Source organism: Paenibacillus sp. FSL K6-2441, from assembly GCF_037964765.1.
GTDB lineage: Bacteria > Bacillota > Bacilli > Paenibacillales > Paenibacillaceae > Fontibacillus > Fontibacillus phoenicis.
This window is the reverse complement of sequence record NZ_CP150174.1, coordinates 3,773,358-3,820,000: the sequence shown is the minus strand read 5'-3', so window position 1 is coordinate 3,820,000 and position 46,643 is coordinate 3,773,358. Positions and strand designations below refer to the sequence as shown.

37 protein-coding genes, 16 tRNA genes and 1 rRNA gene (2 of these 54 cut by a window edge) are annotated in these 46,643 nt (G+C 52.5%); 43 read left to right on the top strand and 11 right to left on the bottom strand.

All coding sequences use genetic code 11. The features are described from left to right. The 17 genes from NSQ80_RS17665 to NSQ80_RS17585 all read left to right on the top strand — a co-directional run. A 23S ribosomal RNA gene (locus tag NSQ80_RS17665) occupies positions 1 to 1,673 on the top strand (it extends 1,257 nt beyond the left edge of the window). 143 nt (positions 1,674 to 1,816) lie between these two features. Then, a tRNA-Asn gene (locus NSQ80_RS17660) sits at positions 1,817 to 1,889 on the top strand. A gap of 66 nt (positions 1,890 to 1,955) precedes the next feature. Continuing rightward, positions 1,956 to 2,047: transfer RNA gene (locus NSQ80_RS17655), tRNA-Ser, on the top strand. Positions 2,048 to 2,065: 18 nt separating this feature from the next. After that, positions 2,066 to 2,137: transfer RNA gene (locus tag NSQ80_RS17650), tRNA-Glu, on the top strand. A gap of 90 nt (positions 2,138 to 2,227) precedes the next feature. Beyond that, positions 2,228 to 2,303, top strand: a tRNA-Val gene (locus NSQ80_RS17645). A gap of 88 nt (positions 2,304 to 2,391) precedes the next feature. Beyond that, a tRNA-Met gene (locus NSQ80_RS17640) sits at positions 2,392 to 2,465 on the top strand. A 35-nt stretch (positions 2,466 to 2,500) separates the two neighbouring features. After that, positions 2,501 to 2,577, top strand: a tRNA-Asp gene (locus NSQ80_RS17635). A 16-nt stretch (positions 2,578 to 2,593) separates the two neighbouring features. Beyond that, a tRNA-Phe gene (locus NSQ80_RS17630) sits at positions 2,594 to 2,669 on the top strand. Positions 2,670 to 2,689: 20 nt separating this feature from the next. Next, positions 2,690 to 2,765, top strand: a tRNA-Thr gene (locus NSQ80_RS17625). A gap of 3 nt (positions 2,766 to 2,768) precedes the next feature. Next, positions 2,769 to 2,854 (top strand) — tRNA-Tyr (locus NSQ80_RS17620). A 7-nt stretch (positions 2,855 to 2,861) separates the two neighbouring features. Beyond that, positions 2,862 to 2,935 (top strand) — tRNA-Trp (locus tag NSQ80_RS17615). A 31-nt stretch (positions 2,936 to 2,966) separates the two neighbouring features. Beyond that, positions 2,967 to 3,042, top strand: a tRNA-His gene (locus tag NSQ80_RS17610). Between the two features lie 22 nt (positions 3,043 to 3,064). Further along, positions 3,065 to 3,136: transfer RNA gene (locus tag NSQ80_RS17605), tRNA-Gln, on the top strand. A 5-nt stretch (positions 3,137 to 3,141) separates the two neighbouring features. Further along, a tRNA-Gly gene (locus NSQ80_RS17600) sits at positions 3,142 to 3,216 on the top strand. An 11-nt stretch (positions 3,217 to 3,227) separates the two neighbouring features. Beyond that, a tRNA-Cys gene (locus NSQ80_RS17595) sits at positions 3,228 to 3,301 on the top strand. Positions 3,302 to 3,311: 10 nt separating this feature from the next. Beyond that, positions 3,312 to 3,397: transfer RNA gene (locus NSQ80_RS17590), tRNA-Leu, on the top strand. Positions 3,398 to 3,420: 23 nt separating this feature from the next. Further along, positions 3,421 to 3,504 (top strand) — tRNA-Leu (locus NSQ80_RS17585). Positions 3,505 to 3,734: 230 nt separating this feature from the next. On the opposite strand, the gene NSQ80_RS17580 is transcribed toward NSQ80_RS17585, so the two are convergent. Next, positions 3,735 to 4,106 carry a metalloregulator ArsR/SmtB family transcription factor gene (locus tag NSQ80_RS17580; protein ID WP_323077746.1) on the bottom strand — a complete coding sequence of 124 codons (372 nt, stop codon included), beginning with the start codon at positions 4,104 to 4,106 and terminating at the stop codon, positions 3,735 to 3,737. A 71-nt stretch (positions 4,107 to 4,177) separates the two neighbouring features. Continuing rightward, positions 4,178 to 4,549, bottom strand: a complete 372-nt coding sequence (locus tag NSQ80_RS17575) for a hypothetical protein (protein WP_323077745.1) — start codon at positions 4,547 to 4,549, stop codon at positions 4,178 to 4,180. Between the two features lie 529 nt (positions 4,550 to 5,078). Here NSQ80_RS17575 and NSQ80_RS17570 point away from each other — a divergent pair. The 12 genes from NSQ80_RS17570 to NSQ80_RS17515 all read left to right on the top strand — a co-directional run bounded on the left by NSQ80_RS17570 (position 5,079) and on the right by NSQ80_RS17515 (position 24,910). Beyond that, positions 5,079 to 6,752, top strand: a complete 1,674-nt coding sequence (locus tag NSQ80_RS17570; RefSeq protein ID WP_339300172.1) for a spore germination protein — start codon at positions 5,079 to 5,081, stop codon at positions 6,750 to 6,752. A gap of 24 nt (positions 6,753 to 6,776) precedes the next feature. After that, the gene (locus tag NSQ80_RS17565; protein ID WP_339300170.1) at positions 6,777 to 7,880 is read left to right on the top strand and encodes a GerAB/ArcD/ProY family transporter; all 1,104 of its coding nucleotides are present in this window, start codon (positions 6,777 to 6,779) and stop codon (positions 7,878 to 7,880) included. Then, on the top strand, positions 7,873 to 9,066 hold the full coding sequence (locus NSQ80_RS17560; protein WP_009224690.1) for a Ger(x)C family spore germination protein: 1,194 nt from the start codon (positions 7,873 to 7,875) through the stop codon (positions 9,064 to 9,066). Before NSQ80_RS17565 ends, NSQ80_RS17560 begins: the two co-directional genes overlap by 8 nt. 616 nt (positions 9,067 to 9,682) lie before the next feature. Then, positions 9,683 to 10,933 carry a GntR family transcriptional regulator gene (locus tag NSQ80_RS17555; RefSeq protein WP_323077741.1) on the top strand — a complete coding sequence of 417 codons (1,251 nt, stop codon included), beginning with the start codon at positions 9,683 to 9,685 and terminating at the stop codon, positions 10,931 to 10,933. 139 nt (positions 10,934 to 11,072) lie between these two features. Further along, on the top strand, positions 11,073 to 12,320 hold the full coding sequence (locus NSQ80_RS17550; protein WP_198524797.1) for a transposase: 1,248 nt from the start codon (positions 11,073 to 11,075) through the stop codon (positions 12,318 to 12,320). A gap of 438 nt (positions 12,321 to 12,758) precedes the next feature. Continuing rightward, positions 12,759 to 13,748, top strand: a complete 990-nt coding sequence (locus NSQ80_RS17545; protein ID WP_260071645.1) for a sugar ABC transporter permease — start codon at positions 12,759 to 12,761, stop codon at positions 13,746 to 13,748. Next, positions 13,726 to 14,649, top strand: a complete 924-nt coding sequence (locus NSQ80_RS17540) for a carbohydrate ABC transporter permease (protein ID WP_339300164.1) — start codon at positions 13,726 to 13,728, stop codon at positions 14,647 to 14,649. Before NSQ80_RS17545 ends, NSQ80_RS17540 begins: the two co-directional genes overlap by 23 nt. A gap of 146 nt (positions 14,650 to 14,795) precedes the next feature. Beyond that, positions 14,796 to 16,259, top strand: a complete 1,464-nt coding sequence (locus tag NSQ80_RS17535) for an extracellular solute-binding protein (RefSeq protein WP_339300162.1) — start codon at positions 14,796 to 14,798, stop codon at positions 16,257 to 16,259. Between the two features lie 24 nt (positions 16,260 to 16,283). Beyond that, complete coding sequence (locus NSQ80_RS17530) at positions 16,284 to 19,325, top strand: glycoside hydrolase family 38 C-terminal domain-containing protein (protein WP_339300160.1); 3,042 nt, start codon at positions 16,284 to 16,286, stop codon at positions 19,323 to 19,325. Positions 19,326 to 19,407: 82 nt separating this feature from the next. Next, positions 19,408 to 21,735 (top strand): hypothetical protein, encoded by a 2,328-nt coding sequence (locus tag NSQ80_RS17525; protein WP_339300158.1) that lies wholly within the window; start codon positions 19,408 to 19,410, stop codon positions 21,733 to 21,735. 68 nt (positions 21,736 to 21,803) lie between these two features. Further along, a complete protein-coding gene (locus tag NSQ80_RS17520; RefSeq protein WP_339300156.1) occupies positions 21,804 to 23,834 on the top strand; it encodes a DUF4965 domain-containing protein in 2,031 nt (676 codons plus the stop codon). Between the two features lie 233 nt (positions 23,835 to 24,067). Beyond that, entirely contained in the window at positions 24,068 to 24,910 is an 843-nt protein-coding gene (locus tag NSQ80_RS17515; RefSeq protein ID WP_339300154.1) for an aldo/keto reductase, read from the top strand. Between the two features lie 58 nt (positions 24,911 to 24,968). Here the strand turns inward: NSQ80_RS17515 and NSQ80_RS17510 are convergent, their stop codons facing one another. From NSQ80_RS17510 to NSQ80_RS17495, 4 genes are all read right to left on the bottom strand, one after another. Further along, positions 24,969 to 25,826: a YitT family protein gene (locus tag NSQ80_RS17510; RefSeq protein WP_051416912.1), complete on the bottom strand. Its 858-nt coding sequence runs from the start codon at positions 25,824 to 25,826 to the stop codon at positions 24,969 to 24,971. 146 nt (positions 25,827 to 25,972) lie between these two features. Next, on the bottom strand, positions 25,973 to 26,464 hold the full coding sequence (locus tag NSQ80_RS17505) for a cation:proton antiporter regulatory subunit (RefSeq protein WP_339300149.1): 492 nt from the start codon (positions 26,462 to 26,464) through the stop codon (positions 25,973 to 25,975). A gap of 130 nt (positions 26,465 to 26,594) precedes the next feature. Then, entirely contained in the window at positions 26,595 to 26,948 is a 354-nt protein-coding gene (locus NSQ80_RS17500) for a hypothetical protein (RefSeq protein ID WP_085170632.1), read from the bottom strand. Positions 26,949 to 27,045: 97 nt separating this feature from the next. Next, positions 27,046 to 28,329 (bottom strand): ArsB/NhaD family transporter, encoded by a 1,284-nt coding sequence (locus NSQ80_RS17495; protein WP_339300147.1) that lies wholly within the window; start codon positions 28,327 to 28,329, stop codon positions 27,046 to 27,048. A 353-nt stretch (positions 28,330 to 28,682) separates the two neighbouring features. On the opposite strand from NSQ80_RS17495, the gene NSQ80_RS17490 reads away from it, so the two are divergent. The 7 genes from NSQ80_RS17490 to NSQ80_RS17460 all read left to right on the top strand — a co-directional run bounded on the left by NSQ80_RS17490 (position 28,683) and on the right by NSQ80_RS17460 (position 33,422). Beyond that, positions 28,683 to 28,979, top strand: a complete 297-nt coding sequence (locus NSQ80_RS17490; RefSeq protein ID WP_323077732.1) for a hypothetical protein — start codon at positions 28,683 to 28,685, stop codon at positions 28,977 to 28,979. A 62-nt stretch (positions 28,980 to 29,041) separates the two neighbouring features. After that, positions 29,042 to 29,716, top strand: a complete 675-nt coding sequence (locus NSQ80_RS17485; protein ID WP_323077731.1) for a PspA/IM30 family protein — start codon at positions 29,042 to 29,044, stop codon at positions 29,714 to 29,716. 6 nt (positions 29,717 to 29,722) lie between these two features. After that, positions 29,723 to 30,223 carry a PspC domain-containing protein gene (locus NSQ80_RS17480; protein WP_323077730.1) on the top strand — a complete coding sequence of 167 codons (501 nt, stop codon included), beginning with the start codon at positions 29,723 to 29,725 and terminating at the stop codon, positions 30,221 to 30,223. Between the two features lie 3 nt (positions 30,224 to 30,226). After that, positions 30,227 to 30,928, top strand: a complete 702-nt coding sequence (locus NSQ80_RS17475; protein ID WP_009224716.1) for a PspA/IM30 family protein — start codon at positions 30,227 to 30,229, stop codon at positions 30,926 to 30,928. A 114-nt stretch (positions 30,929 to 31,042) separates the two neighbouring features. Further along, positions 31,043 to 31,693 carry a cell wall-active antibiotics response protein LiaF gene (gene liaF / locus NSQ80_RS17470; protein ID WP_260071782.1) on the top strand — a complete coding sequence of 217 codons (651 nt, stop codon included), beginning with the start codon at positions 31,043 to 31,045 and terminating at the stop codon, positions 31,691 to 31,693. A gap of 18 nt (positions 31,694 to 31,711) precedes the next feature. Continuing rightward, positions 31,712 to 32,794, top strand: coding sequence for a sensor histidine kinase (locus tag NSQ80_RS17465; RefSeq protein ID WP_260071781.1), 1,083 nt, complete (start codon positions 31,712 to 31,714; stop codon positions 32,792 to 32,794). Next, the gene (locus tag NSQ80_RS17460; protein WP_260071780.1) at positions 32,769 to 33,422 is read left to right on the top strand and encodes a response regulator transcription factor; all 654 of its coding nucleotides are present in this window, start codon (positions 32,769 to 32,771) and stop codon (positions 33,420 to 33,422) included. The genes NSQ80_RS17465 and NSQ80_RS17460 overlap by 26 nt, the downstream gene beginning before the upstream one ends. Positions 33,423 to 33,557: 135 nt before the next feature. Here NSQ80_RS17460 and NSQ80_RS17455 read toward each other — a convergent pair whose 3' ends face one another. The 3 genes from NSQ80_RS17455 to NSQ80_RS17445 are packed head-to-tail and all read right to left on the bottom strand — an operon-like array spanning position 33,558 to position 37,275. Beyond that, positions 33,558 to 34,700: a Ger(x)C family spore germination C-terminal domain-containing protein gene (locus NSQ80_RS17455; protein WP_009224720.1), complete on the bottom strand. Its 1,143-nt coding sequence runs from the start codon at positions 34,698 to 34,700 to the stop codon at positions 33,558 to 33,560. Then, positions 34,697 to 36,187 carry a spore germination protein gene (locus tag NSQ80_RS17450; RefSeq protein WP_323077725.1) on the bottom strand — a complete coding sequence of 497 codons (1,491 nt, stop codon included), beginning with the start codon at positions 36,185 to 36,187 and terminating at the stop codon, positions 34,697 to 34,699. The genes NSQ80_RS17455 and NSQ80_RS17450 overlap by 4 nt, the downstream gene beginning before the upstream one ends. After that, entirely contained in the window at positions 36,184 to 37,275 is a 1,092-nt protein-coding gene (locus NSQ80_RS17445) for an endospore germination permease (protein WP_339300141.1), read from the bottom strand. Before NSQ80_RS17445 ends, NSQ80_RS17450 begins: the two co-directional genes overlap by 4 nt. A 68-nt stretch (positions 37,276 to 37,343) precedes the next feature. On the opposite strand from NSQ80_RS17445, the gene NSQ80_RS17440 reads away from it, so the two are divergent. From NSQ80_RS17440 to NSQ80_RS17425, 4 genes are all read left to right on the top strand, one after another. After that, positions 37,344 to 38,156: a hypothetical protein gene (locus NSQ80_RS17440; protein WP_260071777.1), complete on the top strand. Its 813-nt coding sequence runs from the start codon at positions 37,344 to 37,346 to the stop codon at positions 38,154 to 38,156. Positions 38,157 to 38,183: 27 nt separating this feature from the next. After that, the gene (locus tag NSQ80_RS17435) at positions 38,184 to 38,939 is read left to right on the top strand and encodes a fused MFS/spermidine synthase (protein ID WP_339300138.1); all 756 of its coding nucleotides are present in this window, start codon (positions 38,184 to 38,186) and stop codon (positions 38,937 to 38,939) included. Positions 38,940 to 39,061: 122 nt separating this feature from the next. Beyond that, complete coding sequence (gene zwf / locus NSQ80_RS17430) at positions 39,062 to 40,612, top strand: glucose-6-phosphate dehydrogenase (protein WP_339300136.1); 1,551 nt, start codon at positions 39,062 to 39,064, stop codon at positions 40,610 to 40,612. 161 nt (positions 40,613 to 40,773) lie between these two features. Continuing rightward, complete coding sequence (locus NSQ80_RS17425) at positions 40,774 to 42,357, top strand: peptide chain release factor 3 (protein WP_339300134.1); 1,584 nt, start codon at positions 40,774 to 40,776, stop codon at positions 42,355 to 42,357. Positions 42,358 to 42,434: 77 nt separating this feature from the next. Here NSQ80_RS17425 and sspI read toward each other — a convergent pair whose 3' ends face one another. Further along, complete coding sequence (gene sspI, locus NSQ80_RS17420) at positions 42,435 to 42,671, bottom strand: small acid-soluble spore protein SspI (RefSeq protein ID WP_009224726.1); 237 nt, start codon at positions 42,669 to 42,671, stop codon at positions 42,435 to 42,437. Positions 42,672 to 42,826: 155 nt separating this feature from the next. Between sspI and NSQ80_RS17415 the strand changes: the two genes are divergently transcribed. Next, complete coding sequence (locus tag NSQ80_RS17415) at positions 42,827 to 43,516, top strand: TrkA family potassium uptake protein (RefSeq protein ID WP_157273396.1); 690 nt, start codon at positions 42,827 to 42,829, stop codon at positions 43,514 to 43,516. 61 nt (positions 43,517 to 43,577) lie between these two features. Beyond that, entirely contained in the window at positions 43,578 to 44,384 is an 807-nt protein-coding gene (locus NSQ80_RS17410) for an RNA methyltransferase (protein WP_339300130.1), read from the top strand. A gap of 2 nt (positions 44,385 to 44,386) precedes the next feature. Here NSQ80_RS17410 and NSQ80_RS17405 read toward each other — a convergent pair whose 3' ends face one another. Further along, entirely contained in the window at positions 44,387 to 46,198 is a 1,812-nt protein-coding gene (locus NSQ80_RS17405) for a histidine kinase (protein WP_323077714.1), read from the bottom strand. 70 nt (positions 46,199 to 46,268) lie between these two features. On the opposite strand from NSQ80_RS17405, the gene NSQ80_RS17400 reads away from it, so the two are divergent. Continuing rightward, positions 46,269 to 46,643, top strand: the start of a protein-coding gene (locus NSQ80_RS17400) for a helix-turn-helix domain-containing protein (RefSeq protein WP_323077712.1). 1,035 nt of this gene lie beyond the right edge of the window; 375 of the gene's 1,410 nt are visible here — the first part of the coding sequence; its start codon is at positions 46,269 to 46,271; its stop codon lies off the right edge, out of view.

Here is a 46,643-nt window from a genome sequence, read left to right as displayed (position 1 = left end):
AAGGTTGACCGGAAGGACAGCTGGACTTCATACAAGTGAGAATGCCGGTATGAGTAACGAAAAGATCAGTGAGAATCTGATCCGCCGAAAGCCTAAGGGTTCCTGAGGAAGGTTCGTCCGCTCAGGGTAAGTCGGGACCTAAGGCGAGGCCGAAAGGCGTAGTCGAAGGACAACAGGTAGAAATTCCTGTACCACCGTAATCCGTTATGAGCGATGGGGTGACGCAGTAGGGTAGTGACGCGAGCTGATGGATGCTCGTCCAAGCAGTGAGGCTGGTGTGTAGGCAAATCCGCACACCGATAAGGCTAGGCTGTGATGGGGAGGGAAAATTTACAGTACCGAAGGTCATGATCTCACACTGCCAAGAAAAGCCTCTAGCCAGGAGAAGGTGCCCGTACCGCAAACCGACACAGGTAGGCGAGAAGAGAATTCTAAGGCGCGCGGAAGAACTCTCGTTAAGGAACTCGGCAAAATGACCCCGTAACTTCGGGAGAAGGGGTGCCTCGGTAGGGTGAATAGCCCGAGGGGGCCGCAGTGAAAAGGCCCAAGCGACTGTTTAGCAAAAACACAGGTCTGTGCGAAGCCGCAAGGCGAAGTATACGGGCTGACGCCTGCCCGGTGCTGGAAGGTTAAGGGGAGCGGTTAGGGTTTAGCCCGAAGCTGTGAACCGAAGCCCCAGTAAACGGCGGCCGTAACTATAACGGTCCTAAGGTAGCGAAATTCCTTGTCAGGTAAATTCTGACCCGCACGAATGGCGTAACGACTTGGGCGCTGTCTCAACGAGAGATCCGGTGAAATTTTAATACCTGTGAAGATGCAGGTTACCCGCGACAAGACGGAAAGACCCCATGGAGCTTTACTGCAGCTTGATATTGGACTTGGATACGATTTGTACAGGATAGGTGGGAGCCTAGGAAGCCGGAGCGCCAGCTTCGGTGGAGGCGCCGTTGGGATACCACCCTGATCGTATCTAGGTTCTAACCTGGTACCGTAATCCGGTACGGGGACAGTGTCAGGCGGGCAGTTTGACTGGGGCGGTCGCCTCCTAAAGAGTAACGGAGGCGCCCCAAGGTTCCCTCAGAATGGTTGGAAATCATTCGAAGAGTGCAAAGGCAGAAGGGAGCTTGACTGCGAGACTGACAAGTCGAGCAGGGACGAAAGTCGGGCTTAGTGATCCGGTGGTACCGCATGGAAGGGCCATCGCTCAACGGATAAAAGCTACCCTGGGGATAACAGGCTTATCTCCCCCAAGAGTCCACATCGACGGGGAGGTTTGGCACCTCGATGTCGGCTCATCGCATCCTGGGGCTGAAGTAGGTCCCAAGGGTTGGGCTGTTCGCCCATTAAAGCGGTACGCGAGCTGGGTTCAGAACGTCGTGAGACAGTTCGGTCCCTATCTGTCGTGGGCGTAGGAAATTTGAGAGGAGCTGTCCTTAGTACGAGAGGACCGGGATGGACGCACCGCTGGTGCACCAGTTGTTCCGCCAGGAGCACAGCTGGGTAGCTAAGTGCGGACGGGATAAGCGCTGAAAGCATCTAAGCGTGAAGCCCCCCTCAAGATGAGATTTCCCCGTATGTAAGACCCCTTGAAGACGACAAGGTTGATAGGCCTGAGGTGGAAGTGCCGTAAGGCATGGAGCTGACAGGTACTAATCGGTCGAGGGCTTATCCAAAATTCACCCCAAAAAGTGAAGCGGAGGCTTCGGAGAGTACACCGAGTACTTTTCGGGGACCCCGGGAACTGAATAGGGGCTAAAATGCAAATCTAGTTTCGTATCCAGTTTTCAAGGATTCAACCTTGAAAACTTCATAATGTTCCCTGATAGCTCAGTCGGTAGAGCACTCGACTGTTAATCGAGTTGTCACAGGTTCGAGTCCTGTTCGGGGAGTCAAAGTCCCAGGAAGTAGGTTATACTTCTGAGATACACTTCATAACTTCCTGGGATCCTATATCTGGAGAGGTGTCCGAGTTGGCCGAAGGAGCACGATTGGAAATCGTGTAGGCGTCACAAGCGTCTCGAGGGTTCGAATCCCTCTCTCTCCGCCATTATTATTCTTTCTACATGGCCCGTTGGTCAAGGGGTTAAGACACCTCCCTTTCACGGAGGTAACAGGGGTTCGAATCCCCTACGGGTCATTTCTTCCCTTCATGATTTCAAGTTGATTTTGCTGACTGACTTGATTTCTGAATGGGGGATCTGTTACAATATAACTTGTCTTTTCCCATGGAGGCTTAGCTCAGCTGGGAGAGCATCTGCCTTACAAGCAGAGGGTCGGGGGTTCGATCCCCTCAGCCTCCACCATAAAACTTTACTTTTTGGGGTGAAGTTGAGTCTCTGAAGTATATTCCGATTACTTTTCGGGGACCCCATAATAAAATATTATTATTGACGCGGGGTGGAGCAGCCCGGTAGCTCGTCGGGCTCATAACCCGAAGGCCGCAGGTTCAAATCCTGCCCCCGCAATTATCCTCTTCCAGAGGATGGCATTATTCTCGTGTGGAGCCGTGGTGTAGAGGCCTAACATGCCTGCCTGTCACGCAGGAGACCGCGGGTTCGAATCCCGTCGGCTCCGCCATTTAATTTCATATTAAGGCTCGGTAGCTCAGTTGGTAGAGCAGAGGACTGAAAATCCTCGTGTCGGCGGTTCGATTCCGTCCCGAGCCACCATTCAACAATTATGTTGAAGAGCCGGTGTAGCTCAATTGGTAGAGCAACTGACTTGTAATCAGTAGGTTGGGGGTTCAAGTCCTCTCGCCGGCACCACGTGGAGGCTTAGCGAAGTGGCCAAACGCAGCAGACTGTAAATCTGTTCTCTTACGAGTTCGGTGGTTCGAATCCATCAGCCTCCACCAGTTTTCTAGGGGCATAGTTTAAAGGTAGAACAAAGGTCTCCAAAACCTTTGGTGTGGGTTCAATTCCTGCTGCCCCTGCCACTTTTTCTCTCTTGATGAACTTTATATTATGGCGGTCGTGGCGAAGGGGTTAACGCACCGGATTGTGGCTCCGGCATTCGTGGGTTCAAGTCCCATCGATCGCCCCATTTCTTTCTCAATCAAATATAGTGGGGATTAGCCAAGCGGTAAGGCAACGGACTTTGACTCCGTCATGCATAGGTTCGAATCCTATATCCCCAGTTTAAGCGGACGTGGCTCAGCGGTAGAGCATCGCCTTGCCAAGGCGAGGGTCGCGGGTTCGATTCCCGTCGTCCGCTCCATTCTATATTATGGCGCCATAGCCAAGTGGTAAGGCACAGCTCTGCAAAAGCTTTATCCCCAGTTCGAATCTGGGTGGCGCCTCCATTGATAATTCGCGGGAGTGGCGGAATCGGCAGACGCACAGGACTTAAAATCCTGCGGTAGGTGACTACCGTACCAGTTCAAGTCTGGTCTTCCGCACTTTTGATTAAAACTTTATATGTGCCGGTGTGGCGGAATGGCAGACGCGCTCGACTCAAAATCGAGTGGGGAGACCCGTGGAGGTTCGAGTCCTCTCACCGGTACCAACTGTGAAATTAAGCTCTTGGGATCAGGAATCCTAAGGGCTTTTTTATTGTTTAGGAAATTATGCTCGGTGGTGTAATCTGTGTCTACTATTCAGTCTAGCAGCAGAAAGTAGCGTTTTTTAGCCATGGTTGTACTTTATGAAGAGGCGACTGCAGCCCAAACAAGGATTGTCCCGCAAGCCATTGAAGATGGCGAGGGGGAGTCCTTGTCATTTGCGGCACCGGCCGCATCATCCATGGTTGGTATGCTGAAGGGTCTGCAAAAAAATTTGCTCGATATGCGTGTCGTCAAGTGAATAATAGACCGTTTTTCCAACCTTGCGCCGCTTAACAATTCTGAGGTTGCGCAAATATCGCAGTTGATGAGAAACGGCCGATTGACCCATTTCGAGGAGCACTGTCAGGTCGTGCACGCAAAGCTCCCTTTTTAGCAAGGCGCTGATGATTTTGACGCGCGTCGGATCGCTGAAAGCCTTAAACCAGTCGGCAAATTGAACCGCTGCCTGGTTATCGATAAGCTCCGCCTTGATAGCTTTTAAATCAACGAGTGTGCCCGAGCAGTTCGTATCACATTCTTTCGCTGTATTTATGGACTGTGTCATGGACTATCCCCTTCTGTAAGGCGTTTGCATCATTTTATCAAAAAAAGATTGGTTAAACGAAATTATTACAATTAAGCGACTGTTGTCATCACAATAACATATAAGGCTATAACGAGCAAAACGCTGAGCGAAACGGCGAGATACGCATTTTTGTTTTTTTGGAACAAGTAAAATATGGCGGCGATATATCCCAATGCAATAACAATATAAATAAAGATCATCGCATTTAGGCGGAGCTGAAGCTCCGCATTTTCATAACCCTGATGAATCATAGGGATTGCTTGTCCATAAGGAAGGGCCAAAGCATTTAGGTATTCGGGCGCAACCGCATTTGTCAAGTAAAGTCCGGACAGTACAATGACCAGCATCGCGAGCGTTGCTACGGGGTGGAACCATGACAGGAAGCGGCGCCAGGAGTGTACAGGTTTAAACCAACCTGCCACCAGCAATGTGCCGGACCAGATTGCAACCGCAAGAAAATGAAGCGTGTACGTAATGAGCCCTATATTGCCGTACCAGGCGGTAAGGTGGTGTTGAATTCCAGCCGAATTTGGCCGATTGCAGTGTTTACCACTTCATCCTGCATTGGGGAAGAAGAGGTCAGCTTGGTATGCGCCGAGGTAATCGTTGGAGAGACAAAGGTAAACATCGTAATAAAGAAAATACTTTTCTCATAAAAATATCGCTCCGATCATGTGTTATAAGTTCAGATTCTTTCGCGAATAATGAAGATGCGAATTAAATATCATTGACATACACCATAGGGCGTGATCTATATATCCCCATATGATCATATATGAATAAGCGTTCGTGTGTAAATTATCCTTTGGAGCCGAGGAAAGCTTAGGGAAGGAATAGTTGATGTAAGGCTCCCCGGCAAACCAGACTCACGTTGCACAGCGCGGAAAGGAAATGAATATATAAACCGTTTTTGGGGAAATTAATCCAAATAAATGATTAAGGTGATCTATCGTGTGGTCGACAATCACAGAATATATCCCCGACTGGCCGACTTTCATGCTGGCCGGGGTTACTCTGCTCATTCCTCTCCTCATTTTTGCGTTGCATCGCTGGTTTCGCTCGATTGTCACGGATAAGCACGGGCGCTCAAGGGAAGGATTAACGACAGACCGTGTTTTTCTGGAAACTCATAATAGTACGGATTCGCAGCTGTCCGGCGAATATGAAACCGATCTTATGCATCTTAAAGAGACGATCGGCCAAAATGACGACGTTCATTTTCGAGAATACGAACTCGCCGGGTTTGGTGCGCGAGCGGTACTGATCTTTGTTGACGGTATGCAAGATGAACAGTTGATTAATAGCCACATTATGCAAGTGCTTATGCTGAAGTCGGATAACAGTGCGCAGCAAGGGATGAAGTTTCCCCCGGAGGAGGGGTTAGTTTCCTACTTCAAACAAAACCTACTGCCGGTTACCGAACTAACGGAAGTCGTTGGCAAACGGGAACTCAGAGAATCGATTCTCGCAGGGTATACGGCTTTAATGGTTGAAGGAATGGCGTGCGCGCTGCTTGTGGGCACCCCCCGCGGGAAATCCAGGGCGATAACGGAGCCAACTTCGGAAGCGCTGCTGCGGGGGCCAAGATTGGGCTTTACCGAAATCCTGAGCGATAATACAGCGATGCTCCGGCTCCAAGGACGGACGGAACAAATGGAAATCAAGAAATACGTTGTCGGCAACGTAATCAAGCGAGATCTTGCGATCGTCTACATGAAAAACATTGTGAATCCGGAGTTGCTGCAGGAAGTGGAGCAACGCATCGCCAAGATCGATCTGGATTACATTGCCGAATCCGGCTATGTCGAGCAACTGATCGAAGACGACATCCTAAGTCCTTTTCAACAGGCGCAAAATACGGAACGTCCGGACCGGGTCATGAGCGCCTTGGTGGAGGGGAGAATCGCCTTACTCCTGGATGGAACCCCCTTTGCGCTCATTGTTCCGGTGACCTTCAGCATGCTGCTGCAGTCCCCGGAAGATTATTACGAACGATGGATGGCAGGGTCACTTTTACGGATGCTGCGTTTTGTTGCGGCATTTATGTCTCTCATAATTCCATCGATGTATATTTCATTTATTTCTTTTCATCCCGGACTGATTCCGACAGAATTAGCCATTACGATTATCGAGGCACGCCAACGGGTTCCATTTCCGTCGTTGATCGAAGTATTAATCATGGAAGTTTCGATCGAAATTTTGCGGGAAGCGGGGGTTCGGCTGCCCAGGCCCATCGGCTCCGCGATGGGCATCGTCGGCGGTCTGATTATCGGAGAGGCCGCCGTTCAGGCGGGGATCGTTAGTCCGTTTCTGGTCATCGTCGTTTCGGTAACCGCCATCGCTTCCTTTTCGATTCCGATGTACAGTGCAGGAATCACATTGCGTATGTTGCGATTCGTAGGCATGTTTTTTGCAGCAGTACTGGGGATATTCGGTACGATATTGTTTTTTTTGCTGATTTGCAGCCATCTGACCAAGCTGGAAAGCTTCGGTGTGCCATATGTCACGCCCTTTTCGCCGATCCGTATCGGCGACTGGAAGGACTTGTTCGTCCGTGCGCCCTTGACATTAATGAAACGCAGACCCGAATTGTTGAAGACGGTCCGCAAACAACGCAGATCTTAAACCGAAAAGCTAGGAGGGGATCACTTGTTTATTCGCACCAACGACAAAATCACCTCATCGCAAGCGGTCATCTTTATGACCAACAGTGTTCTGGGAGCTGGCATTCTAACGTTGCCCCGGGATGTGACCGAAAAAATGCGTACCCCGGATTCCTGGCTGTCTGTATTGCTGGGAGGCGTCGTTGTGATGCTCGCGGTGCTGCTCATGGTCAAATTAAGCCAGCAGTTTCCGGGAAGCACGATTTTCGAGTTTTCTCAAAAAATTGTCGGGAAAGTGATGGGCAGTATAATGTCCCTCCTGTTAACCGTTTATTTTCTGGTGTTGGCCGGATTTGAGATTCGCGCTCTGGCAGAGGTGGATATCTTTTTATTGCTGGAAGGTACCCCCATATGGGCTGTCATTATTCCGTTCATCTGGACGGCGGCCTATTTGATTTCTGGAGGAATCAACAGCATTGCCCGCTTGTGTCAAATTATTTTTCCTGTGAGTATCCTGATTTTGCTGCTTAGCTTATTTTTCAGCATGAGGATGTTTGATATCAATCACTTGCGGCCTTTTCTCGGTGAAGGATTGCCTCCGGTGTTCAATGGCTTGAAATCGACAATGCTTATTTTTGCGGGCGGTGAAGTCGTTTTGTATTTAGTTGGCCATATGGAGCACCCCGAGAAAGCGGTTAAGGCGATATTGGCTGGCTTGAGTATTCCGTTCGTTCTTTATTTTTGCGCCACCGTGATCGTCGTGGGAAGCATGTCGGTTGACGCCGTTCTAAGAAGCACCTGGCCGACGCTTGATCTTTTGCGAAGCTTTGAAGTCACCGGTTTGTTTTTTGAACGACTTGAATTTCCGTTTTTGGTCATCTGGTTAATGCAGATGTTTTGCAATTTCACTATCTTTTTCTTTACGACGGTCTTGGGCGTATCGAAAATAATGCGCATAAAATTCCCAACCGCGCTCTTTACACTGATGCCGGTGGTTTTTATCGTCGCTCTTGTCCCCAAAAACATGAACGACTTATTTACGCTTGGCAGCGCCGTCGGAAACACCGGCATGATAATTTTCGCTTTAGTTACGGTTCCGTTATCCACCATATACCTAATTCGGAAGAAGGGACTCAAACCGAATGCGTAAGCGCCGTATTTTGTCGCTGTTTCTTGCCGCTGGCCTGCTTGCGTTGCAAACAGGTTGTTGGAGCAGTAAAGAAATTGAAGATTTAAGCTTGTATATCGGATTGGCCTTGGATGCGGGAGAACCGACGACCGTTGAACGGGAGCTGGAGAAACAAGGAGGAAATTATCCTAAGCGAAATCTGATTACGGCTACGATCCAGATCGTTCCGATGGGAAACTTCAGCAGCGACAAACAATCAGGGGGTCAAGGGAGGAAAAGCGAATTTCTGAATATGTCGGAAACCGGGGATTCTCTGTTTGAAATCATGCGGCAGTATTCGCTTCGCCTGAAGCGGGCGGTCATCGGCCAGCATTTGAAGGTGATCGTCGTATCTACTGAGCTGGTTCGTCAGCAGAGCATCGACAAACTGATGGATTTCGTGCTTCGCGATAACGATACACGCCCTAGCTGCATCGTATTATTGAGCAAAGGGAAGGCGAGAAAAACGCTGGAAATGGCGTATTCCGGAGATCCCCCCGCTTTCAAGCTGAGGGACATGCTGCAAGAACGTTTTAGGACCGGCAAAATTATGAATGAGGTGAATCTGACCGAGTTGAATGAGAGGTTGGGCACCAAGCAGAGCTTTCTCCTGCAGGAGGTGTCTAAGTACGGTGGGGAAACGAAATTTACGGGAGCGGGGATAATCAAAGGGTCGACCGGCAAATGGATCGGCACATTGGATCAAACGGACGTGGAGAGCATTGCTTGGATTCAAGGCGATGTTGAAGGTGGGGTGATCAAAAGCTATGATTGGCGAAATGAAACGATCACTTACGAGGTTGAAGACGAGAAGACGCAAATCACCCCCCGGATCGAGGAAGGGCGGCTTTCGTTTCATGTCAAGATTGAATCGGAAGGGCGGTTAATCGAAAACTGGGATCTTGAGGAAGACCCCTCCAAAACCGAATTTTTGGAGAAAGCAAAGAAGATCTTCGAAAAAAGGCTAAACCAAATGCTCGAGACGACGATGCATAAAATGCAGTCAGAATATAAAACCGATGTGGCTGGGTTCGGCAACCGGTTGAGGATCACGCACCCTAAATACTGGAAGGAAGTCGAAAGCCATTGGGACGACGTTTTTAGCCGTACGCCGGTGACCTTTGACATCGACTTTACGATTACGGATTACGGTGCATCCAAGAAATGAACGGCATCCTCGACAGCCCAAAGCAGGGCCAAAGGATCGATTGAATCCCCAACCGATTCTTTGGCCCTGCGATGTTGATTGTATCGGAAATTGTCGCCTTCGCTGAAGGTGTAGGTCACTTCTACGGAGCTGAATTCACCCGCAACGTCGCTGCTGAACCATCCGAGATAAGCGTTCCCGGCGGAGACTTTGTAACGTCGGCCACATCCAGCCGTTTTACTTTCCCGAAGCTTGGGAGCGCTTGCGATTCAGGCCAGCTGATCGTATTCTTGGACGCGGTTTCCACTGAGGATTGTGCCGATGCAGAGGTGGTACCTAAGGATAAGGACATGGTGCAGAATAAAATGAGACAAGTCATCGTTATTTTGCGAAACAAATGCGTTCACCTCGTATCCTCATATTAGGGTTATCGCTCGTAGACAGGTTCCTTGAAGCGCTGAATCACAAATCCCCTCCTTTTTTTACGAAAGTGTAAAGAAAACGATAGAACGTGTATAATATGTTTAATATATCCAATAGTCAATGTCAAGCGAGTGAATGATTTGAAATAGATTGACGAAATGCTATAAATGATATAATGTGAATATATGGGGAGAAATAAGATAGGAGAAGCCTTATGCAAAACGAACGTAAACCGTTATATATGCAGATTCAACAGCACTTCAAAGAAATGATCCTGCAGGGCAAACTGCGGGAGAACGATAAGATCCCCTCGGAAAAAGAGTTAATGGAACAGTTCGACGTCAGCCGAATTACGGTAGCCAATGCCTTGATGCAGCTGGCGAAGGACGGCTGGATCTACCGGATCCCCGGGCGGGGAAGCTTCGTCAGCGAAGGCATCGGTGAGCTGCTGCAACGCCATCAAGGCTCTCTGGCGGAGGGGGGATCATGGCCCGTGCTGGACGGAAATGCGGGGGCGCCGGTCCATCATCTCGGAGCGTTAAACGGAGGGGGAGCTGACCCTTCGCTGGGAGGGATCGAAGCCGCATCCCATATTCCGGGGCGCACCACGATCGGGCTAATTATGCCGATGCTGGTAGACTATTTTGCCATTCGGCTGCTTCAAGGAATTAATAACATCCTTGAAGACAGTCCATACAGCCTGCAGATCGTCTTGACGTACAATTCCATTGACCGGGAGAAGGAAGCGATCAACGATCTGATTCGCAAAGGGGCCGCCGGGCTGATTATTTTCCCAAGTGATGCGGAAACGTACAATGAGGAAATTTTAGCCCTGAAGATGCGAGGTTACCCGTTTGTGCTCCTCGATCGGTATTTGCCGGGAGTAGCTACGAACTTGTCGCGCAGCGACGGCTTAATCGGCGGACAGCTTGCCGTTGACTATTTGTGGGGCCTGGGGCATCGCGACATCGCCATTTGCTCCGATTCGCCGTTGCCTACAATTACAGTGGAGGAACGGATTAACGGATATATGGAGGCGCTCAAACAGAAGGGAGCGATGATTAATCCGGCACTGATCCTCACCGATTTCAATGTGGATTACAGCGAGATCGACAAGAAGCACCCCTTGTACCGGTTTATCAAGAACCAGATTGCTACCGCTTATATCACACTGAACGGACGGCTTGGCCTGCACATCTACTCAATATGTAAAGAATTAGGGCTTCGGGTGCCGGAGGACATCTCGATCCTGACGTTTGATGATCCTTCGCCGGGGCTGCATGAATGGGGATTCTTCTCGCATATTTCGCAATCGGAAATCGAGATGGGAGAAGCCGCAGCCCGGATTTTGCGGGACATTCTCGAGAAGCCTGAGCTTAAGGATGCGGGGTATACTAAAGTCATCCTGGAGCCAAAATTAATTGAAAGTCAATCTACGGGACCCCTTGCAAAACGAGTAAAGTAAGTAGATTGACAGGGCACCTGCTTGCCCTTGCAAGCTAGGTGTCTTTTTTAACATTATAGAATTTATAAATTTTGGGGTGGGAGCAGGTCTTCCGCCTGATTTCTGTTTTTGGTAAGGTTAGGATATGGAGACGAACATTTTGAAACGAATCTTCTTTGATGAGCGAGGGCACTGGGATCGGTTTGTGGCAAAACATGGTGGCAAGCTGCGTGCCAATGTGCGGAAAGAAGTAGAGAAGTTCCGTCGATGCGGGGATCCCAGAAACGGTTTTAAGCTGATGGTATGTGAAGGATGTCATGACCTACGGCTCGTTCCGTATCGTTGTAAAGGAAGATTCTGTACGACCTGTTCATGCGGAGAAACAGAGGAATGGGCACGTCTCCTGGAACAAGATGTATTCCAAGTCAACCACCGCCATGTCGTCTTCACGATCGACGAAGGATTACGGGAAATCTTTCTGCTCCATCGGGCAAAATTACTCAAAGAATTTATGGATGAAGCGGTACGCTTAGTCAAAGAACATTTTGAGAAGAAACATAAGGTAACTCCCGGAATCGTAGCCGGGTTGCATACGTTTGGGGCACGGCTTAACTTCAATCCTCATGTACATATGCTTGTAACGATGGGAGGAATGAAGAAGACCGGCGAGTGGAAAACATACGATTTTATTCCGTTCGAGATGCTGCGTAAGCAATGGCAGACGGTTGTTTTGAAGCTGATTCGTCGAAAGTTAAGTGAACAAGAGAAAAAGCAAGTGCAGTCCCGTTTGCAAAAAGCTTACTGCGAGAACGGAGAAGGCTTTTATGTGCATGCTCCGAAACAGAAAGGGAACGTCAAGCAGCAACTCGGGTATATCGGGCGATACATGAGAAGACCAGCGATAGCGGTTAGCCGGATCGAAGCGTATGACGGAGAAAAGGTGACATTTCGTTACCGGGATAAGAATGACGGGGAAGAGAAGACCGAGACGATTTCGGTAGAAGAATTTATGGGTAGACTTGTGCGGCATATTCCGGATGAAAACTTCAAAACGATCCGTTACTACGGGGTTTATTCGCGGCGGATCAAGAGCCTGTGCAAGAAGTTAGTCAGTGAGTGGCAAAAAGCCGCGAGAAGATGGATTGTCAAGGCAAAGCGGATATTAAAACGCAGAACGTGGAGTGAACGGATCAAGGAGCAGACGGGGAAGCCGCCATGTTGCCCAAAATGCGAAAGTTATTACGAATACAAGGGAGAAGCCTGCCTTGAGGATGGGAAGTTGAAGGTGAAGTACGCGGTGTGCTCCACCTCAAAGGCATGTCTGGAGAGGATGATTCGGGATGTCGCCGGTGTCAAAGAAACGAAAGGTAGCGAAGAAAAAGAAAAAGCCGCAAAGCGGGCTGCATAGCAAAGCGAAAGTAACCTACATTTGTCTTCAATGTCATACAACAGAAGAGATTCCGCTGAATGTCGTTCGGAATTTCGATGCGATGGATGATGGAGATCCAACCGTACCTCCGCAATTCCGCTGCGAAGAATGTGGAGGAGGCATGTACCAGGAATATTACAAAGGAATTCATGGTTACGAGTACAGGATTAGTGACGTAAGAAAATAAGCCGGATGTAGATTGTTCCCCACACCCGGCTATTTTGCACGTATGAACTAAATCGTACGAACTAAAGGACGCCGCCAGGCGTTTTTCTTATGCTAAATTAGCAATAAATGATATATCTAATTCTTGACATAAATGACATAGTGAAATATAGTTAATATTACAAATAGATAATACAACTTAGAACAAAAGCTTTATCAGTGCACTTCACAGTAAGGAGGGTTGCTTGGACGATGGAAACCGCGGGATTACAGAAGCGAAAAGCAACGCAGCGCAGGTTAGGGAAGCACAAAGATGCTTTGATCGCCGCCGTTATCCTCGTGCCGATGTTTTTGGCATGGTTGGTGGTTTCGGGTTTTCCCACTTTGTTCGGGTTCGTGTTAGGGTTCTTCGAATGGGTGGGGTTGGCAGATACACCTAATTTCATCTGGTTCGATAACTTCATCAGCTTCTTTCAAAACCCGGTGTACACGGATGCATTGTGGAGGTCGATCTGGCTGGGCGGACTGGTCACGGTCATTACGCTGGGAGCAGGCTTTTTTGCTGCACTGCTGATGAACCTGCCGCTGTTCGGCAAAGGGTTTTATCGTTCCATTTGGTACATCCCCGCCATCACGGCAACGGTTGCGACCACGCAAGTATTCAACATTTTTCTGGATTCGAACAATGGGGTCATCAACAACCTGCTGAAAGCGATGGGCAAGGAACCGATCGTATGGCAGTACTCCGTCGGATGGGGCATTTTCTGGATTGTGGTCTATTCAGTCTGGAAAGGGGTAGGCGGTGCAGCCTTAATCTGGTTGGCCGGTCTGCAATCCGTGGATTTGTCCTTGTACGAGGCGGCGGAAATCGATGGTGCGGGACGGTGGCATAAGCTGCGGTATGTCACGTTGCCAGGGTTAAAACCCATCGCGACGTATATCGTCATTACGAACTTGATCGCAGCGATCCAGATTTACGAGCAGGTATTATTCATCACGAACGGCGGGCCTTACGGGCAAACCGAAGTGCTGGTGTTCCGTATTTACCGGGACGGCTTCTGGGACTTCAATTTGGGGATGGCTGGCGCTTCCTCACTGATCATGGCCTTGATCGTTATTGTTGTGACTGTGCTGTACTACAACTGGTCAACGAAATCCGATCGTCGGACAAGCATTCCGATCAAGCCCGTCAAACCCGCGAAAAAGGAGGCGCTCCCGCATGCCCAGTCCACTGAACGCTAAAGTTAGCAAACAGTTTAAGCCCGTTCATTTACTGGGACATCTCATTCTTCTTGGCGTTGGGCTCATTTTGCTGTATCCGTTGATCTTTATGGTGCTTGCCGGTTTTTTCACCAAGACAGAATTCTCCTCAACGGTGTTAGGCATCTTCCCGCTTCCTAAAGCGCCAACGCTGGAGAACTTCAAGGCGCTGATCGTTGGGTCCACGGATGCTGCAGTAGCCACTTATATGAAGAACTCGCTGATTCGTACAGCTTACAACACGTTTTGGGCAATTTTGACTTCATTTTTGGCTGGATACGTGTTCGCGCGGCTGCGGTTTAAAGGGCGGGATACGATCTTCCTGATCATGCTTGCCACCCAGATGATTCCCGGGACGCTGGCGATCATTCCGACTTACCTTGAATTTGCCCGCTTCCCGTTTGCCGGGGGAAACGATATCTTTACCGGCGGAACCGGTATTCTGAACTCCTGGTGGGTTTACTTGATCGGTGGGCCTAGCATCAATATTATGGGGACGTTTCTGGTGAAGCAGTCGCTGGAAAAAGTACCGCTGGAAATCGACGAAGCTGCAATTGTGGATGGGGCCGGGACGTTGCGACTGATCTTCCAGATCCTCTTCCCGCTGCAGTTGCCGATTATGGCGTTTATCGCGATTACGACAGCGCTCGGAACGTGGAACGATTTTATTACCCCGTTCTTCTATACAACAGACGACAGTTTGCAAACGCTTCCTGCGGCGATCACGCGAATTTCCTCCGTTGGAGCAAGCCCGGGCGCCGTCATCAACTATCCGATGATTATTACCCTGAGCCTTGGCATCACGATTCCAGCACTGCTGATCTTTGCTTTCTTCCAGAAGTATATTGTGCAGGGCTTGGCGAACACAGGGATCAAAGGTTAGGAAGCCCGGGAACTCATTTTTTATGTCGAAGTTGCACTACCGGTCCGTTATGGATCGAATCGATGAAAACAGTTCAACACCCGTATTGAAAACTTGACTTAATGGACACTCACGCTGAATAAAATGACTTTTGGAGGGGTTCAAGCATGTTGTTGAAAAAGTTCCACGTCATGTTTCTATCGCTGTTACTCATCACCTTATTAGCGGCTTGCGGATCTGGAGGGGGGGACAGCGGAGGCAACCAGGCTGCGAACGACCCAGGGACTAATGGAGCATCAGGAAATCAAGGTTCGTCCTCTTCTGAAGGCGCTACCATTACCGTATTAAATGAAGGAGCCGTAGCGATTGGCGTCGGGGTGCTGAGCGAGCTGCTGGAGAAAAGCAAGGAAAAAACGATCGCCGACGAGACGCTGAATCCCCGGATTACAGAGGAGGATTACAACTATACGCCTGGTCAGCCGCTGAAAAAAGCCGGCGTCTTCCCGTACTATTATCAATCGATTATCAACGAGAAAATGAAAAGCAAAAACATTACGGTCAAAACCGAGGACTGGGGTTGGGGCGAACCGCTGATCCAGAAGCAAACAGCGGGATTCCTGGCGAAAAACATGCCCGACATCATCGTTGGGGAAACACAAATGCCTGGGTTTGCCCAACAGGGATTGCTTGAGCCGTTCCCGGACGACATGGCCCAAGAAATTCGCGAAAAAGTAGCCCCGGCAGCCTGGAAGCCGATGGAGTATGACGGCAAAATTTACGGTTTTGCCTCGCAACCTGGCGTTAGCAGCTTGTTCTGGAACAAGAAGCTGGTGCAGGAGGCAGGCCTGGATCCGGACAAAGCGCCAGCAACCTGGGATGAGCTGTTGGCTAACGTGAAGAAGGTAACGGAAGCAGGCAAAGGGAAGTTCTACGGCGGCGGGGTCTATGCCGGGCCGAATGCCGGCGGGTATTTGCGGTATGGTACCTTGCTTGTTATCAATGGCGGAGGATTTGCGGATGATCAAGGCCAACCTGTCTTTAACTCCGATGCCAACGTAGAAACGGTACAGTTCTTGAAAGAGCTTAACGCCAACCATCCGGCTGGATTGATGGTGAACACTACTGAAGGAACGTATTTTGACGCGTTTAAAAAAGGACAAATCGCATATCTGATCGATGGACCGTGGCGTGCGATCGAGAGCTCGCAAATCGGAATCGATTACGGAATGTCGCAAATTCCGCTGTCCCCGAATGGCAAAGCCGGCAATATCACCATCGGCGCCGCGTTCCATGCCGTACCGAAGGATGCAAAGAACAAGGAAGCTGCATTTGAGTACATCCGCGCGATGTACAGCGAGGAGATCCAACAACTGATCGCCGATACAGGCGTCCGGTCTCCTGTACTGAAATCGGTGGCTGAGACCGATGCATATAAAGAGGCGCATCCGGAAATGTATCAGCACTATCTGGCGATGGCCGGCAATGTGCAAGGGTTGCCAACGTTTAAGAATTCAGACTCCAAGGTATGGCAAATCTTTGGTGAAGCCGTGACGAAAGCGTTAATGACCAAGGAGGATATCAAGTCTATTCTGGATGACGCTCAGAAGAAAGCGGAGGCCTATACCAAGTAAATTATATTGAAAGAGTGATGCAGCATGCCGTATGAAACGAACCACATTATGATCCAAAAGGCAAAGCAAAGGCTTGCCAAACTGCAGGATTACATTTACCGCCCGATTGCCGGGCTTGAGGTTGAAGCTTGGGTAACGAAAGAGCCGGTCCCTTACGCCGAGCGAATGAGCGGCCGGCACATACGGCTTCAGCCCGGGGATAAATGGGGAGAGCTGTGGGATTGCGCCTGGTTTCATTTTCAAGGGACCGTACCGGAAACGGCCGCTGGCCAAAAAGTCGTTCTGTTGATCGATATTAATGGAGAATTATGTCTCGTGGATGAAGCGGGAACCCCGCGACAAGGCTTAACGAACGTTAGCTCCGAATTCGACTACAGCCTAGGTCGGCCTGGTAAGCGGGTGGTGGACGTCAGCGCTGCCGCCCGAGGCGGGGAAACGATCAATCTGTGGGGAGACGGCGGCTGCAATGACCTATTTGGACATTATCGCAGCGGAACGCTGAAGGAAGCGGACATCGCCATTTGCCATGAGGAAGCCCGGCAACTGGCCTACGATCTGGAAGTGTTAATCGAGCTGGTTGAGCAGCTGCCGGATTCCAGCGCCAGAAAAGCCCAGGTCCTGCAATCCGTCTACGAGGCAGCTCTTCAGCTGTCGGAGATCAATGAGGAATCGGTACGCTTGGCGAAAGCGTATGTGGCCCGCGAATTGGCGAAGAAAGGCGGGGATTCTGTCCTGACGATCAGCGCCATCGGCCATGCGCATATCGACCTGGCCTGGCTGTGGCCGATCCGCGAAACGATCCGCAAAGGAGCCCGGACTTTCTCTACGGCGCTGCGGAACATGGAGAAGTATCCGAGTTACGTCTTTGGCGCAAGCCAGCCGCAGCTGTACCAGTGGATGAAGGAGCACTATCCGCAGCTGTACGCCGAAGTGAAGGAGCGGGTCCGCGAAGGACGCTGGGAAGCGCAAGGCGCGATGTGGGTCGAACCGGATACGAACATCTCCGGCGGCGAAGCATTAGTGCGGCAAATCCTGTATGGCAAGCGATTCTTCCGTGAGGAGTTCGGCAAGGACATGAAGGTGCTGTGGCTGCCTGACGTCTTTGGGTATACGGGCAGTCTGCCGCAGCTGCTGAAGAAGTCCGGCGTCGACTATATGATGACGCAGAAACTCTCCTGGAGCACCTACAATACGCATCCGCACCACAGCTTCCTGTGGGAAGGCATTGACGGGACGAAGGTGCTGACGCACCTGCCGCCGGAGGATACCTATAACAGCCCAGCGGCCCCGCGGTCGCTGACCAAGATCGAGCGGGACTATCTCGATCGGAACGTCTCGGAGCATGCGCTGATGCTGTTTGGGATCGGCGACGGCGGCGGTGGACCAGGAGAAGAGCACCTGGAGCGGCTTGAGCGGGAGGTGAACCTGCTGGGACTCCCGCCGGTCGTTCAGGAGCCTGCGATCACCTTCTTCAAGCGGCTGGAACAAGAGGCTTCGCGGTTCCAAACGTACCGCGGTGAGTTGTATCTGGAGAAGCACCAAGGGACATTAACCACGCAGGCGCGCAACAAGTGGTATAACCGCAAGCTGGAAAAAGCACTGCGTGAGCTCGAATTCGCGGCTTCGCTGCAGATTGCCCTGGGCGAAAGCCCTGCAGAGTACCCTGCCGCCCGGTTGGAGAAGATCTGGAAGGAAGTGCTCTTATACCAATTCCATGATATTTTGCCAGGATCTTCGATCACCCGGGTGTACGACGAGTCGCTGGAGCGCTACGCTCAGCTGCTGGAGGAAGTCCAAACGATGATTGCGGAAGCTTATGGACGAATCGCTGGGCGGTCCGGAGCTGCCGCCGGTGAAATTGTTCTGTTCAATTCCTTGCCTTGGGACCGGCAGGAATGGGTAGAGATCGGCGGAAGCTGGAAGTATGTGCAAGTGCCGGCGATGAGCTGGCGCAAGCTCACGGAGGCTGCGGCAGAACCATCGGCTTCGGAACAAGCATTGATTGCCGAGGACTTCCGGTTGGAGAATGAACGGCTTGTGGTTCGGTTTGCCGAGAACGGCAGCATCGTGTCGCTGTACGATAAGGCCGCCGGACGGGAAGCGATTCAACCGGGCGCTGAGGCCAACGTATTTACCGTCTACCATGATGACGGCGATGCCTGGGATTTCCCGCGCGACTATCGCGATACGATTGCTGGAACGATGACGCTGGAAAGCCGACGCGCTTACGTTTCGGGGCCGCAGGCGGTTGTTGAGCAGGTTTACCGCTTTGGGGAATCGACGTTAAAGCAAACGATCCGCTTGCTGCAAGGCGATGGTCTGCTGCGCTTTGATACGGAAGCTGATTGGCGAGAAACGGGTAAAATGCTCCGGGTTGCTTTCCCGGTGGCCGTTGTGAGCGATCAGGTGAACTGCGAAATTCAGTTTGGGGTGTTAAAGCGGCCGACGACGCGGAATAATGCGATCGAATTTGCCCGCGACGAAATCTGCGCTCACCATTATCTCGATCTGTCGCAGCCGGATTATGGCGTGGCGCTGCTCAACGACAGCAAATACGGGCACAGCGTGGAAGGCAACGTGCTGGATTTGAACCTGCTGCGCAGCCCGGGATATCCGGATCCGCAGGCCGATCGGGCGGAGCATCGCTTCACTTATGCTTTGTACCCGCATGCGGGCGACTTTATCCAAGCCGGCGTATACCGCAAAGGCTATGAGCTGAACATTCCGATTGCATCCGCAGCGGCCATCCCGGTGACGCCTCAAGGCGGCGGGAAGTCTGACAGCAGTTCCTTGCACGGGAAAGCTTTCCTTACGATTGAGCATCCTAACGTGATGGTGGAAGCGGTGAAGAAAGCCGAGGACAGCGATCATCTGATCGTTCGTCTGTACGAAACGGCAGGAGCTGGGGCGGATGGAGAGCTGAGCTTTGGGCCGGCTTGCCGAACCATTGAAGAGGTGAATCTGCTGGAGGAGCCGATCGGGCTGCTAGCAGAAAATACGGATCGGATTCGCTTGCAATTTACACCGTTTGAGATCAAATCGATTCGCGTTCAGTTGGCTGAATGATGGATAGAGTGTAGAGGTTATAAGTTAGCTGTGAATGAGGTTGGCTGTGAACGAACTCTAAGTTACAAGGGAGGGCTTAGGCGTGACGGGAAGAGCACGGGCGGAAGAACGGACCGGATTTCAGGAAAGCGGCGCTTATCATGCGGCCTATGATCTGCAGACGGATTTTGTGATGGTGTACGGCATTGGGGAGTCGATGCCTCAGCGCATTCGCGAATGGGCGGAGCGGGGCTACCATGTGCATCTCATGACCGGGGTGTCCTGGGGCGGTTACCAGGACTATCTGAACGGCCGTGTTGACGGCCGCTCCCATTGGGACGAAGCCCAGAAATATCAAGACGGCGAGACGATCATTCACGGAACCTCGGTGGATATTCCCTACATGGTGCCAACCATCAGCTATGCGAATTTTCTCATCGAGCGGATTCGGCCGGCTGTGGATGCCGGTGTGGAGGCCATTCACCTGGAGGAACCGGAATTCTGGGTGGAAGGCGGATACTCTGAGGCATTCCAGCGTGAATGGCGCAATTACTATAACGAGCCTTGGCAACCGCCCCATACTTCGGAGGACGCGCAATTCCGCGCCTCCAAGCTGAAGGCTTATCTGTACACGCGTTGTTTGGACCGTATCTGCTCGGCGTTGAAGGAATATTCGCTGGTCCGGTATAATCGACCGCTGCGTTTTTTTGTACCCACCCACAGCTTGATTAACTACACCCAATGGCGGATCGTCAGTCCGGAATCCCGGCTGCTCGACTTGCCGGCGATTGACGGTTATATCGCCCAAATTTGGACGGGGACATCGCGCACCGCGAACGTATACGAAGGGAAACGTGCGGAGCGGACATTCGAGACGGCGTTCCTGGAATATGGCATCATGCAGGAACTGGTGCGCGGGACGCACCGCCGCATGTGGTTCCTGCACGATCCGATCGAGGACGATCCGACACGGACGTGGATCGATTACCGCGAGAACTACACGAAGACGCTGATCGCTTCGCTGCTGCATCCGGCGGTTTCGCGCTATGAGGTTGCCCCTTGGCCGCGGCGGATCTTTCAGGGCCAATATCCTTCCGCGGACGGCAACGGCAAAGAGGGGATTCCGTCCGATTACGCGACCGTGCTGCTGAACGTAATGCATACGCTCGGGAATATGGACCAGGAGGAGGTCCAGGTGTACGGCAATACCGCCGTCACCGGCGTGCTTCTGGCCGATTCAGCCATGTTCCAGCGGAAACGGATTGGGACGCAAACGTCCGGTTTTATGCAAAAATACGACGGGACGAACGAGGTGGAGTTGACCGATGATTCGGCGGTGGAGTTGCTGAACTTCTCGCCTTTTTATGGGCTGACGCTGCCGCTTGTCAAGCATGGGCTGCCGGTACGGCCGGTCCAGCTTGATAACGTTCGGCGGTTCCCGGGATATTTGGATGACTACCGCGTGCTGGTTTTAAGCTATGAATTTATGAAGCCGGAATTCCCGGATTTGCATAACGCTTTGGCCCAATGGGTGCGGGAAGGCGGAGCGCTGATTTACGTTGGAGACGACAGCGATCCGTATCACCGGGTACGGGAATGGTGGAATCAGGGACGGCGACGCTACGATTCTCCTCGGGCTCATCTATTCGAATGTCTCGGCTTGCCAAGCGCGGCCGGGGCAGCAGCAGAAGGCATCACCCGAGTTGGCGCTGGGTTAGTCAGCTACTTGCCGTTGCGGCCGAATCGGATCGCGGAGAGTGCAGAGGCGGCGGAACGCTATCGCGCCGCAGTACGGGAAGCGATGGAGCTGCTGGGTAGCGGGGAAGCGCCTGCGGCGGCGGGGGATTCACCCGCAGCGCAGACAGCTGCTGAAGGCTCCGCAGAAGGAAAGCCGGCTCCAGCAGACGCGCTCCGTTGGGAACCAGTCAACTATTTTCATCTCCGCCGCGGTCCGTATGTGATCGCTTCCGTCATGACCGAGTCAGTCAGCGATGCGCCGCTGGAGCTCGAAGGACTTTTCGCTGACTTGCTTGATCCCGGTTTGCCGGTCAAAGAGCAAGTTGCGGTGCAACCCGGACGCCAGGCCTTACTTTATGATTTAGCATACACCGGGCCGGGCAGCCACAGCACCGACTCCGAACCCGGCTCCAAAGTGATTGCTGCATCCTCCCGGATTGAGGATTATCGCGAGGATGAAACCGCCATTACGTTTACGGCCAAGGGGCCTCGACCGCTGCAGGCCGTGGCGCGGATTCGCTGTGAAGCGAGACCAACGGCGGTGACGGCAGAAGTGTTGGGACCGCAGCAGGAAGACGGCTCTGCTTCGGCGCCAATCATCTCCCTGCAGTTCGAATGGGACGCGAAGTCACACACGTTGCTCCTTCATTACGAGCATGGAGATGGAGGAACCCGCATCACCGTGACGAAATAGGAAACGAAGTTTAACAGATAAAAAGTGATTTAACAAATCGCGAGATCCAGATAGGAGGCAGATTACAAATGAACACAAAATTGCGTCCACCGGCAGTACCTTTGGTCACCGTTGATCCCTTTTTCAGCGTCTGGTCGATGGCTGATCGTCTGACCGACGATTTCACTCGCCATTGGACCGGGCGTCGGCAGGCGTTCACCGGCCTGGTGTATATCGACGGCGTAGCCTGGCGGTTTGCCGGACGCGTCGAGTCTAACCCGGAACGGTATTATACAGAGCCGGAGGCGATGAACCAAACCGGACTTGAAGTCACGCCGCTCTCCACCCGCTATCAGTTCGAGGCGGGAGGAGTTGCGCTGGACGTGACCTTTACAAGTCCGCTGCTGCCGGACGATCTGGAGCTGCTGTCGCGGCCGGCTTCCTATGTCGCTTTCCGCGTGCGTTCCCTCGACGGGAAGCCCCACCAAGTGCGGGTCTATGTAGACGTAACCGGGGAATGGTGCGTTAATGAAACCGATCAGGCGATTACTTGGCAACAAGAGGTGCAGGGAGACCTCACCGTACTGCAGGTCCGACATGTCGAGCAGAACCCGCTCCATAGCTCCGGCGATGACCAGCGGATCGATTGGGGCACTTTCATGCTGGCCGTCAAGCAGACGCCGGATGTAGAGACCTATCTGGATCAGGCACAGATTCGCAAGCAATTCGTTCGGGAAGGTGAAATTCGCCTGAAGGAAGGTTCGACTCCGCTTTCTCAACCACAGCCCGTTCGCGAGGCCGAGCTCGCTATGGCTTCGGTGTGGAATGTCGGTGAAGTGACCGGAACGGACGAGAAGACGCACTTAATCGTTCTTGCCTATGACGACGTATATGCGATTGAGTATTTTGGTCAGCCTTTGGAGGCGTATTGGAGAAAAGACGGGAAAACCTTCTCGACCCTGCTCAGCGAAGCGTTTCGGGATTATCCGGACGTTCTTGCACGCTGCGATTCCTTTGATGCCAAGCTGCGCGAGGACGCAATCCGCGCCGGCGGGGAGAAATATGCCGATATCCTGTCCTTATCCTACCGGCAGGCGATTGCAGCGCATAAACTGGTCCTTGATCCTGAGGGACAGGTGCTGTTCATGTCGAAGGAATGCTTCAGTAACGGCTGTATTGCCACGGTGGACGTGAGCTACCCTTCAATTCCGCTGTTCTTGTTGTACCAGCCGGAGCTGGTCCGAGGCATGATGCGTCCGATCTTCAAATACGCCGCCAGCGACGCCTGGACGTTTGAATTTGCTCCGCATGACGTGGGTCAATATCCGCTGGCCAACGGTCAGGTTTACGGCGAGAACAAGCTGGAGGGGCAAATGCCGGTGGAGGAGTGCGGCAATATGCTGGTCATGGCGGCCGCAGTTACGCTGGCTGACGGGAATACAAGCTTCGTTCAGGAGCATCGTGAGTTGCTCGCCCAATGGGCCAACTATCTGGTGAAGCATGGGCTTGATCCGGAGCATCAATTATGTACCGATGATTTCGCCGGACATCTGGCGCGCAACGCGAACCTGTCGGCGAAAGCCGTGATGGGCGTTGCCAGCTACGGATTGCTATGCAAAATGCTGGGTGACAAGGAACAAGCCGAGCGCTACCGTCAAGCCTCTTCGGAAATGGCTCGCCAATGGGAAATCCTCGCCGCCGATCCGAGTGACGAGAACCATACACTGCTGGCCTTTGGTCAGCCGGGGACCTGGAGTCTCAAATATAACCTTGTCTGGGACGGCATCTTTGGAACCGGCTTGTTCAATCAGGAAATCATCCGCCGTGAAGTGGCATGGTATCAGAAGAAACAGGAACGGTATGGTACGCCGCTGGATAATCGGGCCGCCTATACGAAGGCCGATTGGCTCGTCTGGGCGGGGGCGCTCGCGGAGACGTGCGAGGACTTCCAGCGCATCGTTGATCCGCTCTGGGTTTTCCTGAACGAGACGCGGGACCGCGTACCGTTCACGGATTGGTATGACACGAAGACGGCACGGCAGATCGGCTTCCAGCATCGGACCGTGGTTGGCGGCTTATTCATCAAGCTGCTGAAGGATCGCGGATGGGATCGGGCGTAGGATCTGAATCTATTCGATATTTCGAATAAAATTTGCCAGTTCACACCGAAAAAAGCGATTCTATTCGATATTTCAGATAGAATCTTGGTTTTGGGCTGACTTCGACGCAAATCTATTCGAAATTTTATACACATTCCGCAGAAATCGCCGCTTTCGGCGATTTCTGTTCGTTTTTTCATATAGATTCGATTATGATAGTCTGAGAGAGTACTTATCCGAAAGGAGTGTTCATCTTGGGTCATATCATTCCGGAAATGACGTTAAATGACGGTTTGAAGCTGCCGGTGGTCGGGCTGGGAACCTACACGCTCCGTGGCAGCGAAGGTGTGCAGTCAATCGTTCACGCGATCCGCTCCGGCTATCGTTTGCTGGATTCCGCGTATAACTACGAGAACGAGGGAACGGTTGGTGAGGCGGTAAGGCGTTCTGCGGTACCGAGGGAAGAGCTGATCATCACGTCCAAGCTGCCCGGGCGTTACCACACGTACGATAAAGCGGTCAAGGCGATCCAGGAATCGTTGTACCGGGCGCAGCTGGATTACTACGATCTGTATTTGATTCATTGGCCCAATCCGATTCAAGGGCATTACGTGGAAGCGTGGCAAGCTCTAATCGACGCCCGAAAATGGGGGCTGATCCGCTCCATCGGCGTCAGCAATTTCTTGCCGGACCACCTGGACCGCCTGATCGAGCAAACGGGCGTGACGCCAAGCGTAAACCAGATTGAGCTGCATCCGTTCTTTAATCAGGCCGAGCAGCGCAAATATCATGAAGCGCACGGAATCGTCACGGAATCCTGGAGCCCGCTGGCCCATGGCAATGAGGTGTTGCAGCATGAGACGCTCCGGCAAATCGCCGAACGGCATGGCAAGTCGGTGTCCCAAATTATTTTGCGTTGGCATTATCAGCTGGGCGCTGTATCCATCCCGAAATCGGCCTCTGTGGCTCGGCAAATCGAGAACCTCTCGATCTTCGACTTTGCGCTAGACGAGGAAGAAATGAAGCAGATCAACGGCTTGTCCCGTCCAGACGGGCGGATTCGAAACCAGGATCCTGCCGTTTACGAAGAATTTTAAATTGGGCCCACGATAGAAAATAAAGAGCCGCAGGAGTAAATCCTGCGGCTCATTACGTTTATTTCCTTGGAAGAAACGTAATTTCACTCTCGCGGTCACATTGATGAACGATGGAAATCAAGCGGGACCGCTCCAGCCGATGGCAGTGGATTTCCAAAATGCCCATCCCTTCCTCGTCCCCAGTTACTTCGGGATCCAGCCGATAAACAGCCGAACGGTTCAGGTATCGCAACAGTTCCCTCTGGATCGCAGCACAATGGCGACTTTTAATTCGTACCGTTTGGGTGAAAATCCCGCCTTGGACCAGAAGCTTGACGGCTTCAAAGGCGGACAGGTAGGCGATCACCGAATAGAGGGCCTGGAGAAAGCCGAAATGAAAGCCCGCACCAATCAGGATTAGGCAGTTCAGCATCAGCAAAATCCGCTCAGGGGACAATCTGCCATATTGAAGTTGGTTCACGGCTTTCTCCGCAATATCCAATGCCCCTCCAAAACGCAGGGCTAAACCCAGCCCAATTCCCAAGGATAATCCCCCGATCAACGCCGCCAGGAGCGGCTCGTCGATCAGGGAAGGATAAGGATGGAGCACAAGCGTCCCCAATGAAAATACCAATACGCCAAGCACTGTGAAGATCCCGTAGGACCAGTGGATATTTTTCCGATAAAGAAAGAGCAAGGGCAGATTCAGCAAGAACAAGAACAATCCAAGCCGCATCTCCGTCTTTAACGCCAACAATGCGGATAATCCGGTCATTCCTCCAACGACAATGCTATGGGGCATCAGGAACAGCTCTAAGCCGACCGATGCAAGCAATGCGCCGGCGATGACGCCGGCAGCATGGCCAAACGTCGGAATTAGTGTCTTGAAGCCGCCGCGGGTCTTCCGGGAGGAATGAATTCTTAACTGGTGTTTCAAACCGACCCCTCCTTACTGGATAAACCCATCATCAAGGGCAGGCGGTTCTTATACCAAGCAACGGATAGATCGCGGACAGTAGACCATTTCCTCGCCGCGATCCGGGTGAAGGACAAACCGCCTTCAGCATGAGATGATCCAATGAATTATTTTCCGCTCAATAGGATCTGTCTGATTTGTTGTTGATGGAGCCGTTCGCCAAGCACGACCACCGTTGCCTCGGAGGTCAGCATCAGATCAGGTCCGGGATTGATGTGTTTCTTGTGGTTCTTCTCGATTACGGCGATGATCGTCGCTCCAGAACGCTGACGAATTTTCAACTCGCCGATGGTTTTGCCAATCGCTTTATAGTTCGAATCTAATTTATACCACTCAATGATCAGATCGCCTAAAGCCACTTCAATGTTCTCCATTGCTGTTGGCTTATATGTCGCACCGCTAATAATGGCAGAGATATATCTCGCCTCATCGTCATCCAAAGTGACCATGGAAACGCTGTTGTCTGTATCATCTTCATCGAAATGAGATAATTCGCGCCGTCCATCATTATGAATAACGATCGAGAGTTTGTCGCCGCTGCGGGCCTGGACCACGAATTGTTTACCGATTCCTGGCAGATCTGTTTCTTTGAGATTCATTTGAGTCAAGCCTCCAGTTTTTAGAGTCATTTTCCATTTTGGGTATTACAAAATGAGCCTCATGCGATTTCGTTTTAAAAAAACGTGTAGGTCATGCAGGAGACTGGATCAAAAAACGATACAACTTCGGTTAAGCCACGAACATGCTCGTAAATTTGATGGGCATAAGCAGACGCCGCTTTAACAGCAGGCAGAATAACGGTCGGAAACACGCCCATGGCGCCAGCAGCATAAAGCTGATCAAGGCCGGGACGGCATCCAGTTGATGCGGGGTTCTGTCGATAAACAGCTTGCCGTAAGACGGTGTACTATTGAGGCGAAGTGATACCTTGTGCTGCACATGGCCATAATCGGTCTCAAGCGTCTCTTCCCCACGAGACTCTGCATGAACGGGGGATGAAATAAAGGAAGGGAGGGACAACGCCAGGACCAACGTCAATACCACCACAGCTAACCAACGAAGCCTTAGTTGTTGCGTTGTCATGCGTCATCCCTCCCCTCGACATCTATTTACTTACTATTAAGGATAGCATATCGACGTCATTCTTTCCAAAGAAAGAGTGGACTTGGATGGACCTCTATTAGATTAGGAAATACCGAATCAGAATATACGCGCTTGCGAAGATGATCGACAGAATCATCAGCAGGAAGCCATATTTCATGTAGCGGACAAATGTAATTGGCTCCCCTTCCTTGGCAGACATGCCTGCGGCAATCAAATTGGCACTGGCCCCGATCAGGGTTCCGTTGCCGCCAAGGCATGCCCCCAGCGCCAAACTCCACCACAGCGGCTGCAGGTTGCTGATTCCCATCGCTCCCATGTCCTGAATCATCGGAATCATCGTAGCCACGAACGGGATATTATCCAGGAAGGAAGAGGCGATCGCACTTAGCCAGAGAATCAGCATAGAAGTCGTCAACGGGTCTCCTCCGGTTAAGTCGATGGACCACTCCGCTAACCGCTTGATCGTACCGGTGTCAATCAAACCGCCGACCAGGACAAACAATCCAATAAAGAAGAAGATGGTTGGCCATTCGACGGAACGGAACGCTCTTTCCATTACATGCTCACCTGTGAGCAGCAACAATAGAAAAGCTCCGGCCAACGCCACGGTAGCCGATTCCAGATGGAATGTCTGGTGCAGGAAGAAGCCAAGCAGCGTTAAGCCGAGGACGACCAAGCATTTTATGAGGAGCTTCTGATCCGTAATCAAGCCATCTAGGCTGATGTTCATGATATTCTTCTGGTTCTCCGGCGTTGACTGAATTTGCTTCCGAAATACCAACACGAGAAGCGGTAGGGTGGCTGCCAGGATCACAATCACGATCGGCGCCAAGTGCTGCAGGAAAGCGTTAAAAGTCAATTCCTTGACAGCGCTGCCGATCATAATATTTGGCGGATCCCCGATTAACGTTGCCGTTCCGCCGATATTTGAGGCCACGACCATCGAGAAGATGTAAGGGAATACCTTGACCTTCAACTGCCGGGTAATGCTAAAGGCGACCGGTACCATCAGAATGATTGTCGTCACATTGTCCAAAAATGCGGAGGCAACTGCCGTAATTAGCGCCAGGAGCCACAGGATGGTCACGGGGTTCCCTTTGCCGATCCGGGCCGTCCAAATCCCGATATATTTGAATAACCCCGTTTCCGCCGTGGTGTTCACGATGATCATCATGCCGATCAAGAGACCTAGCGTATTAAAATCGATGTGATGAATCGCAGACTCCTGATCGACGATGCCAAGGACGATCATCAGAACGGCACCGACCATGGCCAGCAGTGTCCGGTGGATTTTCTCCGAAATGATGAATGCGTACGTTAATAGAAAGATGATGATGGCCCAGATTGCTTGTTGCTCCATATGAATTCTCCTCTCCAAGTTAGATGTCCCTGAGGGCATGATAGCTTGGCGCGCAGGGGCAGAATTATGCCATTATCGGTCAAAAAAAGGCAAAAAGAGCCCGCAATTTGACAGGCTCCTCCGATAACTCTCGTTTTCTATTGTTTAGTCATTCTGACTTCATTATAGACTGACTTGGCCGGAATGTAAAGCACTTGCGGAGAAACCCTCCCTCCACCCATAAACCCCCAGGCTGAGCGCATCCTCGACTTAGGTCTAGGTTGAAAAACCGTCCCCAGTCCGTTTTGGATAACCTGTAATCACCCTAGAATAGAGACATAAGGTTGATCAAATGAGAGGCGGTGAAATTTTCAATGAGAACAAATCGACTGAATGTATTCGCTATTGTACTGATTGCCCTTGGCGCACTGATTCTGCTGGGCAAGTTAACTCCTTTCCTAGGCAGCCTGTTCGGACTGGTGATTGCGATTGTAATGATCGGTCTCGGCTATTACGGGATTCGACGGGGGAACGCCTTCTTCGGATGGCTGGTGTTGATTTTCGGGGTGATTTCCTTGATCTCCAAGCTGGCCTGGCTGATCGTTCCGCTCTTAGGTATTGGATTAATCGTTTACGGTATCTCTTCCTTAAGAGGCAAACGGAGTTACTGATTGATTAAATACATGCAGATGAACTTGAATTGTGAACCGAAAGGTTAGGAGGGAAGGATGTCATGAGTGTATTTCGTCGAGTACGAGATATTACGGTAGCTACTCTAAATGAGAAGTTGGAGCAATCGCAGGATCCGGTTCGCTTGATCGACCAATTTCTGATTGAAACGCGGCAGGAAATTGCCGAAGCCGAGAAGCTTCATTATCAATACAGTGGACACGCGAAGCAATTGAAGCAGCAGGTCGATCAAGCCAAGGTGATGCGCGACAAACGTGAGGAACAAGCGCTGCTTGCTTTGAAAGCAGGCGAGGAGCACTTGGCGAAGCTGGCCCTGCAGGAGAAGATGCTGTACGAGGAAAAGGTGGAACAATACACCGAGTTGTACACGCAAAGCATAGAATCGCTGCAGGAATTAGAAGCCCAGCTAAACGAATTGAAGACCGAATATCAGGTCGTATACAACAAACGGCAGTACTACTATGCAAGAATGGAGACGCTTCGTTTACAGCAGCGGATGAACCAGCGGATGAACGGTTACGGCGTGCAGGATGTGCCGAAGATGTTCCATCGCTTGGAGGACCGGGTGTCCGATATGGAATGGGAAGCCCGCAGCCTGCGCGAATTGCGGAGAGCGGGTTCGGATTTCTTGAACCAAGCCGGCTCCGCCATCCAATCGACTCTGGAACAGGAGCTCTCCCGCTTGAAGCAGAAGCTAAATAACCAGCGAGAGGAGTAAGAATCGATGGGAAGACCCTTGTACCGATCCAGACGGGATCGCTGGATCAGCGGTTTGATCGGAGGGCTCGGAGAATATTTCGGAATTCACGTCGGCGTGCTCCGGTTGATCGCTTTTCTTAGCATATTTTTTACCGGCGGGACAACGATCTTTATCTACTTCATCGCTACCTTGGTGATCTCCAAGGAGCCATATCAGCCCCACGATCCGTACTATCATGGCGGATGGCCGGGCAGCGGCCCGCATCCGGGTTACGGCGGTAAACGCCGGGACTTCTACGAGGATCAACGCTTTGGTCCCCGTCCACCGTACGGTAATCCAACCGGCAATACTTACGGAACCCAGCCGCCGCAATACGGCCCAGGTGCTTCGGGAGCCGGCTTTCAGTCCGCCCCGGGTGCTTCCAGTCTGGATTCCATGATGGAAGATATTGAGAAGAAAGCATTAAAAAAAGAATTGGAAGAGCTGCGCAAGAAGCTCTCCGAATACGAGAAGGGAGAAGTGTAGACGATGGGAGTATTCAAAAGAATTAAAGATATTACGAAAGCGTCTGTAAACGATTTGTTGGATAAGGTGGAAGACCCGATTGTCATGCTGAACCAATACCTGCGCGATATGGAGGCTGAAATTCGCGACGCCGAAGTAACGGTGGCGAAGCAAATGGCCAACGAGCGCCGGATGAAGCAACGTCTGGACGAAGCGATCCGCATCTCTGCACAGCGGGAGGCTCAAGCTGAGCTTGCACTCCGCAATGGGCAGGAGGAAGTTGCCCGCAAAATGCTGGAGGAGAAAATCCATTACGACCAAAAGCAAACGGAATTCGCCGAGCTGCACGCGCAAGCTGAAGCTCATGCTGCCGAACTCAAACAGCAGCTGCACGATATGAAAGACGAGTTCTATAAACTGCGCAACAAACGGAACGAGCTGGTGAGCCGCGCGCAAATGGCGAAAGCTAGAAAGCAAATGTCGCAAATCAGCACGCTGCATACGATCGAAAGCGGCAACGCTTCGCTCGGATTCCACCGGATGGAAGAGAAGATTATGCAACTGGAAGCGGAAGCCGAAGTCGCCGGCATGGTTTATCGCGGAACATCGCCTTCCACTTACATCAGCCCGGCAGATGCCGAGAAGCAGCTGAAAGTGGATGCGCAGCTTGAAGCGCTGAAAGCAAAATTGAACCCGTCCGCAGCCCGCGAAGAAGACAAGGAATAACTACACGTCCGCTGGACATTGTGATATTCTAAATACTGGTGAAGCCATACGGTATGGGAGGCCATGCCGTTATGGCTTTTTACGACTCTATGAACCTGCAGGGAGGTGCGGCACATGGATACACGGAAAAGGTTCTTAGCCATCGGCTTAATCGCATTTGGCTTACTGTTGATTTTCGGGAAGTGGCTGAGTTTCTTTACCATTGTCGCCCTCTTTTTGCTTGGGTTCGGCATATATAAAATCCGGCAAGGGGAACAGGTCAAGACCGGCTATATCTTGATGGCGGTCGGCGGCGGACTCATCCTGCTGGACCATTTTATGCTGATCTTGGCGATTCTGATGATCTCGCTGGGGTACTACTACGCGAAAGTTCGCAAAACCCAACCGCAAGGCAATTACGTGCAGAAGCAAAACATCACCTCCAGCATCCGCTGGGACCGCGATCCGTGGAACTTGCGGAACACAAGCATGTGGCATGTGCTTGGCGAGCTTGACATCGATTTATCGCTGGCGATGATGGAAGGTGGGCATAACGTCCTCATGTTTCAAGGGATTGTCGGGGACGTGGATTTAGTGATTCCGGAGGATTACGGCGTGGAGATCGAAGCGTTTGTCCTGTTCGGACAAATCGATTTCAGCCACGACAAAGAGACGGGCATGCTCAATCGGTTATATTGGAAGTCGCCGAACTACGAGGTCCGTGACCAAAAAGTGAAAATCATCATTTCCTATCTTGTAGGAGATGTCGATATACGATTACTTTAGACAGGAGGAACGTCCCGCATGAAATCGAAAAAGCCGAGCAACATGGTCTCCCGCAGCATGCGCGGAGGGATTCTCCTGTCTGTTATTACGATGGCAGCCACCATTTATGTGATGTATACATACGGGTATTTTCAACCCCAACCGTCCTGGAGGACGGTCATCCAAGCCGGCATGACGCTGCTGTCGCTGCTTCTCATCATCGGCGCAGCTTTCGGCTTCTTTCTGGGGTATCGTCCCAAACGACAGATCGACGGTTTACGTGAAGCCTTGCTGCAATGGGAGAAAGGCAATCAAACCGGGAGCGTTCCCAAGCTCGGCGAAGACGAACTGGGCCGACTGGCAGAGCAGCTGGAGCGGATCGGCAAACGCTGGGAGGAGCAGGTGTCCTCGCTGCAGCGGTTATCCACGCACAACGCCCAGTTGGCCGAGCAAGCCCGGGTATCGGCGATCGTGGAGGAGCGGCAGAGGCTGGCCCGCGAATTGCATGACGCCGTATCCCAGCAGCTGTTTGCCATCTCGATGACGGCTACGGCTGTGGGACGTACGCTGGAGAAGGATTTCGACAAAGCGCAGCGTCAGGTCGAACTCATTGAGGAGATGGCTTCGGTGGCGCAGTCGGAAATGCGCGCGCTGCTGCTGCATTTACGTCCGGTCTATCTTGAAGGCAAGGAATTGTCGCAGGGCTTAAGCGATTTGGTCAAAGAGCTAAAGACGAAGGTGCCGATGGATTTAACCCTGGAGATCGACGAGGATTTGAATTTAGGCAAAGGGATTGAAAACCATCTGTTCCGCATCATCCAGGAAGCGATGTCCAATACGCTGCGCCACGCCAAGGCGGACAAGATGGAGATTCGGATTCACCGCCGGGGCGAAGCAGTTAAGGTGACGCTGCGCGACAACGGGATCGGCTTCGAGATGGACGACAAGAAGCAGGCTTCGTACGGCTTGTCGACGATGCAGGAGCGCATCCACGAGATCGGCGGATCGATTCAGTTTATCACCGCGCCCGGCAAAGGGACGCGTATTGAGATATCCGTTCCACTAATTCATGAAGAAAGCGGGGATGAAGGCAGTCATGGAGATGGAAGACAAGGAGATTAAAGTACTGCTTGTGGATGACCATGAGATGGTAAGAATCGGCCTGGCGGCGGTGCTGGGCACCGAAGAAGGGATTGAGGTTGTCGGAGAGGCCAGCAGCGGGGAGGAAGGAATTCGCCTGGCGCAGGAGTACCGGCCTGACGTCGTGCTGATGGACCTGGTGATGGAAGGCATAGACGGCATCGAAGCGACTCGGCAGCTGCTTGCCTTGCATCCGGACTGTAAAGTCATCGTGCTCACCAGCTATCTTGATGACGAGAAGATGTATCCCGTGATCGAAGCCGGGGCGTTCAGCTATTTGCTGAAAACGTCGCGCGCTTCCGAGATCGCTGAGGCGATTCGCGCAGCAGCCCGCGGCCAATCGGTATTGGAGTCGCAGGTCGCTTCCAAGATGATGAACCGGTTCCGCCAACCAAAGGTGGAGGCTCCGGCTCACGAAGAGCTGACCGAGCGCGAAATGGACGTTCTGCGTTTGCTGGCTCAAGGGAAATCGAATCAGGATATCGCCGACGAGCTGATCATCGGGATCAAAACGGTGAAATTCCATGTCACCAATATTTTAGCGAAGCTTGGCGTAGAGGACCGCACGCAGGCGGCTATTTACGCATACAAAAACGGGTTGGCGGAGTGAATTTCTGCCAAACCGTTTTCTTAAGATATCAGAAAGTATAAACTTCGGGGCATTGGCATCCTGATATCGCAAGAAAAAACTTCCGCTAAACGCGGTCTGTCTACTTTGAATGTACGTCGATAGACGTTTTTCTTATTAGTTCAACAAGTTATAGGCTGAGGAGTGAACGAGGGTCACCTCGGCCTGGACCTGATCCAATTCCATGATGGAAATCAGGGACTTTCCTTGGGAACGGAGCTGCTTCCACCGCGCCTGGTCATAGCGGTAGAGCTTCTCTTCCAGATTGTATAGGTCGATATGGCGAGCCTTCGCAATGTCGAAGGAACGCCTGATTTCGCGTTCGATGGTCTCTTCGGCCAAGGCACGGAGCCGGGCGGCGGCAATCCCGCCTCCCGCCCCTACCTCCGTGATATAGGCTTTGGCGCGCACGTTCAAATTGATCCGAATGGGGTCACTACCCGCGCCGATTTGTACGTCCGGATCGCGATGCGCGATATTGATCGTCACCGGGGATCCATCCTCTAAGGATAAAGGCAACGGAAAGCTGATCATTCTGTGGAATGCCACGTATCTCGCCCCCTGAAGCATTGCCGGGTCAACTTGTCCACGGTTGCGGCCTTGTGCGATGGCATATGCGCCGACGAGCTTGATTTGAGGAATAGGTTTGCCCTCCCCCTTCCAAACCTCGTCAGTCCAGCTGATCAGGGGTAACAGCCTCGTCACCGCAGGCTCCTTCACCCCGTCCATCAGCTTGATGAGCCGAATGGGCTCGACGAAAGAATAGAGTTTAAATAATTCTTCGGGTTCAAGCAGCCCCGAATTCAGCACCGACTCATTCAGAAGGGAGATGCTCGCAAACACATCGGGAATTTGCTTGTCGGTGCCAAACACCCAAGGCGTGTACCGAAGATCACGGGTTTGGATCAAGCCGTTGACGGCTTCCGGCAAATGCTTGTCCAGCAGCGCTTTGGAGAAGATGATCGTTCGGACATGCGTCCAGGACGTCCGTTGCTGCGAGGCGGGGTAGAGCGAAATCAAAGCCTCGTCGATCGTCTTCCCCTCGCCTTTTCCGATCCAAACCTTCCCGTTTCCGGTTTCAACCGCCCCCTCTTGTTTAGCAATCTCTGCAAAATCCAGCAACTGGGCATAAATGATGAAACGGCCATCCGCATAATCGACACCCAATGCGGTGATAAAATTGATATTTTGCGCCTCTTTCATATCCCAACAGCCCGTCAGCAGCAGGATCAGCGCAAGGAAAGCCCGGATCGCTCTCAAGGCTTGTCCCTCCTTGCCGTTTGATCCAGCGGATGCAGAATGCGGGGCCGCCTCTTCACGGATTTCGACGGCTTCTTCAGGACCGCTTCGGCAAAGTCGCTTTTGACGAACGGGGAAAATGGCGATAGATAAGGCACGCCATAGGACTCTAATGAGGCAAGGTAAAGGATTAGACCGATAAAACCGATCAGGAACCCGAACATCCCAAAGATGGAGGACAACAGCAAAATCACGATGCGAAGTTGGGCTGTCGTACCGCTTAACGTCTGATTCTCTAAGGTCGAACTGGCGACGATGGCGATCGCCACGGCGACGATGATGGTCGGCGAGGTGATCCCGGCGCGGATGGCGGCATCTCCGATAATCAGGCCGCCTACGACCGTTATCGTTTGTCCCATGGCATGGGGTAATCTTTTGCCTGCCTCGTTAAAGATCTCGAACAGAAACAGCATGACGAAGGTTTCAAACGGGACCGGAAACGGCAAGCCATGCCTCGATTTGCTGATGGTTGCCAGCAGCGGGACGGGGATTTGCTCCAGATTAAAACTGGTTAACGCGACATAGAAGCCCGGGAGAAACAACCCGACGGTCAGTCCGATGAGTCTGAGCACTTTTTGCACGGACACGATGTAATAAGGGGTGTTGGCATCCTCTGGAGAAATCAGCAGATTCATCAAGGTCACAGGAGCAACGATGGCGATCGGATTCCCATCGGCCAACACGGCAAATCGGCCCGCCAGCAGGGCATCGACAACGTAGTCCGGTCTCCCCGAGTAATCGGTCAGCGGGAATAAGGCTCGTTTATGCGCTCCCTTCACGACGGATTCGATATACGAGGTGCCGATAATTGCATCGGTGTCAATCTCGTACAATCGCTTTCGAGCCTCTGCGAGAATGTCCGGGTTAATAACATCTTGAATATAAAAAAGCGCAATGCGCGTTTCCCCCCGCGTCCCTTTGATGATCTCTTCCACCCCCAGGGAAGCGGTCCGCAGCCGTTTTCGAATCAACCCGATGTTGGTCGTCAGGTTTTCAGTAAAGCCGTCACGGGCTCCCTTGACGGCCGATTCCGTACTGGCTTCTTCGGGGGAACGGCCTGGCGGGTTCGAAATATCGCAGCTGAAGAAGGTCTGGTTGTATTCAAAATAAAGGACCAGCTTGCCGGAGTAGACTTGAAGAGTAAGACGATGCAGCAAGTCCGGCCCTTCGATCCGGTTTAACGGCAAATAGGGATTGGCTCCGAACGCCTCGATTCCGATATTGGCCTGTTCCCGACACAGTTCAGCAAGCCGCGGATAGACCACCTCGCTCAACTGTTTCAAATCCGTCATCGGCTCACAATAGATTAAGGTGATCGAACGCCCCGGCTCCATCCCGGCAGCAAACGGGCGAAGCTTGACGTCGGAGGAAGTCTGGAAATATTGGGTCAGGAACGGAATGTCGATCCGGTCTACTTGTTGGCCGGACGGCCGGTCGCTGGAACTCATGCGGATCCTCCTTTCTTGCGTTTTCTTAATAAAGCGGCAGCGGCAATGATGAGCGTCATGAACAGCAGGAAGCAGGCGTTTATCGGATATATGTAAAGAATCATTAAATGCTGAAACACGATGTCGGTAAAGGTATAACAGCTAAGTAAAATCAGGATGAACGCGAGGACCGCGAGCAATGTGGGTCTCCAACGGGGATTTTGCTTCTTCCACATATCCGCGATGACGATCATCGCAAAGGAAATACGGATAAAGCTGCCCGACAACCATTGACAGATCGAGAAAAAATCGGTTTGCGATACGTATTTGCCAAAACCGGCGATTCTCCATTCCTCATAAGCCGGGTAACGCTGAACGGCCGCCTCAAACGGGTTGAACTCGGTGATGGCGCCGGTCAGTGGACCCAGCATTAGACCAAGCAGAATCAGACTGAACACGATGAATTGGATTCTGGTTAATGGGGCCTTCAGGTATGGGTGAAGGAAGAAGACAAAAAAGATCTCGAACAACCCGGCACAGGCGTACAATACTCCCTTGAAAACCGGAATCCATCCCTGTTCCAAGAGAGGGAACAGCAGACTGTAATCTTTGAATTCGACGTTGACGATGGCGACATAGAAGCCAAGCAGTACAACAAGCGGCAGCAAGATACCGGAGGTGACGGCGATTGTTTTCATGCCCTTCAGCGCCCCAACGAAACAAAGCAGCATCAAGATCAACGAGCTGGCCAAAACCGGAGTGTAAGGCAGAAACGTCACCTTCATCCACATTACGGTATCATATAAACTGAACCACGCCGTAGCGAAGAAGAACGCTGTCATCGCCCATTGAAACCCAAAAGCAGGAATTCGGCCCAGCCGATGGCGAATCCATTCGGGAAGAGGTTGGGTTCCAATCCGGGACGAAGTGTAACGAATGAGGCAGACCACAAGTGCAAATGGCACGGCGGACAGTAGCACGGAAAACCAGGCATCCCGTTTGGCGATTTGCAGCAAGGCCGGGATGATGAAGACATGGTTTGTGAGTCCGAGGGCCAACATCAACGTCATGATAGCCTGAAAATTCGTAGCTTTCGGCGAGCGGATCATAAGCTTCCCCATCCTGATAGGTTTTGGCTCTATACATTGAGTTATTATTCGCAGAGGAGGCGCGTGACATGCAAAACCGCAAGTTATGGAGTATTGGGTTGTTGATCCTCGTTTGCGCGATGCTGCTGGTCGGCCTGCAACGGATCCAAGCGACTGAGCAAGAAGCGGCCGTTCCAGATTCACTGAAAGACGCGGAGCAGCAGTTGGACGCGCTGGTTGCGATAGGCAGGGCCGTAACGTCGGATCCGTTTCGGATGACACTGAAATGGCAAGGTGAATGGAACTCGCTGCTTTCCGCAGAGGAAGCGGCCGGGGTGTTAGCCAGCCGGTTGGGGCTGTCGAATCCGGAGGCGGGGACTGTTCAAGGGCGGACGGTTTATGAGTCCCAAGGTCAGATCGAGGGGATTCGCGCCGAGCTGGAGCTGATCACACTGGAAGAGGGCAAGCATTATGCGATGCTTCGCTTGGAGGCCGCCGGCGGAGATCCGGCGATATGGGAGCAACTTCAGGAAGCCCAACGGATGGCTGGGGAATCGCTGGCAGATGAAGGCGTCGATACGCGATGGAATGCAGCAATACAGGGGATGGCCTGGCCCGCATCCGCTACAGATGAGGGGACGGACTCCGGCGAACCCGTGCTCGCCGCGACGCTTGACCGCTTGGAATCGCAAATTGAGCGATCCGCCAAACTGAAGTTGAAGCAAGTCGAAGCGTTTGGGGACGAAGGGACGGCCAGCCGCACGTATCGGGTGGATCCCTTGCCGATCACCGTCCTCAGCGGCGATCATCACGTGGCATTGCAGATGGCTGTCCATCGCAACAGCGGCACCGGGATGGATGAGATTACGATCGGTACGCCGCTGCTAACCGTAGAATATTAGAGATCGTGAAGGAGGCAACGGGGACTCGTGCAACATCTGCTGCTGCATCAGCAAAGCTGCTCGGAAATCTTCGTCTATGAAACGGACGAATTATACGGCGAGCGCGGGGCGTTTCGCGTCCTGCAATTCGCCAGCAAGGCGGTGCAAGGCGCAATGGATATGAACCGGCCCGAACGGATCATACTGGAATATCCACGGGCGATGTTGTATTTGCTTCAGCGCCATGTTCCCGATCCCGGACGGGTGTTCATCATCGGCCATGGAACGGGAACGATCGCCAGCCATTTGAGCAGGAGCGACGTTATTGTGGCGGAGATTGATCCGGTGGTGGCGGAAATTAGCCGCAACTTTTTCGGCTATACGGGTGATTCGGTGCGCATCGGTGACGGGCGTTCTTTGCTTGAAGAAGAGAAGCCGAATTCCTTCGACGGAATTATCGTGGATGCGTTCTCCGAACAGGGTACGCCGGGCCATTTAACGTCGCTTGGTTTTTTTCAGTTGGCGGCAGAAAGACTGGATCGGGAAGGGATCCTGCTTCTGAATCTATTTGGCCGAGGGGCAGAAGACGCATGGATTGCCGCGCTCACTGCCACGTTGCGGGAAGTGATGGAGTATGTCCGGGTGTTTTCGCTGCCGGCAGGTCAGCCTCATGAACCGCGGAATATGCTGATCGCGGGCAGCCGCAAACCGATTCAGTATCAAGCCCACGGCATGGCCGGGTTTGTTGAGGTCGAGCCTCCAGCGGGGTATATCATTTATGACCCCATATCTATAGATAGATGATGGAATCCGTCAGGCGAATGTGCTAAAATGGCATCACATCCCGTGATGCCTTGTAAAGAGATGTCATTGATCGGTAATGAAGTTTTAAATTCACCAATCTTACATAGAAAGAATGAGGAGCCATGGCTGACAATTTCTCACAACCAACAGTTCAGCCCCCAGGGGCGGTATTTTTTATTTTCGGGGCTACCGGAGACTTAGCGCGCCGCAAGCTCTTCCCGGCCATCTATTCCTTGTATCGCGAAGGGAAATTGGCCGAGGATTTCGCCGTCATCGGTGTAGCCCGGCGTCCGCGTTCGGACGAGGAATTCAAGGATGACCTGTATCGTTCGATTGAGGAATTTTGCCGATATAAGATCGACGACCAGGAGCAATGGGGGCGCTTTGCTGAGCATTTTTCCTACAAATCGCTGGACATCAATAACGTTGACGGTTATCACGAACTCAGAGAACTGACCGAGTCCATGGAAGCGCGGTTTGGGATTCCCGGAAACCGTCTGTTCTACTTGGCTTTGGCGCCGGAGCTGTTCGGCAGCGTATCCTTTAACCTGCAGAAGGGCGGCATGTTGAATACGAGCGGCTGGCACCGGTTGGTGATTGAGAAGCCGTTTGGGTATGATCTGCAGTCTGCTCAGAAGCTGAACGAAGAGCTGAGTCAGGTATTTAAAGAAGAGGAAATTTACCGGATCGACCACTATCTCGGCAAGGAGATGGTGCAGAACATTGAAGTGATTCGCTTTGCGAATGCTTTCTTCGAGCCGCTCTGGAACAACAAGCATATCGCCAATGTGCAAATTACGCTCAGCGAGACGGTTGGCGTGGAAGAACGCGGCGGATATTACGATCATGCCGGTGCGTTGCGTGACATGGGGCAGAACCATATGCTGCAAATGCTCACGATGATCGCCATGGAGCCGCCAAGCCGCTTGTACGCGGAGGACATCCGCGACGAGAAGGTGAAGGTGCTGCGCTCACTGCGTCCGTATGAATCGGTGCAAGAAGTGAAGGAGAACGTGGTTCGCGGGCAATATATCGCAGGGGAAGCGAAAGGCAAGAAGCTTCCGGGTTATCGTGAGGAGGACAAGGTTGACCCGAACTCCAATACCGAAACGTATTTTGCGGCCAAAGTGTTCGTTGACAATTTCCGCTGGGCCGGCGTGCCGTTCTATATTCGCACCGGGAAGCGGCTCCCCGTCAAAACGACGGAGGTCGTTGTGGAATTCAAGGCGATGCCAACGAATGTCTATCTCGGTCAGAAGCATACGCTGGAGCCGAACCTCCTCGTGATCCGCGTGAATCCGATGGAGGGCATTTACATCAAGATTAATGCCAAGAAGCCGGGTTCGGAATCGCAAATCCAGCCGCTGGCGATGGACTTTTGCCAAAGCTGCCTGGTGGGGATCAACTCGCCGGAGGCTTATGAACGCTTGATCTACGATGCGGCTCAAGGGGATTCGACGTATTTCACCCGTTGGGACGAAGTGGCGGCGGCTTGGGCCTTCGTTGATCGAATCGCCGCGGCTTGGGCGCAAAATCCGTCCGACATCAGTACGTATCCTGCCGGTTCTTGGGGGCCGAAGGAAGCGGACGAGCTGCTGGCGAAGGACGGCTTCCATTGGTGGCCGGTGAACGGCCAGGAGGAAGACAACGTCGTTTGGATCAACCCGAATTAATGCTGCGTTGACCGTGAACGATCCGGCCTATGGGCGAATAGAATAGGTTTAGCTGGAAACACCTTCATGTCCCGTCTGGGCGTAAGGTGTTTTTGCTTAACGGAAGGACAAAATATGTTACAATAGAGAACGTGAATTTGTGGAACGAGAGGAAAGTGAGCATGAGCAAAGCATTGGACCAAGTGCTGCAGCAGGAAGTGGACAAACGGCGTACGTTTGCAATCATTTCCCACCCGGACGCCGGGAAAACGACGCTGACCGAAAAACTGCTGCTGTTCGGCGGCGCGATTCGTCTCGCCGGATCGGTCAAGGCGCGCAAAGCGAGCAAACACGCGACAAGTGACTGGATGGAAATCGAGAAGCAGCGGGGGATTTCCGTTACTTCTTCCGTCATGCAGTTTGATTATAACGGCCATCGGGTGAACATCTTGGATACGCCGGGCCACCAAGACTTCTCGGAGGATACGTACCGGACGCTGACCGCAGCAGACAGCGCCGTCATGTTGATCGACGTGGCGAAGGGCGTTGAGGCCCAGACGATCAAGCTGTTCCAGGTCTGCGCGAAGCGGGGCATTCCGATTTTCACCTTCATAAACAAGCTGGACCGGGAAGGCCGGAACCCGTTTGAACTGATGGAGGAAATCGAGCAGGTGCTGGGCATCCGCTCCGTGCCGATGAACTGGCCGATTGGGATGGGCCGCGAGCTGTCGGGTGTGTATGACCGGATGAAAAACCAGGTTGAGCTGTTCCAGGGAGACGACCACTCCACGATCCAGGTGAAGAAGGTGGATGGGTATACCGATCCGGTGATTCGCGAAATGGCTGGCGAATATCTCCATGATCAGCTGTGTCAGGATCTGGAGCTGTTGGATGTGGCGGGGGACCCGTTTGATTTTGAGAAGGTTCGCCGCGGCGAATTAACGCCGGTGTTTTTCGGCAGCGCGGTGAACAATTTTGGCGTGCAGACGTTCCTGGAGAACTTCCTGCAGTTGGCTCCAAAGCCGACGCCGCGCCGCAGTACCCAAGGCTTGATTGAACCTACGAACGAGAAGTTCTCGGGGTACGTGTTCAAAATCCAGGCGAACATGAACCCGGCCCACCGCGACCGGATCGCCTTCCTGCGCATTGTCTCGGGCAAGTTCGAACGCGGCATGACGGTGAAGCATGTGCGGGCGGGCAAGGAGATCAAGCTGTCCCAGCCGCAGCAATTCCTGGCCCAGGATCGGGATATCGTCAGCGAAGCGTATCCCGGGGACATCGTCGGGTTATTTGACCCGGGGATTTTCCGGATCGGCGACTCGCTAAGCCAAGGCAGTGAAATCGTATTTGACGAGCTGCCGACGTTCTCGCCGGAGATTTTCGCCAAGGTGACGGTGAAGAACGCGCTGAAGCATAAGCAATACCAGAAGGGGATCGACCAACTGACCGAGGAAGGCACGATTCAGGTGTTCACGACGGTCGGATTTGAAGATACGCTGCTGGGCGTGGTTGGGCAACTGCAGTTCGAGGTGTTTGAATACCGGATGAAGAGCGAATATGGCGTGGATGTCCAGCTTCAACGGATGCCGTACCAGTTCGCGCGCTGGATCGTAGGCGACAAAATCGACCCGTCCAGGTTCCGGATCAATTCCACGCTGGTGAAGGATAAGAAAGGCAATTATGTCGCGTTGTTCGAAAATGAATACGCGATGCGGACGGCGATGGAGAAGAATCCAGACGCCAAGTTCCTGGAGACCGCACCTTAAGAAGTGAAGGTCCGCAGCCTCCCGGACAAAGGAAAGACCGCCCTTGGACAGGGCGGTCTTTGTTGTAGCGGGCAGTTCTATTTCAATGGTTTGAGGCTAGCCTGATCCACTTGCTGCTTGAGCACGGATACCAGTTCATTTTGTTTGGACGTATCGATATGCTTCCAGATCGTTTCGAAGACGACGCCAAGACCCGGCAGTGCGGCTTCCTGAGCGTCGATCGAACCTTCGATCATCTCCCGCAGCCCTTGCTCGTCTTTGCCGTGAATTTTGTGCATAATCGCTTGACGCAGGTCGAGTGTAATGGATGGCACGTAGTTTCCCTCCTTGAAATATGTGACTTGCCCGGTGTTAATTTGCCCGATTGGAACTGGGATAATGCGCAGGGGTGTTGAAAAACGACCCGTTTTGCAGGGTTTAACCAAATCTCTTCGGGGGATTGTGGTATACTAAATCGGATGGAAAATGGATGGGTGGTGAGAGCATGGCAAATGCAGCCAAAAAACAGTTTGCCGTGATCGGTATGGGCCGATTCGGTTTAAGCGTGGCAACGGCACTCAGCAGCATGGGCTTTGACGTACTGGCGATCGATGCGGATGAACATCATACGCAAGCCGTGGCGAATCTGGTCACGCACGCGGTAACCGCAGATTCCACCGATGAAGATGCGCTGCGCGCACTGGGGATTCGGAATTTTGACGTCGTTGTCGTGGCGATCGGTGAAGACATCCAGGCCAGCATTTTAACCACGCTGATCCTCAAAGACATGGGCGGGCCGCTCATTGTGGTGAAGGCGCAAAACGAATTGCATGGCAAAGTATTGCAGAAAATAGGGGCCGATAAGGTCATTTTCCCGGAACGGGATATGGGGCTTCGGGTGGCACATCATCTGACTTCACCGAACGTCTTGGATTACATCGAATTGTCCGACGAGTACAGCATCGTGGAGATGCGCGTCAGCTCACAGATGATCGGCAAGAATCTGAAGGAACTGGATATTCGCGCCCGGTTTGGCTGTAACGTGATGGCGATCAAACGGGGCAGCAAAATGAACATCTCCCCGGCGGCCACGGTCTCGCTGACGGAGGAGGACGTACTCGTCATCGTCGGCGAGAAGGGCGACTTGACGAAGCTCGAGTTGGCTTACGCGGAGGAGTAAGACGAGCCTCGCTTCGTGAGCGACGGATCATTTTTTAAACCATGTTAAGGATGGAAAAGATATGGAAATTTTGTCTGCACAGAACCCCCGCGTCAAGGAATGGGCGGGGCTGCTTGAGAAGAAAAATCGGGACAAGCAAGGGAAATATCTGATTGAGGGCATTCACCTCGTGCAGGAGGCGTTGCAATCCAAAGCCGACGTGGAATGCGTCTGCTATGACCTCGAGCACGGCATTCCAGCCGAACTGCAGGCGGCGGCGTCCGCCGGGCTGGACGTCGACTGGATCGGCGTGTCCAGCGCCGTGATCGCCAAGTGCAGCGATACGAAGTCGCCGCAGCCGGTGTTCGCGGTCGTGCGCAAGGACCGCGGGACGGTCGCTCCGCTCCTTGCGAAGGAGCGGAGCTTGGTGGTCGTGCTCGACGGTGTGCAGGACCCCGGCAACGTCGGCACGATCATCCGCAGCGCCGATGCGGTCGCGGCGGACGGGGTCATCGTCGGCGCTGGCTGCGCCGACATCTACGGGCCCAAGGTGCTGCGCGCCACCATGGGCTCGCTGTTCCACCTGCCGGTCGTGCATGCCGACCTGGCAGAGGTGCTGCCGCAGGCGAAGCAGCGGGGCATCCGGCTGGCCGGCACCAGCCTGCAGGCGGCGGCGAACTGCTTCGCCTACGATTTCACGCAGCCCGTGTGGCTGCTCTTCGGCAGCGAGGGCGGCGGCCTTAGCCCGGCGGTCCGCGAGTTCATGGACGACGGGCTGCTGATCCCGATGCGCGGCAAGGCCGAATCGCTGAACGTGGCGATGGCCGCGTCCGTGCTGCTGTATGAGGCGATGCGGCAGCGGTATTTTTCAACCGGTAAAAATTCCTAGATTCATTCCGCTTCCCGCCGCGCGGGCAAGTGGAATTCCACGCACGTGCCTTCTTCTGGCGAGCTGTCGATCCGAAAGTACGCCTGTTCGCCATAGACGATAACGAACCGGCGGTAGGCGTTGTAGATGCCGGTATGCTTTTTGAAGAAAGGGTCCTCCGTCTCGCCGCCGCTTTCGATCATCCGGTGCAGCTTCTCTAGCACTTCCTCCGGGATGCCCATCCCCGTATTGTAAACCCTAACCCGCAAATATTCCTCGAACGGCTCCACGCTGATCCTAAGCAGGAACTCCTCCGCGCCCATGGCGGGGCTCCAACCGTATTTGATGGCATTTTCAACATAAGGCTGAATACTCAGTTTCATGACCGGAAACGATAAAGCTTCGGGGGCGATATCGAAATCGGCCCGGACATCCCTGCCGTTGCGGTAGTAATGGATCGTTAGGAAATTCCGGATATAGCCAATTTCTTCTTCCAGCGAAGCCCACCCGCTATCGTTGCGAACCGTGTATCTCATCATGCGGGAGACTGACTGCACCATTTCCCCCACCGCCTCGCCGTTATTGCGGATGGCATAGGATTCGATCGTCTCAAGGGTGTTGAACAAAAAGTGGGGATTGATTTGCGCTTGAAGCTGCAGAAGCTCCCGCTCCTTCTCTTTCATTTTCGATTGGTAAACCTCGCGTTCCATATCCTGCAGCTTCACCAAGGTCTGGTTATAGCTTTGGATGAGGAAGCCGATTTCATCCCGGTGCTTGGGCTCGGGAACCGGAACATATTGGCCGCGCCCGAGATGCTTCATTCCTTTATGCAGGTTGTACAGCGGCTGCAAAATCTTGTTCATGACCGGAAAAGCCATTATTAACGCCGCGGCCAGGCTGATTCCGGCAATCAAAAGGGTCAGCCGGAAAGTCTGCACGGCGCCTTCTTTGATCCGGTCCAGGGGAGCCATCCAAATTAGCCCCCATCCCGGTTCCGACAGCTCGGTGTAACTGGCCTCATACTCTTTGCCTGCCGAAGCGAATAAAAAATGGCTTTGCTTCTCCGGTTCCCGATCTGCCCGCGCAAGCAGAAAATCGCTAAGCAGCTTCTCATTCAGCGGCTCGCCCGATACGGCGGTTCTTAAGTCGGTATGGTACAGCACAAGCTGGCCGCCGGCGTTACTCTGCCCGCTGCCGAGCATATCGGTCAATTGATCCTCCCGGATCTCGATCACAAACCAGGACATCGTCTTTCCGGTATCGACGTTAATGATCGGGCGCACATAGGAAAAGACGCGGTCTTGGGTATACGAAATATACTTTATGGGATGCGGAGGCAGCAGCCGGGGCGACGTAACGGACAGCAACGATTGATACATCGGATCGTCCTCAAAGGAATAATCGGGGTTCAATCTTTTCTGGTACGACTCGAAATAGACTTTGCCCGCGCGATCCAGATACAGCGTGCCGAGCACTTCGGGATGGAATTGCAGAGAGCTTTGGATGATGGAGCGGAACTGCAGGATATGATCGGCCTGATCGGACAAATGGCCGGCAGGAGAGTTTACATATTTCTGGAAATTTTGATCGGTGAACAGATTGTCGAAGGATTGGTTCAGATTTTGCAAATAACCGCTCACCTCTTTGGCGACAAACTGCATGTATTGGCTGGAAATCAACGCCGAATAACTGGTGCTGGAGCGGTACATGAACAGCTCGGAACTGCCGCTTACCAGAAAAATAGGGATGATCGACAGGAGGATTAACAAAATAAACAGTTTGAGCTTTAAGGATAAATGGTTTACTATTCGTTTAAGAGATTTTACCGGCTGCAATTGATGTTCCCCCTTAGCTAAAAATCTCTTTTCCGCACAAGCTTCAGCCACGCTTGAAGGAGTGAAAAAGATGAAAATTTGCGTTGCCGATGACGAGATGGAAGTTAGGCTTAGTATTATTCAAAAGCTGACGGCCTTATTTCCCGATGAGCAGATTTTCGATGTCGGGTTTGGCCGTCAGGCGGCGGAGCAGATTACGCTGGTTAAGCCCGATCTGGTGTTTCTCGATATTCGTATGCCCGAGATGGACGGGATTGAAATTCTACGCTTTTTGAAGGAGACAAGCTCCCGGATCCATGTAGTGATTATATCAGGGTACGATGAGTTTGAATATGCTCGGAAATCGCTTCAATTGGGTGCGATGGATTATTTGTTAAAACCTGCCGACCGAACCCAGCTATCTGAGATTGTCGAAAAAGTGCAGAAAGAGTTGACCGCCGCTCTT

What these genes read in the sequence shown, in the direction of transcription:
- NSQ80_RS17580 (WP_323077746.1), bottom strand. Translation starts at nt 4,106, where the DNA reads ATGACACAGTCCATAAATACAGCGAAAGAATGTGATACGAACTGCTCG.
- NSQ80_RS17560 (WP_009224690.1), top strand. Translation starts at nt 7,873, where the DNA reads ATGCGTAAGCGCCGTATTTTGTCGCTGTTTCTTGCCGCTGGCCTGCTT.
- NSQ80_RS17555 (WP_323077741.1), top strand. Translation starts at nt 9,683, where the DNA reads ATGCAAAACGAACGTAAACCGTTATATATGCAGATTCAACAGCACTTC.
- NSQ80_RS17545 (WP_260071645.1), top strand. Translation starts at nt 12,759, where the DNA reads ATGGAAACCGCGGGATTACAGAAGCGAAAAGCAACGCAGCGCAGGTTA.
- NSQ80_RS17540 (WP_339300164.1), top strand. Translation starts at nt 13,726, where the DNA reads ATGCCCAGTCCACTGAACGCTAAAGTTAGCAAACAGTTTAAGCCCGTT.
- NSQ80_RS17535 (WP_339300162.1), top strand. Translation starts at nt 14,796, where the DNA reads ATGTTGTTGAAAAAGTTCCACGTCATGTTTCTATCGCTGTTACTCATC.
- NSQ80_RS17530 (WP_339300160.1), top strand. Translation starts at nt 16,284, where the DNA reads ATGCCGTATGAAACGAACCACATTATGATCCAAAAGGCAAAGCAAAGG.
- NSQ80_RS17520 (WP_339300156.1), top strand. Translation starts at nt 21,804, where the DNA reads ATGAACACAAAATTGCGTCCACCGGCAGTACCTTTGGTCACCGTTGAT.
- NSQ80_RS17505 (WP_339300149.1), bottom strand. Translation starts at nt 26,464, where the DNA reads ATGAATCTCAAAGAAACAGATCTGCCAGGAATCGGTAAACAATTCGTG.
- NSQ80_RS17500 (WP_085170632.1), bottom strand. Translation starts at nt 26,948, where the DNA reads ATGACAACGCAACAACTAAGGCTTCGTTGGTTAGCTGTGGTGGTATTG.
- NSQ80_RS17495 (WP_339300147.1), bottom strand. Translation starts at nt 28,329, where the DNA reads ATGGAGCAACAAGCAATCTGGGCCATCATCATCTTTCTATTAACGTAC.
- NSQ80_RS17490 (WP_323077732.1), top strand. Translation starts at nt 28,683, where the DNA reads ATGAGAACAAATCGACTGAATGTATTCGCTATTGTACTGATTGCCCTT.
- NSQ80_RS17485 (WP_323077731.1), top strand. Translation starts at nt 29,042, where the DNA reads ATGAGTGTATTTCGTCGAGTACGAGATATTACGGTAGCTACTCTAAAT.
- NSQ80_RS17480 (WP_323077730.1), top strand. Translation starts at nt 29,723, where the DNA reads ATGGGAAGACCCTTGTACCGATCCAGACGGGATCGCTGGATCAGCGGT.
- NSQ80_RS17475 (WP_009224716.1), top strand. Translation starts at nt 30,227, where the DNA reads ATGGGAGTATTCAAAAGAATTAAAGATATTACGAAAGCGTCTGTAAAC.
- liaF (WP_260071782.1), top strand. Translation starts at nt 31,043, where the DNA reads ATGGATACACGGAAAAGGTTCTTAGCCATCGGCTTAATCGCATTTGGC.
- NSQ80_RS17465 (WP_260071781.1), top strand. Translation starts at nt 31,712, where the DNA reads ATGAAATCGAAAAAGCCGAGCAACATGGTCTCCCGCAGCATGCGCGGA.
- NSQ80_RS17460 (WP_260071780.1), top strand. Translation starts at nt 32,769, where the DNA reads ATGGAGATGGAAGACAAGGAGATTAAAGTACTGCTTGTGGATGACCAT.
- NSQ80_RS17450 (WP_323077725.1), bottom strand. Translation starts at nt 36,187, where the DNA reads ATGAGTTCCAGCGACCGGCCGTCCGGCCAACAAGTAGACCGGATCGAC.
- NSQ80_RS17445 (WP_339300141.1), bottom strand. Translation starts at nt 37,275, where the DNA reads ATGATCCGCTCGCCGAAAGCTACGAATTTTCAGGCTATCATGACGTTG.
- NSQ80_RS17440 (WP_260071777.1), top strand. Translation starts at nt 37,344, where the DNA reads ATGCAAAACCGCAAGTTATGGAGTATTGGGTTGTTGATCCTCGTTTGC.
- zwf (WP_339300136.1), top strand. Translation starts at nt 39,062, where the DNA reads ATGGCTGACAATTTCTCACAACCAACAGTTCAGCCCCCAGGGGCGGTA.
- NSQ80_RS17425 (WP_339300134.1), top strand. Translation starts at nt 40,774, where the DNA reads ATGAGCAAAGCATTGGACCAAGTGCTGCAGCAGGAAGTGGACAAACGG.
- NSQ80_RS17415 (WP_157273396.1), top strand. Translation starts at nt 42,827, where the DNA reads ATGGGTGGTGAGAGCATGGCAAATGCAGCCAAAAAACAGTTTGCCGTG.
- NSQ80_RS17410 (WP_339300130.1), top strand. Translation starts at nt 43,578, where the DNA reads ATGGAAATTTTGTCTGCACAGAACCCCCGCGTCAAGGAATGGGCGGGG.